A 55040-nucleotide genomic window follows, 5' to 3' on the forward strand; every position below is an offset into this window, starting at 1 on the left:
GAGCGTGCCCCTGTCGCTCGCCCTGGATGCCCAGCCACCTCAGATCGCGGCATGGCGTCTGCACCTCGGCACGTGGGATGAGGCCCGCTACCCGACCGTACGCCTCATGCTGCACAAGCACCCCGAGCTGATCCCCGCGGTCTCCGTGCTGCGGGTCGGCGACCGCGTGCAGATCACCGACACGCCACCGTGGATGCCGCCCGGCCCGGTCGACCTGATCGTGCAACGCATCGCAGAGGACATCAGGACGTTCACATGGGACGTGCTGCTGTCCTGCTCACCGGGTGGCCCCTGGTCCGTCGCAGCCCTCGACAGCCCGGCACAGGGCAGGCTGGATACGGATGGCACCACCCTGGGTGCCGCGGTTACCGCGACGGGCACAAGCCTGCTGTTCTGGTCCGACCCGGGACCGGCCTGGATCACCACCAGCAGCCACCCGACCGAGTTCCCGTTCGACGTCACCGCAGACGGCGAGCGGATGACGGTCACCGGCATCACGCCCGGTGCGTCCGACGCCTTCGGCCGCACGGTCGCCGGCGGCTGGGGCACAGCCGACGTCGGCGGCACCTGGACCACCCTGGGCGGCACCGCCGGCGACTACGCGGTCGGATCCGGCATCGGCACCCACACCATCGCCACCGTGAACGCATCCCGGCGTACAGCGCTCACCTCCCCCAGTGCGGATTTCGACCTGTACGTCGACGTCGCCACGTCAGCCACCGCGACCGGGGGCAGCATCTTCGGCGGCCTCATCGCACGGTCCACCGGCCCCGACGATCTCTACTACGCGAGGACCGAGTTCACCACGTCCGGCACGGTCATCCTCACCATCCGCAAGCGCCTCGCCGCAGTCGAGACCACCGTCGCCACATTCACGACGCCCTACGCCTACACCCCCGGGCAGTTCTTCCGGCTCCGCTTCAACGGGCGCGGGAGCACCCTGCGGGCCCGCGTGTGGCCGGTCGGCGGCGGCGAACCGACGGCATGGCAGGCGTCCGGTACGGACACCTCGCACACGACTGCCGGGGTGATCGGCTGCCGCTCGATCACCGCCACCGGCAACACCAACACGTCCCCGGTCGTCCGGTACGACAGCTTCCTGATGGCCAATCCCCAGACCGCCACGGTCACCCGGGCCGCCAACGGGGTCAGCAAGAGCCACGCGGCCGGCGCCGGTGTGCAGCTCGCCCAGCCCGCCACCGTCGCCCTGTAAGGAGGCACCCCCTTGGTTTACACCCCCTTTCTGGCGGGCGAGATTCTCACCGCCGGGAAACTCAATTCGCGGCTCGTCGAAGAGATCATGGAATGGACGCCGATCACGTCACTCGGTACTTTCTCGGCCGGTTTTTCGGCGGCGACCCTCACCCCCCGCATGCGGAAGATCAGGGTGCTGGGCCAGGAGAGGTGGGAGTACGAAGGCCGAATTTCCGTGACAGCCGGAACGCTTGTCGCGAACTTGAACACGACCGTGTTCACTTTCGATGTCGGCTATCGACCCGCCTTCGAACACGGGTGGCAGCTCACGGGCGGCGCGACCGGATTTTTCGGTGTGCGCTGCACGCTCCAACCGTCCGGCCTGCTCCAGGCAGGCGTACCCACGGGCGCTGGAAATGGCACGAACGGCATCTTGCTTGACGGTCTCTTCATCGATGCCCCTCTCTAACTACCCGCTCACACCGACGCCTCGCGCCATTCCGGCCGGGGCCTTTCTCATGTCTGGAGGTCGCCATGGCGACACCACCGACCGCCGCCGCATTCGTGGAGGCACTCCGCGCCGAAGGCCTCACCGTCGTCGAGGTCGGCCGATGGTGGGATCACAACCGCAACCACAAGGGTCCTTGGGGCCCGGTGCACGGCGTTCTCATCCACCACACCGTGACCGGCCCGAAGGTCAACGCGGTCCCGATCTGCCGTAACGGTTACGAAGGCCTGCCCGGCCCGCTGTGCCACGGCGTGATCCGCCGCAACGGTGAGGTCCACCTCGTCGGCTACGGACGCACCAACCATGCGGGCGGCGGCGACCCGGACACCCTCCAGGCCGTCATCGACGAGTCGTACGACGAGCGGCCGCCGAAGCCCGACAAGGGCAACGTCGACGGCGTCGACGGCAACGCCCACTTCTACGGCTTCGAGTGCGAGAACGCCGGCGACGGCAAGGACCCGTGGCCCGCGGCGCAGCTGGAGGCGATCGAGAAGGCCGCCGCCGCGCTGTGCCGCATGCACCGCTGGGGCCCGAAGTCGGTGATTGGGCACCTGGAGTGGTCGGACGACAAGAACGACCCCCGCGGCTTCACGATGCCGTCGATGCGCGAGCGGATCGCCGACCGGCTCGCGGTGAAGGAGCCCGAACCGACCAAGCCGCCCACGAAGCCGACGCAGCCTGCCCCGGCGAAGCCTGTGGTGGACCTGTCGAAACTCGTGACGGCAGCGAAGTCTGACCCGGTGAAGCGCGGGACACCGATCTCGTACTACGGCGTGAAGGTCGTGGAGCAGGCCCTCGTTCGTGAGGGGCTGCTCGCGCCGTCGCTCGCTGACGGTCACTACGGCACGTCCACGGTCGCGGCGTACGCGGCGTGGCAGCGGCGGTGCGGCTACAAGGGCGCGGACGCCGACGGCATCCCGGGCGCCGCGTCGCTCGGAAAGCTCGCCACCAAGCGCGGTTTCACCGTCATCTCCTGACAACCTCGAGCATTCGTTGAATCTTGAATGAATGCTCGAGGTCCCCTCACCCCATCACACCCCCCACCGGAGGTACCCCGCATGTCCCCCGCCACGAAGCGCACCATCCGCACCGTGCTCCAGACCAGCGTGGCCCTGGCGCTCGCGCTTCCCGCGATCGTCGCCGCGTCCGGCATCCCCGCGGCCCTGCCGTGGGTCGCCGGCGCCCTCGCGGCCGCGGGCGGCCTCGCCCGCGTCATGTCGCTCCCGTCCGTCGAGGCCCTCCTCGACCGCGTCGGCCTCGGCCTGGTCGACGACCCCGAGGGCCGCCGGTGACCAGCCCTCCGCCCAACGATCCGGTCGCGGTCGTTCTCGAACTGGAGCGACTCCGGGGCACCCTGGAGGCTGGTTTCGCGCGGGTGGACGGCTCGCTTGCCCTGCTCGTACAGCGCAGCGACCAGACCGACAAGCAACTTGCTGACCATGAGGCCCGCCTCGACGCCCTGGAGCGCTCCCGTTGGCCGCTCGCCTCTATCGCCGCTCTCACCGCCCTTGCCGGTGTCGTGGTGGCACTCTGGCAGCTCGCCACCCGCTGAACCACAACGCCCCCTCCGCGCACCCACATGGGCGCGGAGGGGGCGGTTTTGTTGCGTTCGGGGCGACTACCGCCGCGCAAGCTGCGGGAGCAGCTCCCGCGCCTGCTTCATCCGGACTTCGTCGTCAAGGGTTTGCGTGTTCCCCTTGTCGTCCGTGGCGGTCTCGTCCGACAGGAAGCGGAACCGGCCTACGTACAGCTCGCTATGCCCGTACATGTTGCCCCCGTTGCTCTTCGGTTCGGCGCGCGCCTCCCATTCGAGGGCCCACGCGGCCGACGGAAGGTCCCAGGATCCCGGCTTGGCCACAGTGCGGGAACTCCACGCGGTACAGAGCACCCATTCGGCGTGGGCCGACCGGTCCGCGTTGATGCCGCTGTGCCGCGCTCCGACGTCGAGCAAGCTCATGTCGGGGACATCCGGGATCGGGATGTAGCCGACGGCCGCTGTGGTGCCGAAATGCCCGGTCGTGGCGTACGCAGCCACACCCCAGACGTCGGGCCACATGTGCAGCAGGGGGAAGACAGTCACTCGTCCGGTGCCGCTGATCTCTCGTGCCATCGCGCCTCTCCTCACAGGGGACGACCCCGCTCCGATCCTGCCAGAGCGGGGCCGCCGACATGCCGGGTCGAGCTCTACTCGTCGCCGCATCCGTGGGTGGGGTTGCTGCCCCCGCCGTCGCCCGACTCGATGTCCTTGTTGCCCTGGTCGGTGTCGCCGCCCTTGACGGTGGCCCAGCGGTTCATGTCGATCATGTGCGTACTCCTTCACTTGGTGGTGGAAGTGGTGCACTTGCGGAACCCCGCCCCCTGGCACTCGACCAAGAGCCATCCCACGGGGGCGGGGGGTGAATCGCTGCCTTGCCGGGCACGGGGATCGACATCGGCAAGGCAGCGGCTTAGGGGGTGCGGAGCCACAGGGCAGCCCCGTACGCGCCCACGGCTACCGCGATCAGGAAGACGGCGGCTCGGGCTGCGTCGCGGTGCTGATGATGCGGATGGCGCCGCGCGGGGTCAGGCTCGCGCGTTCTTCCGGGCTGGCGGTCCAACAGTCCGCGCTCTTCGCGTCCCACGCGTATCCGTTCGGGCGCGCGAGGGTAAGCAGGCCGCCTCGGACGTCGCGCACCTGGCCCGCGAGGGCTCTCGTACCGTCCACTACGAAATCGCCCTGCCTGAACTGGTAGCTCACGCCGTCCGCCGAGCGGCCCAGAGGATCGCCGTCAGGCGGCGTGCGGAGCTCTCGTCGAGGAAACCGAGGTTGTAGACGCTCCGCTCTCCGGCCGAGCTGGTCACCACGTCCCGGTAGAGCCCGTCCGCGGGAAGGCCGGCCCCGGCCATAGCGTCGCGGAGGGCGATGTAGACGGTGGCGGCTTGCTCCTCCGTGGTGAGCACGGTTTCGGCGGCGAGCGGCGCTGCGAGCATCGGCGTGAACATGGCTGGTTGCTCCCTTCCTGCTTCCTGCGTGCCTTCGGGGTCGTTCCACCATGGCATCCCCGGAGGGACGTATCTGCCCCCGAACTGCGGACAGTTGAGACGTCCCGCGCTACGCTCCAAAAGGCCCAAAAGTCCGCACGGAGGGGGTTGACAGTGAACGCGGGGTTACGGTCTGCGATGAGCGAGGCGGGAGTGTCCGCCCGTCAACTGTCTTACCGGGTGGGGGTATCTCAGAAGCAAGTGGAACGATGGCTTGCAGACGAGACGCTGACGCCGCACCGCCGGAATCGGGTGGACGTCGCGCAGGCACTGGGAGTGGATGAGCACATGATCTGGCCGCGCGCCGTACAAGACCGCGTGAAGACGGGTGGAGACCGAGAGATCCTCCGCACCTACCCGTACCGGTCGGCCTGCCCGTCAACGGTGTGGTCCGCCCTCGCCGCCGGCGCTGAGCGCGAGCTGCTGTTCGCCGGTTACACGAACTACTTTCTGTGGACACAGATCCCTGCGTTCGCCAGTTTGGTCCGGCGTAAGGCGGAGTCCGGGTGCCGCGTTCGGTTCCTGCTCGGCGACCCCAACGGCGAGGTGACCCGGCAACGCGAGGGCATCGAAGGTGTCCCCTTGTCGGTGTCCACACGCATCCGAATCACGCTCGATGAGCTGAACCGCCTCGGCCGCCTTGAGGGCCTAGAGGCGCGGTTCAGTGCCGCCGAGGACGCCGTAAATCACGTGTCGCTGTCCGTCTTCCGGTTCGACGAACAGGCACTCGTCACACCCCACCTTGCCCGGCTCGTCGGCCACGACTCGCCGCTCCTCCACCTTCGGCGCCACGCCGACGGCGGCATGTTCGATCGCTTCGCCGAGCACGCCGAAGAGCTCTGGGAGAGGGCAGCCCCGGTTCAGGCGTAACGCACCACGGCCCCGTTCCCTCTCAGATGAGAGTCGGGGCCGTGGTGCGTGCGATCACAGGTCAGCTGTCGCTGACGAGCTCGGCAACAGTGGTGTCCATGGCATGAGCAATGCGCCACAGGGTGTCGAGCCGCGGGGACTGATGCGCGTTCTCGATGACGGAGATGGCCTGCTTCTCAAGGCCGGCGCGTTCTGCCAACTGCTGCTGAGTGAGCCCGGCTCCCTCGCGGGTGACGCGTAGCCGATCACCGACGCGACGCCGGTAGGCGATCAGGTCGTCGGGCAGGTTCGGGCACACCGAATCACAGTGTCCGACGCTCTGACCTGCTGTCGTTACGGTGGACCGTATATCGTGCAGGGACCCTCGGCGCTGAGGTTGGGAGCCGCACGCGCTGAGGGATGCAGAGAGGCCCCGGCGACGTAACCCGCCGGGGCCTCTCCTGTCGCACCTGCTCATCACCCCTTCACGCGAGGGCGGGTGTTTTGGCGTGTCTGTTCCACATGAGGGTGGCGACGCGCTGGTCGCCGACGACCCCGAGTTCGTCGCGCAGGCCGTGGGCCAGCTGGTGCGCGCGCGTTCCGGCCTCCGCGAACGTGCGGCGCTGCGGCTCCGGCTCGCCCGTCCAGGTGGTGATGGTGGACTTTCCGTGGATGGTCATCCCGTGCTGGAGGATGCGGCTCACGGTCAGTTGTACGTCCTGCATGGTGCTGTACACGGGGCGTCCTCCCGGTGGGCGCTACGTGGCAGAAAGGGTGGGGAGATTCTGCGCACGTACCGCGCGGTATGTCACTACCCGAGAGTACGTAAATTGCCAGTGATTACTGGCGGGAGTGGCCGGTCGTCCTTCCGCGGCTACCGTACGGGCGTCAGCTCCGGGTCCTCGCGGAGCTTGCCGAGCGCCCGGGACACCGCGCTCTTGACCGTGCCGACCGACACCCCGAGCACCTCGGCCGTCTGGGCCTCGCTGAGGTCCTCGTAGTACCGCAGGACCACCATCTGCCGCTGCCGCTCCGGCAGCTTCAGGACCGCACGCCACATCGCGTCGTGCAGCACCTGCCGCTCGGCCGGGTCCGGCTCCGGGAGACCGGCCGGCTCGGGCAGCTCCTCGCAGACGAACTCGTCGACCTTGCGCTTGCGCCACTGCGACGTACGGGTGTTCAGCAGCGCGCGGCGGACGTAGCCGTCCAGGGCGCGGTGGTCCTCGATGCGCTCCCAGGCCATGTAGGTCTTGGCGAGCGCGGTCTGGAGGAGGTCCTCCGCGTCCGAGGGGTTGGCGGTGAGGGAGCGCGCGGTGCGCAGGAGCACGGGTCCACGCGCCCGCACGTACGAGGTGAAGGTCGGGTACGACGCGTACTGCGAGGCACCGGCGCAGACGGGGCCAGAGGGTGGCGGAGTCATGTCTCCACGCTAGGAGCGCCCGGCACCCGGCGGATCGGCCCCAGGTCCCGACCCGCCGTCCGCCTCAGGTTGTAGGGGTGGGGATGCCTCCACCTCCTCTGGGTGGAGGCCCGGGGCGGGCCGGCTCAGGGTCGGTGAGGGTCAGCAGGTGCGGCAAGGGCCTCCTCAGGGGCGGCGGGCCTCGACGAAGGACAGGGGGACGGGGACGCGGGCGGTGAACCTGGCGGGCGCGGCGACGCGGGCGACCGGCGCGTCCATCGCGTTGCGGTCGATCGCGAGGGTGCGCCCGCCGTACGTCTCGGTGACGTTCCCCGCGTACTGGTGGATCCGGGCGTGGGGCGTCCAGGCCTCCGGGTGCAGCACCGACTCGGTGAGCAGCGCCGGCTGGCCCCGCCAGCGCGCGAACCACATCACGTCCGGCAGGTCCTTCGTCCCCGCCCTCCGCTGCGTCTCCATGTCCCGCACCCCCGTGTCGGCGCTGCTGTAGAAACCGGGGAGGTAGCCGAGCCGCCGCACCTCCCGGTTCCAGGCGCGGACGAAGGCGAGGGTGGTCGCGGCGCAGCTCGCGTCGCCCCGCCGGTAGGCCTCGATGTCGAGGTACAGCGGGCTGCTCGTGCCGATCCCGAGGGCCTTGGCCGCCCGTACCGCGTCACCTCCTTCCTTGGTGCCCTGGGTCGCGGGAGCGCTGCCGATGGCGAAGCGGCGCTTGGCGAGGGAGTCCACGCACGGGGCCTGGGAGCCGACGAAGAGCGGCAGCAGCCGCCAGCCCATGGCGTGGGCGGAGGCGACCCAGGCGGGCGTCAGCTCCTTCTGTACGGGGCAGCCCCGGCCCCGCCCGCCGAAGTAGATCCCGACGGCCCCGTACGGCGAGCCCCGCCAGGCCTTCATCACCGTGAGGGACGGCGCCTCACAGGTGTCGAACGCCTTCCCCGCGAACCGCACGGGCACGGCGGCCCGGGCGGGGACGGCTGCGGGGCTCCCGGGGGCCACCGCGGCCGAGCTGCCGGGCCCTGCGCCTGCGCCGGACGCACCCCGGACACCGGAGCCCCCGGGGGGCGCCGTGACGGCCCTGGTGGCGACGCCGGGCGTCGCGGTGCCGAACCCCACGGCGGCCTCGGTTCCCGCGGCGGCGGTGTCCGTGGCGAGGGCGTCCGTGGCGAGGGTGTCCGTGGCGAGGGTGTCCGTGGCGGCCGTGTCCGTGGCGGTGGTGTCCGCGGACGTGTCGGGTGTCGTCGTTGCGGGTGGGCGTTCCGTTCTCGCCGTGGCCGCGGGCGGGGTGTTGAGGAGGGTCGTCCCGGCCAGCGCCACCAGCACCGCCGCGATCACGGCCCGCGCCCCGGGAGGTGGCGTGGAGCGTGGGCGGACCGGTACCGACGGCGGGGCCGGGACGTGCGTGGAGGCGGCTTCGGATGAGGGCGGCGTACGAGTGCTCATGGCGCGAGTGAAGATCCGCCCGCCCCGCCCGGCCACCGCTCAGGCCGTCGCCTCAGCCGTCCGTGCCCAGGATCAACCCGGACGTGGGAACCCCCGTGCCCGCCGTGACCAGGGTCCGGGCCGCACCGGGTATCTGGTTCACCGAGGTGCCGCGGATCTGCCGCACCGCCTCCGCTATGCCGTTCATCCCGTGGAGGTACGCCTCGCCGAGCTGCCCCCCGTGGGTGTTCAGTGGGAGCGCGTCGGCCGCGACGAAGTCGGCCGCCTCCCCCGACCCGCAGAAGCCGAACTCCTCCAGCTGCATCAGCACGAACGGGGTGAAGTGGTCGTAGAGGATGCCCACGTCGATGTCGGAGGGCGCGAGCCCGGACGTCCGCCAGAGCTGACGGGCCACCACGCCCATCTCCGGGAGCCCGGCCAGCTCGTCCCGGTAGAAGCTGGTCATGGCCTCCTGCTTCCGGCCGGCGCCCTGGGCCGCGGCGAGGATCACGGCGGGCGGACGCGGCAGGTCGCGGGCGCGCTCGACGGAGGTGACGACGATCGCCTGGCCGCCGTCGGTCTCCTGGCAGCAGTCGAGGAGCCGGAGCGGCTCGACGATCCAGCGGGAGGCGGCGTGCTCGGCGAGGGTGATCGGCTTCCCGTGGAAGTACGCGGCGGGGTTGGTCGCCGCGTACCGCCGGTCCGTCACCGCCACGTGCCCGAAGGCGTCCGGGGTCAGCCCGTAGGTGTGCAGGTACCGCTGGGCGGCCATGGCGACCCAGGAAGCCGGGGTGAGCAGCCCGAAGGGCAGCTGCCAGCCGAGCGCGGCGCCCTCGGCGGAGGGCTCGCGCTGCTGGACCCCCGAGCCGAAGCGGCGCCCCGAGCGCTCGTTGAACGCCCGGTAGCAGACGACCACCTCGGCGACCCCCGCCGCGACGGCGAGCGCGGCCTGCTGGACGGTGGCGCAGGCGGCACCGCCTCCGTAGTGCACGCGGGAGAAGAAGGACAGCTCACCGATGCCGGACGCCTGGGCGACGGTGATCTCGGGGTTGGTGTCCATGGTGAAGGTGACCAGGCCGTCGACGTCGGCGGGGGTGAGCCCGGCGTCGTCGAGGGCCGCGCGCACGGCCTCGACGGCGAGGGAGAGTTCACTGCGGCCCGAGTCCTTGGAGAACTCGGTCGCCCCGATGCCGACCACGGCGGCCCGCCCGCCGAGCGTGTCCCTGCCGCGGACGCTCATCGCGTCACCTCCACGGTGACCGTCCCGGTGACGTGGTGTCCGAGCCCGTTGGCGCCGACGACCCGGACGCTCGCCGTGTCCCCGTCCACCTCGGTGACCGTTCCGGTCAGGACCATGGTGTCCCCGGGGTAGTTGGGGGCGCCGAGCCGGATGGCGACCCCGCGGAGGACGGCCCCGGGGCCGAAGTGGTCGGTGATGTACCGGCCGACGAGACCGTTGGTCGTGAGGATGTTCATGAAGATGTCCGGAGAGCCCTTCTCCCGGGCCAGCTCGGTGTCGTGGTGCACGTCCTGGTAGTCGCGGGAGGCGAGGGCCCCGGCGACGATCAGGGTGCGGGTGATCGGGATCCGCAGCGGCGGCAGTTCGTCACCGGGCTTCATCACAGGTCCCCCTCCGCGAGCAGGTCGCCGAGTTCGGCGAGGAGTTCGGTGCCGCAGCCCAGGTAGGCGTCGAGCTGCCGGCCCCACAGGAAGTGCCGGTGGACGGGGTGGTCGAGGTCCGCGCCCATCCCGCCGTGCAGATGCTGTCCGGCGTGCACGACCCGCTTGCCGGCCTCGGAGGCCCACCACGCCGCGGTGAGCGCCGCCCCGGTGGCGTCGAGCCCCTCGTCGAAGCGCCAGGCGGCCTCGTAGGCGGTGACCCGGATGGCCTCGGTGTCCATATGGGCGTCGGCGGCCCGCAGTTGCACCGCCTGGTGGGTCGAGAGCGGCCGCCCGAACTGCTCCCGTACGGAGGTGTACTCCACGGCCCTGGCGAGGGACCCGGCGCACACTCCGGCCTGGAGCCCGGCGAGAGCGGTCCGCGCGGCGGCGAGCACGTCGTCGTGGGCCCCGGTGCCGCCGAGACGCTCCCCCGGCGTCCCGTCGAGGACGAGCCGGGCGGCGGCCCAGGGCGCGGTGAGCTCGACGGCCTCGACGGCGGCCGCGTCCTCGGCGCGGACCAGCCACAGGACACGGTCTTCGTCCGGTACGAGGACGTGAGTGGCGTCCCTGAGCCACGGCACCCAGCCGACGACCCCACTGAGCCGACCCCCGGCCCCAGGGGCCACCCCGCTGAGCCGACCCCCAGCCCCAGGAGCCACACCGCTCAGCCGACCCCCTGCCCCAGGGGCCACAGTCCCGCCGAGCCCCCCTGCACCCGACGTGACCGTGCCCGGTGCCGGGAACGCCCCCGTCATCACCGTCGTCCCGTCGCGGAGGCCCGGCAGGAGCCTGGCGCGCTGCTCCTCCGTACCGTGCCGGGCGACGGCGAGGATCCCGTACACACAGCTCGCGGCGAACGGCACCTGCGCCGTCCTGCGGCCCTGCTCCTCCAGGAGCAGGACCAGGCCGAGCAGGCCGGTCTCCTCGACGGCGCCCGGCAGTCCGGCCGCGCAGAGCGCCTTCCAGAGCTCGGCGTCCGTGCCGGTGCCGGCGGCCCGGAGCCGCTCGTGGGTCGCGAGGTCGGTGAAGATCCGCCCGGCGAGCTCCCGGGCGGCCTCCTGCTCCTCGGTGGGGGTGAAGTCCATGTCAGTCCTCCCCTCCCGCGCGGAAGACGGGAAGCTCCAGCTCCTCGTCGACCCGCTGGAACTCGAGCCGCACCGGCATCCCGATCCGCACCTTGTCGTACGGCACGCCCACCACGTTGCTGATCATCCGCACGCCCTCGGCGAGTTCGATCAGCCCGACCGCGTAAGGCGGATCGAACGCCGGGAAGGACGGGTGGTGCATCACCACGTACGAGAAGACCGTCCCGGAGCCGCTCGCCTCGACCGTGTCCCACTCCCGCGAGCCGCAGTCGGCGCACCCCGGCAGCCAGGGGAAGCGCAGGCTCGCGCAGTCGCCGCAGCGCTGGATCAGCAGCCGGTGCGCGGCCACGCCCTCCCAGAAGCCGGCGTTGTCCCGGTTGACGACGGGCCTGGGCCGCCGGGCCGGGGGCTTCCGCGGCTCCCGGGACGGCCGGGCGGCGGGCGCGTACTTGAGGATGCGGAAGCGGTGGGTGCCCGCGAGTTCGCCGTCCGCGCGGACGTCGGTCCGCGTCGTCACGAAGTGCCCGGTGCCGAGCTTGGTGGTCTTGCGCTCCGACACGGACTCGATGACGGTGTCGAAGCCGATCTCCGCGCCCGGGCGGAGCGGCCGCAGGTACTCCTGCTCGCAGTCGGTCGCGACGACCGAGGTGTATCCGGCGCCGTCGAGGAGGGCGAACAGCTCCTCGTACGCCTCCGACCGGTCCGTGTGCCCGGAGAGGCCGCCCATCGTCCACGCCTGGAGCATGGTCGGCGGCGCGACGGCCTCCGGCCCCGCGTAGGCCGGGTGGGTGTCTCCCATCGCCTCGCACCAGTGCCTGATCATGGGCAGGTTGACCGGGTCCTTCCCGGTGCCCCCGACAGCGGCGGGCCGGCCCTCGTACCTGACGAGGAGCTCGTACAGCGCGTCCTCCGCCGTCCGCTCCGTACCGCTCATCGCCTGCCCCTCCCCTTCATGCCGAGCCGCATCCTCGCGACGATCTCGCGCTGCACCTCGCTCACCCCTCCCCCGAAGGTGTTGATCTGCGCGGCCCGGTTCATGCGCTCCAGCTCACCGCCGTGGAACTCCCCCGGCGATCCCGCTCGCACCGTCCCCGGCCCACCCGCGATCTCCTGACATATTCGATACACCTCCACCGCCGATTCGGTTCCCGCGAACTTCACGCCGCTCGCGTCACCCGGGGCCAGCCGGCCGGCCCCCACATCCCCCACCAAACGCCAGTTCAGAAGGCGTGTCGCGGCCAGCCGGGCATGCGCTTCTGCGGCCCGGATCCGAATCCACGGCTCGTCAATGCGACGCCTGCCCGTCACCGGATCGGGGGTACGCGCCCGGTCGAGGACGGCCGCGAAGAAGTCCTCGGCCTGCATGCCGATCGCGGCCAGCGCGACCCGTTCGTGGTTGAGCTGGCTGGTGATGAGGCCCCAGCCGCCGTGCTCCGGCCCGACGAGGTTGCCGGCGGGTACCCGTATCCCGTCGTAGTAGGTGGCCGTCGTCGTCAGCCCGCCCACCGTCTCGATCGGGGTCCAGGAGAAGCCGGGGGAGTCGGTGGGGACGAGGACGATGGAGATGCCGCGGTGCGGGGGCGCGTCGGGGTCGGTGCGGCAGGCGAGCCAGATCCAGTCGGCGTTCTGGGCGTTGGAGGTGAAGATCTTCTGCCCGTTGATGCGCCAGGAGTCCCCGTCGCGCACGGCCCGGGTGCGCAGGGAGGCGAGGTCGGTCCCGGCCTCGGGCTCGCTGTAGCCGATGGCGAAGACGGCCTCGCTTCGCAGGATCCGGGGCAGGAAGAAGGCCTTCTGTTCCTCGGTCCCGTACGCCATGAGCGTGGGTCCGACGGTGTTGAGGGTGACCATCGAGACGGGTGCGCCGGCGCGGTACGCCTCGTCGAAGAAGACGAACTGCTCGTCGGGGCCGCGGCCCTGCCCTCCGTACTCCTCGGGCCAGCCGAGACCGAGCAGGCCGTCGGCACCGATCCGGCGCAGCAGCCGGCGCTGGGCGGCCGTGTCGGTGGCGGGTGGTGGGCCGTCGGGCATCAGGTCCCTGAAGTACACGCGGAGTTCGGCGCGCAGCCGCAGCTGCCGCTCGGTCGGGGCGAGGTGCACGGCGACGGCCTCCCGGTGGGACGACTGAGGTTTCTGACTGTCCGTCAGATTCCATACGCCTGTCAAGGTCGAAGACGCCGCCGAGCCGCGCCGCCCGCGCACAACCCCAGGGCCGCGCCGCCCGCGCTCGCCCCCTGAAACGCGCCCCCCGCACACAAAAAGGCGACGGCCCGCCCGCCGGTACCGAAGTACCGGCGCACAGGCCGTCGTTCACACCACGGTCACGCCCCCCGTCGGGCCGGAGTCGTGCTGGAGGTCACCACCACGGGTGGAAGTTCACCGTGTTGTTGGCCTGGTCGATGTGCGTGAAGGCGGAGCCGTTCACGCTCGCGGTGTTGTTCTGGTTGGAGGCACCGGAACCGGTCGCGACCTGCTGCGTCGTGGTCGAGTTGCCGAGGTTGGCCCCGCCCACGCCGCTGCCGATGATCGTGGCGACGCTCGTGTTGGATCCGTCGTCCGCGAAACCTCCGTTGTCGGCCTGGGCCACCCCGGTGAAGAGCGCGGCGGCGAGGGGCAGGGCGGCGGCGGCGGCGAAGATGCGGGCGGTACGGATGCTTGCCATGTCTGTTCCTCCGGGAACTGAAAGCTGCTGCTTCTGCACGGAACTGCTCTACGGAACTTCTCTGAAGTACGGCCATGTCCAAGGCAGTTGGCCGACCGCCTCGGTCGTTGTGCTCGACGTCGCGAATCCAGAGTTGCCCACCGAATCCCCGGCGAACCACCCCGGAGCGGACGATTCCCCCGCAAGCGTGAGGACAAGCCGATAAACCCCGGCAGTACGAAGAACGTCCCAGCTCACGCGGGTGGAGGGGGTCGCACGGGATGCGGGGGTGGCGGAGCCGGTGTGCCGCAAGAGAGGAAGCGTTCCGGCAGATTTCCCGCCAATCTTTCTCTCGGAAGGACGCCACGGCGCGTCCCCGCCCCACGGAAATCGAAGAGGAAATCCAAAAGGGCAGAGACGTTCGACCGTTACGAGGCCTCGCCCAGGGCCGCTTCGAACACCCCGTACGCCGCCGCGTCGAAAAGCACGAAGCGGACCTCCTCGACCTCCGTACGGGCCGCCCGCACCGTCTCCACGGCGATCCGGGCGCCGTCCGCCATCGGCCAGCCGTAGATCCCGGTGGAGATGGCCGGGAACGCGACCGTACGGTCCCCCAACTCGTCGGCGACCCGCAGCGATTCGCGGTAGCAGGAGGCCAGCAGCTCCGAGCGGTCCTCGTCCCGCGACCAGACCGGCCCGACCGTGTGGATCACGTGCCGGGCCGGCAGCCGCCCCGCAGTGGTCGCCACGGCCTGCCCGGTCGGCAGGCCCTTGCCGTAGTGCGAACGGCGCAGGTCCTGGCAGGCGGCGAGGATCTCCGGGCCGCCCTTGCGGTGGATGGCCCCGTCGACCCCGCCACCCCCGAGCAGGGAGGAGTTCGCGGCGTTGACCACCGCGTCCGCCGCCTCGGCGGTGATGTCTCCCTGAACCAGCACGATGCGCACCACGAGAAGCGCCTTTCCTGAAGCCGTCCGTCTCCGACCCCGGATTCAACCGGAAAACCGAAAGGGTGCCCCGGGAGAACCCGGGACACCCCTCCTGACGTGCGCGGTCACTGCTGCGGCGGCGGCGGCGCGTCCTGCCCCGGGCCTCCGAGCTGTTCCTTGAGCTTCTCCTGGGCCGTGTCGACGTGCTTCGCGTACTTGCCCTGCGTCTTCTCGTCGACCATGTCGCCGGCCTTGTCGATGCCCTGGGAGGCCTGATCCTCGTGGCCCTTGAGCATTCCCTTGAGCTTGTCCAGCACAGACATCCTGGCCTCCTAGCCGCTGTTCCAGCCCCTCCAGCATCGCGGCGCACCACCGGAACCGCATCCGCAGAAGCCCCCGGACACGCGAAAAGGGGCGCTCCTCAGCCACGTGACCGTGGGAATGACGGTGTTCGACAGTCGGGCGGAAACGGGAGAGCCCCCGACCGATCGTGCTGGTCGGAGGCTCTTGCTCCTGCGGTGGGTGTGGGATTTGAACCCACGGTGACTCGCGCCACGACGGTTTTCAAGACCGTTCCCTTAGGCCGCTCGGGCAACCCACCCTCGCCCCGCCTCACCTGGCGCGGAGCGGCTACAGCCTACCGGCTGACCACCCCGGTCGCGGAAGCCCCGACCACAGGCAGGAAGCGGGAGTCGGGGCCGCCGTCTGAAACGGCTGAGGGGGTACGGCGTCGCCGTACCCCCTCAGCCCCGGGCGGCCGGTGTCAGCTGTCGCCGGTGCGTTCGCCGAGGACGACCGTGGCCGTCGCGGTCTTGCCGTCGCGCTCGTAGGTGATCTTCACCGAGTCGCCCGGCTTGTGCGTCCAGATCTCGCTGATCAGGGTCGGGCCGCTGTCGATCGGGTGGTCGCCGAAGCCCGTGATCACGTCGCCGGCCTTCAGCCCCGCCTTCGCCGCCGGGCCGTCGGGCGTGACCGAGGCCGTGCCGCCCGAGCCCTGGGTGGCGATGGTCGCGCCCTGGCCCTTCTCGTTCATGTTCACGGTCGCGCCGATCACCGGGTACACCGGCTTGCCCGTCCTGATCAGCTGCTGGGCCACGTTCTTCGCCTGGTTGACCGGGATCGCGAAGCCGAGGCCGATCGAGCCGGCCTGGGACTGGCCGAAGCCGCCGCTGGTCGACTGGATCGCCGAGTTGATGCCGATCACCGCGCCGCTCGCGTCGAGCAGCGGTCCGCCGGAGTTGCCCGGGTTGATCGAGGCGTCCGTCTGCAGCGCGCTCATGTACGAGTTGCTGCCGCCGGAGCCGTCGCCCGAGGCGACCGGGCGGTTCTTGGCGCTGACGATGCCCGTCGTCACGGTGTTGGAGAGGCCGAAGGGCGCGCCGATCGCGATCGTCGAGTCGCCGACCGCCACCTTGTCGGAGTCCCCGAGCGGCAGCGGCGTCAGGCCCTTCGGGGCGTCCTTCAGCTTCAGGACCGCCACGTCGTAGCCCTGTGCCCGGCCGACGACCTCCGCGTCGTACGTCTTGCCGTCCGAGAAGGTCACGGACAGCGTGCCGCCGTCCGCCGCCGACGCCACCACGTGGTTGTTGGTGACGATGTGGCCTTCCTGGTCGTAGACGAAGCCGGTGCCCGTGCCGCCCTCGCCCTCCTGGGCGCCGGACTTGGCCTGGATGGTGACGACGCTCGGCAGCGCCTTCGCCGCGACCGCCGCGACCGTCCCCGGGTCGCGCTTGAAGGAGGCCGGGGCCTGGCCGGAGGAGACCGTGGTCGAGCTGAAGCCGTTGTCGCCGCGCTCGGCCGCCCAGTACCCGATGCCGCCGCCGATGCCGCCCGCGACGAGCGAGGCGACGAGCACGGCCGCCACGAGGCCGCCGGTCCGTCTGCGCGGCGCTTCGGGTACGGGGGGATGCGGGGCGCCCCAGGCCGGGACGGCCGGCGGGGGCGGCGGCCAGCCACCGGCGGGGGCGTGGGCCGCGGCGGCGGCCGGCTCCGGGGCGGGGGGCGCGGCCGGAATCGGGGCCTGGACCGTCGTCGGCTCGTCCGCGTGCGAGACCGGCTGGGGCGCGGGGGCCGGCTGGGGCGCCGGGGCCGACTGGGGCGCCGAGGCCGGCTGAGGGGCCGAGGCCGGCTGGGACTCCGGGGTCGGCTGAAGCGTCGCGGTCGGCTCGGGCTCCGGGGTCGGCTGGGGTGCGGCCTTCGGGGGTACGGGAGGCGTCGGAGGGGCGGACGGGGCAGCCTGCTCCGCCGGGTCCGGCGTGCCCTCGTTCTCGGTGCTCACAGCTCGCTCTCCTCGTCGACGGCGCGGTTACCTAGGTGGCTCCAGGGTGCTGCACCAGCTTTTCCCACAGGACGTCAGGCCGCTGTAAGGCGGAGCTGTGCGTTCACCCCCCATCCTTTATATACGGACAGAACGGACAGCTTCGGGGTGCTTGCGCCACCCCGCCAATGGCACCATGACGCGGTGACTCACGCACGGCAGCACCCGAACCGCGTCCCCCTCCAGGTCGTCGCCCACCGCGGAGCATCCGAGGACGCACCGGAACACACCCTGGCCGCCTATGTGAAGGCCATCGAGGACGGCGCCGACGCCCTGGAGTGCGACGTCCGGCTCACCGCCGACGGCCATCTCGTCTGCGTCCACGACCGGCGCGTCGACCGCACCTCGAACGGCCGCGGCGCCGTGTCCGCGCTCGAACTCGCCGATCTCGCCGCCCTCGACTTCGGGACCTGGAAGGGCCGGGACGACTCCGGCGAGATCCCCGACTGGGGCGAGCCCGGATCCACCTCCGTCCTCACCCTGGAGCGGCTCCTGGAGCTGGTCTCCGACGCCGGGCGCCGGGTCGAGCTGGCCATCGAGACCAAGCACCCCACCCGCTGGGCGGGCCAGGTCGAGGAGCGGCTGCTGCAGCTCCTCAAGCGCTTCGGCCTGGACGCGCCCGCGTCCCCCGCGGATTCGCCCGTACGCGTCATGAGCTTCTCGGCCCGATCCCTGCACCGGATCGCCGCCGCCGCGCCGACGCTGCCGACGGTCTCGCTCGCCCAGTTCGTCTCGCCCCGGCTGCGCGACGGGCGGCTCCCCGCGGGCGCGCGCATCGCGGGTCCGTCGATCCGGATCGTCCGGCACCATCCCGCGGTGATCCTGCGGCTCCAGAAGGCCGGGCACCAGGTCCACGTCTGGACGGTGGACGAGGCCGAGGACGTCGAGCTCTGCGAGCGCCTGGGCGTGGACGCGATCATCACCAACCGTCCGAAGCAGGTACTCGCCCAGCTGGGCCGCGACTGAGCTCCCGGTCGGGTCCGAGACGCCTCCCGCGTCCCACTTTTCCCGCCCGTCACAGGGGATAACAGGTCTTACAGGGTGTGCACCGGCGCGTTCCGTGCGTACGCGATCGTCACGAGTGCCTCATCACACGTGGATTGGCCGGTTTCCGGTCCAGGCCATTGGGGCATCCACACGGTGGCGTGGGGCAAAGGAGGTCTCGGGGGTGGCGTTGGTGGTGGCACAGGAGGTGCCCACGTCGTCGAGCATGGCCGTACCCCATGGCCCTGCGGGCGTGGGTGAGGCGCGACACCGGATGCGGGACGAGCTGTACCGCAGCGGGGTGGCCGAATCGGTCGTCGACGACGCGGTACTGATCCTTTCGGAGCTGCTCAGCAATGCCTGCCGGTACGGCAGGCCGCTGGGCCACGCGGAGCGGGGCGAAGGCGATGTACGGGCGGCCTGGCGGGTCGACCCGGCGGGCGGCCTGCGGGTCGAGGTGACGGACGGCGGCGGCCCGACACGGCCCGTCCCGTCGACGCCCTCGGTCACCGCACGGGGCGGCCGCGGGCTGAACATCATCGGGGCGCTCGCCCAGGACTGGGGCGTACGGGACAGCGCGACCGGCGAGGTCACCGTCTGGGTGGTGGTCACCGAGGGACACCGCCGCGAGGACTTCGCGGCACGCGTCGGCGGCGGCCCGGGCCTCGATTTCCTGGACGCGTACGACGATCTGGACTGACGCCGGGGACGAACGGGCGCCGGGGTACGACGCACCCGGGCGCCCGGTGACGCCCACCGACACCCAGGCCGGGGCCCGACCCCGGCCCTGGGGGCGGGCCGCACTGGGGCACCCGTACAACGGCCCCGCCCATGGGGCACCCGTACGCCCTCCCGCGCCAGAGCCCCTGGACATTCCTGCGCCCCCCGCGGGGCCCCGGCGCCGCCCCGCCTGAGCGGTGGTGGCGGTCCGTGCGGCTAGGCTCGCGCCCGATACAGCAGCCGCGATCGGGAGAAAGCCACACCATGGCCAAGAAGCGCCCCCAGACGAAGGCCGGCAAGGCCGGCCAGGCACAGGTCACGAGCGGGGAGATCCCGGTCGTCGGCGCGCGCGAGCCGTGCCCGTGCGGTTCGGGCCGCCGCTACAAGGCGTGTCACGGCCGGGACGCCGCGCACGCCGTGACCGAGCTCGTCCAGCGCCCCTTCGAGGGTCTGCCCGGCGAGTGCGACTGGGTCGCGCTGCGCGAGCTGGTGCCGGCCGCGACCGTGCCGCTCACCCTGAAGGGCGGGCTCCCCGAGGGCGTGCCCTCCGTGACGCTCGCGACCGTGCTGCCGATGGCGTGGCCGGCGCTCCGTCGCGACGACGGCTCCGTCCTGCTCGCCCTGCAGAACGACTCCACCTCCGGCGACCTGGCCCGCGACCTCGCGGACACCCTCCAGCGCGCCCTGGAGGCGGAGCCGGGCACCCCGGTCCCCGCGCGCCGCGTGCCGGCCGAGGGCCCGCGCCTCCAGGAGCTCCTCGACGCGGACGCCCCGTTCGCCCCGGAGGTCCACTCGGGCTTCGAGTTCTGGATCCCGCAGTCCGCGGAGGGCGCGGACCCGGAGGTCGCCGCCTCCCTGGAGCGGGCCAACGCGGCCGCGATCCCGACGGTGAAGCTGACGGGCGTCGACTCGGCGTACTGGTGCGAGACCCCGGACAAGAACCACCTGCGCTGGGTCATGCCGCACCCGGAGGAGAAGCTCCTCGACGCGCTCGCCCGTCTCCAGGCCGGCGAGGGCACCTCGCTCGGTGCGGACACCCGGCTGGTCGGCTCCTTCCGGGCCCACGGCCTGATGGTGCCGGTGTGGGACCTGCCGACGTCGATGACGGCCGAGGACTGCGAGAAGCCGGCGGCCGAGTTCGCCGAGCGGCTGGCCGCGGCGCTCGCCTCGGACGCCCCGCTGACGGCGGAGGAGCGCCGGGCGCGCGGCGGTCTCACCAACCGCCAGGTGACTCTCAGCTGATACCCCAGGTGGTATCGGTGACTGACAGACCGACCAGTCGGTGACTTCCGCCACAAGGCGGGTCTTCGGTCGGACAAATCCCTGTCCGAATAACCGAGATCGAATTTGCGAACAGCAGATCTCTTGTTACCGTTCTTGAAGCCCGGTCGCTGGTGCATCCCCCGTCGCCAGCGACCGGGCCTTTCCATGTCCGCTCCCGGTAGCGCCGGGACATGCGACGTTCAACTTCCTTCGCCTTCCGCCGTGTTGCTTCCCGCGCGGAGCAGCAGCGGAGTACTGCCGCCCTCGCCGGATCCGGCGAATTCCGCAACCGCCGTATAGGCCGTGGCCGCGCCCCGAGCGCGCTCCCTCGGCGTTTCACAGGTTCCCGGTTCGTCCTGCGCCGGGACCGGACAGTCCACTTGTACGGTCCGTCCGCCGGGGGCCATGAGGGTCAGAAACGCGTCGAGCTGTCGGCCGGTGGCGTTCCGGTAGTACGCACGCGCCCAGACGTCGGGACCTTCGCTCAGGACACAGGTCTGCGCCTCGGCGCCCTCGGGAGAGGCGAGTTCCGGCCCACAATGCGTGACGCGCTCGGGGGCCGCGGGAGCCGTCGGGGTCGCGGGCGTGGTTGCGGGGGTGGTGGACGCGGGTGTACGGGGTCCCAGGCCGAGCCCGCTCAGCAGGTCCCCAGGCTTCGCGTCGCCCTCGGCGCTCGCGCCGGCCGGCCGTACGGGATCGCCCGTGGGCCGCGCCGTGGCGACGAGGGGCAGCAGGACGGCGACCGTGACGGCGGTCCCGAGTCCGACCACGCGGAGGTTCACCGGGCTCATGGGACCCACCACCTGCTCCTGAGATCTTGGACGGTGGGGTGAACATAGCGGTGGGATCCGGGCGCCCGGTCGGCCGCGCGCCCGTTTCCCGTGCAAGTCGGACCAGGACACACCCGTTCGGGTGAACGGCGCGCGCCCGAGAAGACCCGGCCCGAGGGCTCAGTAAGCCAGCCGGCTTCCGCCTCCCGGCGTGCTCGTGCTCGCCTCGACCAGGGCGTCGACCACCGCCTCGACGTCGGGCAGCCACGGCCGGGCGGAGCCGGCATTGGGGTCTCTCCTGCTCGAACGAAGCTGAGAGCTTGGGGAAGGGGCCCGCTCCCAGCGGACCTGCCCGGTCCCCGCGACCGACGGCGGAAGGAGCAGGTAGCCGCCCTCGCCGTGGAACCGCAGCGAGCTGGGCACGCTGTCCTTCGCGTACAGCAGCTCGCCGAGCCGTTCGAGGCCGTACGGGGCCACGAGGATCGACCACCGGGTCGGGGTCGCCACCACCGGGCCGAGCCGCATGCCGGTCGCGTCGAGCGCGGCGAGGGCCCGCGCCCCCGCCACCGCGGGGAGGCTGACCGCGCAGGGCGCGCGGCCGCCCGTGGCGAGGACCACCGGGGCGTCCGGGCGCCGGGTCCACCACCAGCGGACCATGCGCTCGTCGGTGGTGGCCGCGAGCAGTCCGGGCTCGTAGGGGTGCGCGCCGGGCACCACGCAGTCGGGGTCGGGACAGGCGCAGGCCGCGCCCGTGACCGCCCCCGCGCCGGTACGGGTCACCGCCTTCAGGCCCGCGCCGGCCGCCGTACGGGTCACCGCCTTCAGGCCGCCCGCCGCCGTACGGGTCGTCGTTCTCAGGCTCGCGCCCGGCAGGACGGGCCAGTTCCACTCGACCGCGAAGGTGACCGCCGCGTCGAGCCGTGCGGTCCTCTCCTTGCGCCGGAACCGGAGCCTGCGTCGCCTTCCGAGGATCTCGCGCATGAGCGCTCGTTCCTTTCCGTTGAACGCCGAATCCACATCACACCATGTGCAGATCTCTTCACCGTGCGTATCAGCGCGTGCCGGGTCGGCGGGGTGCCGGACCGCTGAGGGGCGGTGCGGACCGGGCCGGTGCCGGGTGGATCCCGGGGGAACCGGGTGGAGCCAGGTCAGAGCCGGAGCGGGTCAGAACACGTTCCCCGCCACTCGGTGGCGGGTTGCGGCCTGCGGCGGGAAAGACGCCGGGGTTCCGCGTCACGTTCCGGGGCGGTGTCAACTGCCCCTGCCTGTCACCGATTACGTACCCAGCACGCTTGGAATGACGCGCTTTCAAACGACGCCAGTCGACCGCAAAAGGTGCACACCGGGGGCAATTTTCAGCCAACTTCCCGCGTACTTCAACCCTTGCGCACAAGCTCACGGACACCACAAGTCCCGTGGGGACAATGCTGGACATCGTTCCGCTTGTGCGTGTACATGTGGATGCATCGAGCGGCTCAGGATGACATGGGGGTTTGCGATGCTATGGCGTCAAACGCACCGGTCGGAAAGCCGACTGACATGAGCGCCCCACACTTGCCGAAAGTGGCTGGAATCGACTCCACGGTGCCGGGGCCCCCGCACACTACGGCGCCCCTCCCCGGGGTCCCCGCGGCCGCGGGTCCCGCCGACGCGGCCCTCCCACCCGGAGCCCTGATCCAGGACCGGCTCGCCTCCTGGGTCTCCGACCTCACCACCCTCCACGAACTCACCGAACGCCTCATCAGGACCGGCTCGCTCGACGAGGCCCTCCGCGAGGTGCTCGGCGCCGGCGCCGCCCTCGTCGGCGCCCGCCGCGGGATGGCCGTCCTCGAACCGGCCGACGGCCACGGCCCCGCCCACACCATCGGCCTCGGCCTCGCCCACTCCGACCTCGGCACCATCGAGACCGTCCCGCGCGGCGCCACCAGCTACGGCCGCCTCCTCGACGGCCTGCCCGATCCCGGGCACCCGGAGCGCGTCCCCGATCCGATCGCCATCCGCGACGTCCGTACGGAGGAGGGCCTCGACCCGCGCCACCGCGAGGTCGCCGCCCGCCTCGGCTACGCCGCCAGCTACGCCCTCCCGCTCGCCACCGAGGAGTCCGGCCGGCTCGGCGCGGTCGTCTGGCTCTACGACGAGCCCGCCGAACCCACCGACCGGCAGCGCCACCTCATCGGGCTCTACGGCCGCTTCGCCACCGAGCACCTCGCCCGGCTCCTCCAGGTCGAGCGCGCCCGCGTCCAGGTCACCACCGTCGCCGAGGAACTGCTCCCCAGCCGCCTCCCCCGCGTCCCCGGCGTCCAGCTCGCCGCCCGCCACCGCACCGGCCCGACGGGCGGCGGCGACTGGTACGACGCGCTGCCGCTGCCCGACGGCGCCCTCGGCCTGTCCGTCGGCTCCGTCTCCGGCACCGGCCCCAGCGCGCTCGCCGCCATGGGCCGGCTGCGCGCCTCCCTGCGGGCGTACGCGGTGATGGAGGGCGAGGACCCCGTGGCCGTCCTCTCCGACCTGGAGCTCCTGCTCCGGCTCACCGAACCGGCCCGCTCGGCGACCGCCCTCTTCGCGTACGCGGAGCCCGCGCAGCGCCGGATCGTCCTCGCCGGCGCCGGGCACGCCCCGCCGCTGGTCCTCGGCGACCGCCGCACCGAGTTCGTCGAGACCTCGCTCTCGGCCCCGCTCGGGATGCTCTCCTGCTGGGAGGCGCCGAGCGTGGAGCTGTTCCCGGCGCCCGGAGAAACGGTGCTTCTCTACACGGACGGGCTGCTGCGCCGTACCGGCGACGCCATGGACCGGGCCTTCGCACGGCTCCACGCGGCCGCCGCGAGCGTGCCGAAGGCGGACCGGGGCGACCCGGGCGCGGTCGCGGACCACGTCCTGCGGACCCTGCTCCCCGAGGGCCTGGACCCGGCCGTCGACGGGGAGGACGTGGTCCTGCTGGCGGCGCGCTTCGAGTGAGCCCGCTTCACGTGCGCCCGCTGCGAGCGAGCGCGCTTCGACGAGCGCGCTTCGAGCGAGCCCGCTTCGAGCGAGCCCGCTTCGAATGAGCCCGTTTCGAGTGACCGGAATGTGACGCTCCGGTAATGGGTCTTCCGGCCCTGGGCCCCCTTCCGTACGACCGTACGATGGTGGGGGTTCAGTGTCGTACCAAGAGGAGGCAGACCCGTGGCCGAGGAGCTCACCCCGGAGACCCCGGAAGAGACCGAGACCGAAGAGCAGGCGATCAAGCAGCGGAAGAACGGCCTCTACCCGGGCGTGTCCGACGAGCTCGCCGAGAACATGAAGTCCGGCTGGGCCGACACCGAGCTGCACGACCTCGCGCCGATCGCGCAGGCCGACAAGACCGCCGCCCGCCGCGCCGCGCTCTCCGCGCGCTTCCCGGGCGAGCGCCTGGTGATCCCCGCCGGGAACCTCAAGACCCGGTCGAACGACACCGAGTACGCCTTCCGCGCCTCCACCGAGTACGCGTACCTCACCGGCGACCAGACGCAGGACGGCGTCCTCGTCCTGGAGCCCACCGCCGACGGCCACCAGGCCACGATCTACCTGCTGCCGCGCTCCAACCGCGAGAACGGCGAGTTCTGGCTCGACGGCCAGGGCGAGCTGTGGGTCGGCCGCCGCCACTCCCTCACCGAGGCCGAGCAGCTCCTCGGCGTCCCGGCCAAGGACGTGCGCGAGCTCGCCGACGCCCTCAAGGAGGCCACCGGCCCCGTCCGCGCCGTCCGCGGCCACGACGCGGGCATCGAGGCCGCGCTGACCGACAAGGTCACCGCCGAGCGCGACGAGGAGCTGCGGATCTTCCTCTCCGAGGCCCGCCTCGTGAAGGACGACTTCGAGATCGCCGAGCTGGAGAAGGCCTGCGCCTCCACCGCCCGCGGCTTCGAGGACGTCGTCAAGGTCCTCGACAAGGCCGAGGCCACCAGCGAGCGCTACATCGAGGGCACGTTCTTCCTGCGCGCCCGCGTCGAGGGCAACGACATCGGCTACGGCTCCATCGCCGCCGCCGGCCCGCACGCCTGCACCCTGCACTGGGTCCGCAACGACGGCCCGGTCCGCTCCGGCGACCTGCTGCTGCTCGACGCCGGTGTGGAGACCACCGAGCTCTACACCGCCGACATCACCCGCACCCTGCCGATCAACGGCCGGTACAGCGAGATCCAGCGCAAGATCTACGACGCCGTGTACGAGGCGCAGGAGGCCGGCATCGCCGCGGTGAAGCCCGGCGCCGCCTACCGCGACTTCCACGACGCCGCCCAGCGCGTCCTCGCCGAGAAGCTCGTCGAGTGGGGCCTCGTCGAGGGCCCGGTCGAGCGCGTCCTGGAGCTCGGCCTCCAGCGCCGCTGGACCCTGCACGGCACCGGCCACATGCTCGGCATGGACGTCCACGACTGCGCCGCCGCGCGCACCGAGATGTACGTGGACACCACCCTGGAGCCGGGCATGTGCCTGACCGTCGAGCCGGGTCTCTACTTCCAGGCCGACGACCTGACCGTGCCGGAGGAGTACCGCGGCATCGGCGTCCGGATCGAGGACGACATCCTCGTCACGGAGGACGGCAACCGGAACCTCTCGGACGCGCTGCCGCGGCGCGCCGAAGAGGTCGAGGCGTGGATGGCCTCGCTGAAGGGCTGACCCCCGCGTACGTTGGAGACGAAGGGCCCCCGCCGACCGACCGGCGGGGGCCCTTCCCCGTATGTCACGCCCTTACGTCAGACCCGTACGTCACGCCCGTACGTCACGCCCGTACGTCAGACCCGTACGTCGCGCCCGTACGTCAGGCCAGCAGGAGCGACGGGCTGTCCCGCCACTTCAGGATCTTGTCGAAGCTGACCACGGCACCGCCCCGGCCCGAGCGGTTCCCGAACTGCACGTGATCGGCCAGCTCCTCGATCAGGCGCAGCCCCCGCCCGTTCTCCGCCTCGCCGGACGGGACCGCCGGGACGGCGCTCCCCGGGAAGCCCGGACCCGAGTCGGCGACCTCGATGCGGCAGGTCTCGCCGTCCAGGTACGCCGTCACCCGGTACGCCCCGCCCTGTTCGCGGGGGCCGTGCGCGCCACCGTGCTCGACGGCGTTGGCACACGCCTCGGTCAGCGCGACCGACAACTCGTACGACACGTCGGGATCGACGCCCGCCGTCTCCATCGTGCCCAGCAGAAGCCTCCGTGCGAGCGGCACGCTCGCGGCCTCGCGCCGCAGATGGAGTGACCACCAGATGCTCATGCTCCAGCCTCCCGGCAGCGGCTCGACATACCGATACGTATTGCCGGAGCGGAAGCTCCGTAAGCACAAGAAGGCGTCAAGAGCGCTCGTTCGGCGGATGACCATGCGGCCGCGTCGGTGTATGTCACCGCGAAGAGGCCCAAGGGTGACCTTCCGGACCTGCCTCATGGCGGTGTGGTGCGTGGTGCGATGATGGGCCCGCCATGTCTGCCCCCGCGCTCGCTCCACGGCTGCTGAGGGCCGCGGTGTTCACCGCGGTCTGCGTCGTGCTGTCCGCGTTGGGACACGCCCTCGCCGCCTGCGCGGGCATCGCCCTGTGGACCGTCGTCGCCGGTTTCCTCGGCGTCTTCGGGATCACGGTGCTCTTCACCGGCCGGGAGCGGTCCCTCGGCTTCGTCGTCGGCGCCCTCACCGGCGGGCAGCTCGGCCTGCACGTCCTCTTCGGGCTCGGACAGCGGCAGCTCGCCCTGAGCGGCCAGGCCGACGACGCCCTCGTCCGGATGGCCGCCCGGCTGGTCTGCGGAGCGGGGACGGCGTCCCTCAGCCCCACCGACGCCACCCGGATCCTCACCGACGCCGGAGTCGACCCGGCCGCCGCCGCGCACGCCCACATGGGTCACACGGCAGCGATGGCGACCGCCCCCGCGGGTGAGCTGGTGCCGGGTCTGCCCATGCTCCTCGGCCACCTGCTCGCCGCGCTGGCCACGGGCTGGCTGCTGCGCCGCGGCGACCGCGCCCTCGGCCGGCTCGTGGAGCTCTCCGAGCAGGGCGCCGCGGAGCTCGCCGAGTGCGCCCTCGTGCGCTCCCTGCGGGCCGCGCTCCGTCTCGTACGGGCCCTGCTCGCCGGACTGCCGGCGGCGCCGCGCACGGGACCGCGGCGGACCCTTCGTACGACCTCCGACTCCTCGCCGCCGCCGGTGGCCGAGGCCCTTCAGCACACGGTGATCAGGCGCGGCCCGCCGGCGGCCGACTGCGTCCTCGCAGCCTGACGCGGACCGCTCACCGCTCGACGGGAGTGGGCCGCGCCCGTCCGTACGCCCGTGCGGGACCCCGGTCCCCCGGCACCCCGGACGCCCTCACCTCTCTGTGATCTTTCGAGCTGGAGTGTCTTCTGCCATGAGCATGTCCCGTGTCTCCGTCACCCGCGCCGCCCTCGCCGGCGGCATCGCCCTCTCCTCCGTGGTGCTGCTGTCCGGCACCGCGTTCGCGCACGTCAGCGTGCAGCCGCAGGGCGAGGCGGCCAAGGGCGGCTACGCGACCGTGAACATCAAGGTCCCGAACGAGCGCGACAACGCCTCCACCGTGAAGCTGGAGGTCAACTTCCCGCTCGACCACCCGCTGGCCTCCGTCATGCCGCAGCCCATCCCCGGCTGGAAGGCCGAGGTGACCAAGAGCAAGCTCAGCAAGCCGCTCGAGATGCACGGCAAGAAGATCAACGAGGCCGTCTCCAAGGTCACCTGGACCGCGGACGGCTCGAAGATCGGCCCCGGCCAGTTCCAGCAGTTCCCGCTCTCCCTCGGCCGGCTGCCGGAGGACACCGACGAGCTGGTCCTCAAGGCGATCCAGACGTACGACAACAACGAGGTCGTGCGCTGGATCGAGGAGCAGAAGGAGGGCGCCGAGGAGCCCGAGAACCCGGCCCCCGTCCTCAAGCTCTCCGCCGCCTCCGCCGACCACCACGGCGGCGGCGCCGCTCCGACCGCGTCGGCCTCGGCCGGGACGGACGAGAAGGCCGGTCACGACGACAAGGCGGGTCACGACGACAAGGCGGCCGGCCACGAGGAGACGGCCTCCGCCTCCACCACCGACACCACGGCCCGCGTCCTCGGTGTCGTCGGCATCCTCGCCGGTGTCGCCGGTGTCGCCTTCGGCTTCCTCGCCAGCCGACGCCGCTCGGCCTGACGGCCGGACCCCCACCCGAAACCCGGAAGAAGCACCATGTCTGAAGAGAAGACGCCCGGGACGGCAACGGACCGTCCCGGGCGGCGCACGCCGCTGGTCATCGCGGCCATCGCGATCGTCGCCGCGATCGGCGTCACGGCCGCCGTCGGCCTCGGCGGCAACGACGACAAGCCCACGGGCTCCTCGGCCGTCGCCGAGGTGTCCGGCGGCACCGACTCCACCGAGGCCGCCACCGTCCTCGACCGGCCGTTCACCAAGCCCGCGCTCGTCCTCACCGACACCAAGGGCCAGAAGTACGACCTGCGGGAGCGCACCAAGGGCAAGCCGACCCTCATCTACTTCGGCTACACGCACTGCCCCGACGTCTGCCCCCTGACGATGAGCAACATCGCCATCGCCAAGAAGCAGCTCCCCAAGGCCGACCAGGACAAGCTCCAGGTCGTCTTCGTCACCACCGACCCCGAGCGGGACACCCCGGCCGAGCTCGCCAAGTGGCTGCCCGCCGCCGGCGACCCCTCCTTCACCGGCCTCACCGGCGACTTCTCCGCCATCCAGGCGGGCGCCCGGCAGATCGGCATCGGCATCGACCCGGCGACCAAGGACAAGGACGGCAACGTCGTCTCCATGCACGGCGCCCAGGTGATCGCCTTCTCGCCCACCACCGACCAGGGCTACGTCCTGTACGGCGAGGACGCGAGCGTCGACGACTACGCCAAGGACCTGCCGAAGATCATCAAGGGGGAGAACCCGTGACCCGCCGCACCACCGCCCTGTCCGCCGCCGTGGCGCTCGCCGCCGCCCTCGCGCTGACCGGGTGCTCGTCCGCCGACGACAAGCCCGAACTGAAGGTCAGCGGCGCGTTCATGCCCCAGCCGGTGATGGACATGGCCGGCGGCTTCCTCACCATCAAGAACGACAGCGGCAGCGCGGACAAGCTGACCTCCGTCAGCAGCTCGCTCTCGGACGACATCACCCTGCACGAGACGAAGAACCAGAAGATGCAGCAGGTGACGTCCTTCGACATCCCCGCGAACGGGGAGCTGAAGCTCGAACGCGGCGGCAACCACATCATGTTCATGGAACTGAAGTCGAAGCCGAAGCAGGGCGAGAAGGTCGCCGTCGAGCTCCACTTCGAGAAGTCCGACCCCATCAAGGTCGAGCTTCCCGTCGAAGCCCCCAACCACGACCCGCAGCAGCACTGAGCTCGTTGACGGAGTGACACACAGATGACGACCACCGCCCCGCGCCTCGGCAACGCCCTGGCACGGCTGCTGATCCTCGCGGCCGCGCTCCTCGGCACGCTGCTCGCCGGCGCCGCCCCCGCCTCCGCGCACGCGGCCCTCACCGGCAGCGACCCGAAGGACGGGGCGGTGGTCGCCACCGCCCCCAAGGAGGTCAACCTGACCTTCTCCGAACAGGTCGCCATGAGCGCCGACGCCATCCGGGTCCTCGACCCGGCGGGCCGCCGGGCCGACACCGGCGAGATACGCGACCTGTGCAGCGGCTCCGTCGTCCGGTACGGGGTGGGGCTCCGCGCCGGACTGCCCGACGGCACGTACACCGTGGCCTGGCAGGCCGTCTCCTCCGACAGCCACCCCGTCGCCGGTGCCTTCACCTTCTCCATCGGCGCCCCCTCCCAGACCTCCGTCGCCCTGCCCGACCGGGAGCCCGGGGGCGGCCTCGTCGGCGCCCTCTACGGCATTGCCCGCTACCTCTCGTACGCCGGATTCGCCGTCCTCGTCGGCGGCGGCGCCTTCGTCCTGGTCTGCTGGCCGCGCGGCGCGAGCGTCCGCCCCGTCCAGCAGACCGTCGTCCGCGGCTGGCTGACCCTCACCGGCGCCACCCTGGCGATGCTGCTCCTGCGCAGCCCGTACACCGGCTCCGGGGAGCTCTCCGACGCCTTCGACCTGGCCGGCCTGAAGGCCGTCCTGGAGACGAAGACCGGCGCCGCGCTCACCTCCCGGCTGCTGCTGCTCGGCGCGGCCGCGCTCTTCGTGGCCGTCCTCTTCGGCGCCTACGCCCGTCGCACCGACCCGAAGGAGAAGAAGGACCTCGCCTTCGGACTCGGCCTCGGCGGCACCGTCGTCGCCGCCGGCATCGCCGGCACGTGGGCCCTGGCCGAGCACGCCTCCACCGGTCTCCAGCCCGGTGTCGCCATGCCCGTCGACATCCTGCACCTCCTCGCCGTCGCCGCCTGGCTCGGCGGCCTCACCGTGCTGCTCGTCGCCCTCTACCGGGCGCCGTCCGTCGAACGCTCCGCCGTCGAGCGCTTCTCCAAGGTGGCCTTCGGCTCCGTGGCCGTCCTCGCGGCCACCGGCCTCTACCAGTCCTGGCGCCAGGTCGGCTCCTGGTCCGCGCTGACCGGCACCCGGTACGGCCAGCTGCTCCTCGTCAAGATCGGTCTCATGGCGGTCCTCATCGGCATCGCCTGGGTCTCCCGCCGCTGGACCCAGCGCCTGGCGGACCAGTCGACACCGGCGGGGGACGAGAACGAGGACGAGGACGAGACGGACCCGAAGGACGGGACGGACCCGAAGGACGGGACGGACCCGGCGGACGAGGACGCGGACGAGGCCCTTGAGGCCGAGCGCGCGGACGCGAGCTCGGAAGACGCCGAGGCCGTCTCCCCCGAGCGGGCCGCGCAGCTCGCCCGGCAGCGGGCCGCCGTCGCCACCGCCCGGCGCAAGCGGGAGCGGGACGCCGACCCCGAGCGGGCCGGTCTGCGCCGCTCGGTGCTGACCGAGGCCGCCGTCGCCGTCGTCCTCCTCGCCGTCACCACCGTCCTCACCTCGACCGAGCCCGGCCGCACCGAGGAGGAGGCCGGCCGTGCCACCTCCGCCTCCGGCCCGGCCGCCGTGCCCGACCGGCCCGTCGACATCCGGCTGCCCTTCGACACCGGCGGCGTCGACGGCAAGGGCGTCGTCCGTCTCACCTTCGATCCCGGACGCACCGGCGCCAACGCGCTCCACATCTTCGTCGAGCGCCCCAACGGCAAGCCCCTCGACGTCCCCGAGATCAAGGTCGCCCTCACCCTGGAGGCGAAGGACGTGGGCCCCCTGCCCATCGCCCCCGACCGGATCCAGACCGGCCACTGGAGCGCGAGCGGCGTCCAGATCCCCATGCCGGGCGAATGGAAGATCCAGGTGACCGTCCGTACCTCCGAGATCGACCAGACCACCATCGACAAGAACGTGAAGATCGGCTGAGCCCAGTGACCGACAGCGACAACCTTGAGCTCTCCCGCCGGCGCCTGCTCGGCACCGTCGGCGCGGCGGGTGCCGCCGGCCTCGTCGTCGGCGCGGCCGGCGGCGCCGGGATCTCCGCGGCCCTGTCCGGCGACGACACCGCCAGCACCGGAGCCGGCGGCGCCCCGGCGCTGACCACCGTCGGCTCGACCGCGGTGATGTTTCACGGGAAACATCAGGCGGGCATCACGACCCCCCTCCAGTCCCGGGGTCATCTGATCGCCTTCGACCTCGCTCCCGGCGCCGGCCGCAAGGAGGCCACCGCCCTGCTGCGCCGCTGGTCGGCCACGGCGAAGGTGCTGATGGCGGGCAAGGCCCCGGCCGAGGACACCGGCATCGCGCTCGACGCGGGCCCCTCCTCCCTCACGATCACCTTCGGCTTCGGCCGTACCTTCTTCGACCGCACCGGGCTGGCCTCGCGCCGCCCCGCCGGGCTCGACCCGCTGCCCGCGTTCTCCTCCGACGCCCTGGACCCCCGGCGCTCGGAGGGTGATCTGTGGGTGCAGATCGGTGCCGACGACGCGCTCGTCGCCTTCCACGCGCTCCGCGCCGTCCAGAAGGAGGCGGGGGACGCGGCCCGGGTGCGCTGGCAGATGAACGGCTTCAACCGCTCGGCCGGTGCCACGGCGCAGCCGATGACCGCCCGCAATCTGATGGGGCAGGTCGACGGCACGGGCAACCCGAAGCCCACCGACGCCGACTTCGACCGGCGGATCTTCGTCCCGGCCGGGGGCGGGGGCGCGCAGGACTGGATGGCCGGCGGCTCGTACGCGGTGGTGCGCCGGATCCGGATGCTGCTCGACGACTGGGAGAAGCTGCCGCTGGACCGGCAGGAGAAGGTGATCGGGCGCCGGAAGTCCGACGGGGCTCCGCTCACCGGCGGCTCCGAGACCACCGAGCTCGACCTGAACAAGATCGGCCCGGACGGCAAGACGGTGATCCCGGACAACGCCCACTCCCGGATCTCCGCCCCCGAACAGAACGGCGGGGCGGCGATGCTGCGCAGGCCGTTCTCCTTCCACGACGGGATCGGCCCGGACGGGACCCCGGACGCGGGTCTGCTCTTCGTCTGCTGGCAGGCCGACCCGCTCAGGGGCTTCGTGCCGGTGCAGCGCAAGCTCGACCGGGGCGACGCGCTGTCCGCGTTCATCCGCCACGAGGCGAGCGGGCTCTTCGCGGTCCCGGGCGGCCCCGCCGAGGGCGAGTACGTGGGCCAGCGCCTCCTGGAGGCCTGAGCCGTCCCGCCCGGAGCGAGCCCCGCCGGAACAGAGCGTCGGGCGGCGGCTCGCTCCCGCGGCGACCATTAGGGTGACGGTATGTCCGCCACCCGGTACACCTATCTCGGCCCTGAAGGCACCTTCACCGAAGCGGCGCTGCGCACGCTGCCCGAGGCCGCGACGCGGGAACTCGTCCCCATGGTCTCGGTCCCGGCCGCCCTCGACGCCGTACGGAACGGGGAGGCCGCCGCCGCGCTCGTACCGATCGAGAACTCGGTCGAGGGCGGGGTGACCGCAACCCTGGACGAGCTGGCCTCCGGCGAGCCGCTGATGATCTACCGCGAGGTGCTCCTCCCGATCGCCTTCGCGCTGCTCGTCCGCCCCGGGACCAAGCTCTCGGAGATCAAGACGGTCACGGGCCACCCGGTGGCCCAGCCGCAGGTCCGGAACTGGCTGCGGGCCCATCTGCCCGAGGCGGTGTGGGAGTCGGCCGCCTCCAACGCGGACGGGGCCCGGCTTGTGCAGGAGGGCCGCTTCGACGCCGCCTTCGCGGGGGAGTTCGCGGCGGCGACGTACGGCCTCGAGGCGCTGGTCACCGAGATCCACGACGCGGAGAACGCCGAGACCCGGTTCGTGCTCGTGGGCCGGCCGGCCCGGCCGGCGGCCCCGACGGGCGCGGACAAGACCTCGGTGGTGCTGTGGCTGGGTGACGATCATCCGGGTGCCCTCCTCGAACTGCTCCAGGAATTCGCGGTGCGCGGGGTGAACCTGATGCTGATCCAGTCCCGGCCCACGGGGGCTGGGATCGGGAACTACTGCTTCGCCGTGGACGCCGAGGGCCATATCGCGGACCGGCGGGTGGGCGAGGCGCTGATGGGCCTCAAGCGGATCTGCCCCAACGTGCGGTTCCTGGGCTCGTACCCGCGGGCGGGTGTCGCGGTCGAGGACGTGCGGGCGCTGCGGCGCGGGACTTCGGACGTGGAGTTCATGGAGGCCTCCGACTGGCTGGCGAGGGCCCAGGACGGTCGGGCCTGATCCGATGGTGACCGAACGCTCCCGGCGGTGGGAGCGTTCGTCCACAGGTACGAACCACTAGTCCTACCTGCATACTTTTCAGTTACCCACAGAGGTTATCCACAGGGTCTCGTGAAACCTGGGGACAAGTCGACACCACGCCGAGACAAGGTCGACAAATCACCCCACTCACCCCCCGCCACTCCGTGCGCCATCCACAGAGCACCCCTGACGCCCTCGTCAGCACCCCTCTGTGGACCCACTCGTTGGAGCGAGCAATTCCCACCCAAATGAGTGCGTCAATGGTGTTTGATCACGGAATTCCCAGGGACGATCAGGGAAATCCCCGTGATCTTCTCCGTAGTCCACAGATCTTCCGCACAGCCTGTGGATAAGTGAATGCCGACGGCCGGTCGTCCACATTTCCTCCTGTCTCAATTCGGGCGAATCAACACGCGCACCCTTATCCGGTGGGGGCACGCGAACGCGCACCGGTAGCCTGGTGGGGTGATTGACCTTCGCCTGCTCCGTGAGGACCCCGACCGTGTTCGCGCCTCCCAGCGCGCCCGTGGAGAGGACGTCGCGCTCGTCGACGCCCTGCTCTCCGCCGATGAGCGGCGCAGGTCGTCCGGCGTCCGCTTCGACGAGCTCCGATCCGAGCAGAAGGCGCTCGGCAAGCTGATCCCCAAGGCCTCCCCCGAGGAGCGCGCCGAGCTCCTGCAGAAGGCCGAGCAGCTCAAGACCGACGTCAAGGCCGCCGAGGCCGAGCAGAACGAGGCCGACGAGACGGCCCGCGCGCTGCTGCTCCAGCTCGGGAACATCGTCCACCAGGACGTCCCGGTCGGCGGCGAGGAGGACTTCGTCGTCCTGGAGACGCACGGCACCATCCGCGACTTCGCGGCCGAGGGCTTCGAGCCCAAGGACCACCTGGAGCTGGGCGAGGCCCTCGGCGCCATCGACGTCGAGCGGGGCGCCAAGGTCTCCGGCTCGCGCTTCTACTACCTGACCGGTGTCGGCGCGCTCCTGGAGCTCGCCCTGGTCAACGCCGCGATCGCCCAGGCCACCGAGGCCGGCTTCATCCCGATGCTGACCCCGGCGCTGGTCCGTCCGCGCGCCATGGAGGGCACCGGCTTCCTCGGCCAGGCCGCGGAGAACGTGTACCACCTGGAGAAGGACGACTACTACCTCGTCGGCACGTCCGAGGTCCCCCTCGCGGCGTACCACATGGACGAGATCATCGAGGCCGACAAGCTGCCGCTGCGGTACGCCGGCTTCTCGCCGTGCTTCCGCCGCGAGGCCGGCACGTACGGCAAGGACACCCGGGGCATCTTCCGCGTCCACCAGTTCGACAAGGTCGAGATGTTCTCGTACGTCGCGCCCGAGGACGCGGAGAACGAGCACAAGCGGCTCCTGGAGTGGGAGAAGCAGTGGCTGACCTCGCTGGAGCTGCCGTTCCAGGTCATCGACGTCGCCACCGGTGACCTCGGCGCCTCCGCCTCCCGCAAGTTCGACTGCGAGGCGTGGATCCCGACGCAGGGCAAGTACCGCGAGCTGACCTCCGCGTCGAACTGCGACAGCTTCCAGGCCCGTCGTCTCTCCGTCCGCATGCGCGACGAGCAGGGCGGCAAGAAGACGGTGCAGCCGCTGGCCACCCTGAACGGCACGCTGTGCGCCGTCCCGCGCACGATCGTGGCGATCCTCGAGAACCACCAGCTGGCCGACGGTTCGGTGCGCGTGCCCGAGATCCTCCGCCCGTACCTCGGCGGCCGTGAGGTCCTGGAGCCGATCGCCAAGTGAGCCCCTTCCCCTACCGCCTGGTCGCGACGGACCTCGACGGCACGCTGCTGCGGGCCGACGAGTCCGTCTCGGACCGCACGCGGGACGCGCTCGCCGCCGTGACGGCGGCGGGGGCCGCGCACATCGTGGTCACCGGCCGGGCGGTGCCCTGGACCCGGCACATCCTCGACGACCTCGGCTACCAGGGGATCGCGGTGTGCGGGCAGGGCGCGCAGGTCTACCACGCCGGTGAGCACCGGCTGCTGACCTCGCTGACCCTGGACCGGCAGCTCGCGGGGCTCGCGCTCTCCAAGATCGAGGCGGAGGTGGGCCCGCTGGCGCTGGCCGCCAGCCGCGACGGTCTGGACGGCGAGGTCCTGATGGGTCCGGGCTACCGGGCCCAGGAAGGTCCCCTGCCGTACGTGGCGTACGAGGACCCGGCGGAGCTGTGGTCGGCGCCGCTGACCAAGCTGTACGTCCAGCACCCGACGCTGAACGACGACGAGCTGACCCGGGTCGCGCGGGAGACGGTCGGCGGGCTCGTGGACGTCGTCATGGCGGGCCCGGGCATCGTGGAGATCCTTCCGCTCGGCCTGAGCAAGGCGACCGGTCTGTCGCTCGCGGCGCGCCGGCTCGGCGTGAAGGCCGCGGAGACCATCGCCTTCGGCGACATGCCCAACGACATCCCGATGTTCGGCTGGGCGGCCCACGGCGTGGCCATGGGCAACGCGCACGAGGAGCTGCGGGCGGTGGCGGACGAGGTGACGGCCTCGAACGAGGAGGACGGCATCGCGCTCGTCCTGGAGCGTCTGCTGGCGGGCTGACCTGCCGTGTTCTGCGCGAAGGCCCGCTCCCCTGAGGAGCGGGCCTTCGCGGGTTCGCGGCCCGCGCGGACCGAGGTCCGCGCGCTCGAAGCGGCCGCGCCCGGGAGATCCCCCGTGTCCCCCGTACAACTAGTGTGCGCCGGGCGGGCGTTCGGGGGCGACCGGTTTTCCCCGCGTCAGCGGGTAGCAGGCCAGACCGATCGCCAGGGAGATGGCGTGGCCGAGGTCGGTGTAGGTGCGGTCGGTGGCGAGCGGTACGAGGAAGAACGCCAGGACCGCGGGGAGGTAGAGCCAGCGCCAGGGGTTCGGGAGCCGGTAGGTGAGGATCCCGGCGGAGGCGGCGAGGCCGTAGCTGACCCCGATGTCGACGACGTGGGCCATGCTGCGCGGCACGTCGTGGAGCCGGATGGCCACGAGGACGACCTGCTGGCTGATGAGCGTGGCCGCGATGTGGGCGGTGGCGACGGTGAAAAGCCATTTCGGCGTGCCGAGCCAGCGCTCCACGGGGGCGTGGAGGACCTCGAAGAGCACCGCGTACAGGAGCAGGTCGGCCGGGTTCTCGATCCAGAACGCGCTGCCGAGCAGGGCCCGCACGGGGTGGTGGGCGAGCTGGTGGAGATTGCTGCTGTTGCGGTGGAGGAGATAGGTCTCCAGGCCGTGGGGGACGAGCGCGATGACGAGGCTGGTGATCGCGATGACCGCCAGCCACACATGCGTACCGGGTGACGAACACACCCACGACCTGATCGGCCGGGACGGTTCGCCACCCGGAGGGGTTTCGCCCGGAGAGGCTTCACCCGGAGAGGTTCTGCTCGGCACCTTTCAGTGCCTATCACCCGAAGCTGGGAGAAACCTCAGAAATTGATCATGTGTCCCGCAATACCGTGGATCGCTTCCTTCACGGCCTCGCCCAGCGTCGGGTGCGCGTGCACGTTCCGGGCGACCTCGTGGACCGTGAGGTCCCACTGCTGGGCCAGCGTCAGCTCGGGCAGCAGCTCGGTGACGTCGGGGCCGATCAGGTGGGCGCCGATGATCTCGCCGTACTTCGCGTCGGCGACGATCTTGACGAAGCCGGTGGCGTCGCCGAGGCCGTGCGCCTTGCCGTTCGCGACGAACGGGAACTTGGCGACCTTGACGTCGTAGCCCTTCTCGCGGGCCTGCGCCTCGGTCCAGCCGAAGCTGGCGATCTGCGGCTGGCAGTAGGTCGCGCGCGGGATCATCGGGTAGTCGAGCTCCATCGTCTCGGCGTCCCCGATGGTCTCGGCCGCGATGACGCCCATGGCCTCGGCGGTGTGCGCGAGCATCAGCTTCGCGGTGACGTCGCCGATGGCGTAGATGTGCGGCACGGAGGTGCGGCAGCGGCCGTCGACGTCGATCGCGCCGCGCTCGGTCAGGGCGACGCCGGTGTTCTCAAGGCCGTAGCCGGAGACGTTCGGGGCGAAGCCGATGGCCTGGAGGACCTTGTCGGCCTCCAGGACCTTCTGGACGCCGTCCTTGCCGGTGACGGTGACGCGGACCTGCGGGCCGGACTCGTCGATGGCCTCGACGCGGGTGGAGGTCAGGACGTCGATGCCGAGCTTGCGGTACTGCTTCGCCAGCTCCTTCGACACCTCCTCGTCCTCCAGCGGGGCGATCCGGTCGAGGAACTCGACGATCGTGACCTTGGTGCCGTAGTTGTTCAGCACGTACGCGAACTCGATGCCGATGGCGCCGGCGCCGGCGATGACGATCGACTTCGGGGCGTCCTCGGCGAGGATCTGCTGCTCGTACGAGACGACGCGGTCGCTGAGGGCCGTGCCCGGGAGCAGGCGCGGGGAGGCACCGGTCGCGATGATGCAGTTGTCGAAGGTGATCGTCTCCGCGGTGCCGTCGGCCTTGGCCACCTGGAGGGTGTTCGCGTCCAGGAAGGTGCCCCGGCCGGTGAACTCGGTGATCCCGTTCTTCTTCATGAGGAAGTGGACGCCCTTGACGCGGCCGTCCGCGACCGAGCGGCTACGGCGGTAGGCGTCGCCGTAGTCGAACGTGACGGTGCCGTCGACCTTGATGCCGAAGGTCTTCGCCTCGTGGTTGAAGATGTGGGCGAGTTCGGCGTTGCGCAGCAGCGCCTTGGTGGGGATGCAGCCGACGTTCAGGCAGACACCGCCCCAGTACTTCTCCTCGACGACCGCGACCCGCTTGCCCAGCTGGGCGGCGCGGATGGCGGCGACGTAGCCGCCGGGGCCAGCTCCGAGTACGACGACGTCGAAGCGGTCTGACATGACTGACTCCCGAGGGTGGTGAGGGTGTTCGGCACACGTACGAGCCCACAGTAGTCCGGTCGCTGCGGCCCGGCCGGGGACGCGAGGGAGGTCACTTGTAGGATGACTGGGCAACCGGGCGAATAGAGGATTTCCATGGCACTCAAGGCGGCGGGGCGGACCTCCCTGGTGGACTCCGTGGTGGAACAGCTGCGCACGCAGCTCACCGACGGGGAGTGGTCGGTCGGCGACCGCATCCCGACCGAGCACGAGCTCGCGCAGCAGCTCGGCGTGGGCCGCAACACCGTCCGCGAGGCGGTCCGGGTCCTCGTCCACGCCGGCCTCCTGGAGTCCCGCCAGGGCAACGGCACCTTCGTCAGGTCGACCGCCGACCCGGCCGCCGTGCTCCGCGGCGTCCGGCACGCGGGCGCGGTGGACGTCCTCGAACTGCGGGTCGCCCTGGAGGCCGAGGCCGCCCGGCTCGCGGCCGTCCGGCGCGACACCCACGACCTGCTGCGGCTGCGGGCCGCCCTGGCCACGCTGCGGCAGGAGGGCGACCGGGACGCGGACGCGGACCTCGCCTTCCACCTCGCGGTCGTCGGCGCCACCCACAACGCCGCCTTCGTCGAGGTGTACCGCTTCTTCTCCACGCAGGTGCACGAGGTGCTGGTGGAAGCCCTCGGCGACCGGGAGATGCCCTCGGTCGACATCGACGCCCACGAGGCCCTGGTGGAGGCCGTCGAGGCCGGCGACCCGGAGGCGGCGGAGCGGCAGGCCCGCGAGCTGCTGCGGGTCCCGATGGAGACGGAGCGGGCGCTGAGGGAGCAGAACCGATGAGGACCGAGGAAGAAGCCCGCGTGCTCGTCGACGCCGAGGCCGGGGTACGGCCCTCGGCCGAGGGGGCGGCGGCCCGGCGCGCCCTGCTCGCGCACCCGGCGGTGCTCCTCGTCGGCATCGTCCTGGCCTCGCTCAACATGCGGGTCGCGCTCGCGAGCGTGGCGCCGCTGGTCGGCGAGATATCCGCCGCCTTCGGCCTCTCGGCGACCGCGACCTCGCTCGTCACCTCGGTGCCGGTGCTGTTCCTCGGCCTGGGCGCCCTGGTGGCGCCGTGGCTCGGCCGCCGCTTCGGCGCCGAGCGCGTGCTGTTCGCGGCGCTCCTGCTGCTCGGCGTCGGCATCCTCGCGCGCGTACTGCCGTCCGTGTCCGCGCTGTACGCCGGCGGGGTCCTCGTCGGCACCGCGATCGCCCTGCTCAACGTGCTGATGCCGGGTCTGATCAAGCGTGACTTCCCGGACCGGGCCGCGTCGATGACCTCGGTCTACACGGGCGCGCTGGTCGCCGGTGCGACGGTCGCCGCGGCCGTCGCGGTCCCGCTGGAGAACGCCCTGGGCGGCGGCTGGGAGGCCTCCCTCGGCTTCTGGTCGCTGCTCGCCGCGGTCGCCGCCCTCGCCTGGCTTCCGCAGGTGCTGATCGCCCGTGGCCGCACGGGACACGAGGTACGGGCCGTCCCGGCCGGCGGCGCCCGCCCGGTGAGCGTCTGGCGCTCGGCGCTCGCCTGGCAGGTCACCCTCTTCATGGGCCTGCAGTCGCTGTGGTCGTACGTGCTGATCGCCTGGATGCCGACGATCTTCACCGACCACGGGATGAGCCGCTCCACGGCCGGCATGATCTTCGCCTTCAACAACCTGATCCAGGTCGTCGGCGCCTTCACGGTGCCGCTGCTCGCAGGCCGGATGCGCAGCCAGCGCCCGCTGATCGTGCTGGTCACGACGCTCGTCGCGGCCGGTTACGCCGGTCTGATGGTGGCCCCCGTGGAGGGCGCCTGGCTCTGGTCGGCCGTCCTCGGCATCGGCCAGGGCGGTGCCCTCGGCCTCGCCCTGACCCTGATCGTGCTGCGCTCCGGGGACGCGGTGACCGCGGCCCGGCTGTCCGGGATGGCCCAGACGGTCGGCTATCTGCTGGCCGCCGCCGGGCCGCTGGCGGCCGGCGCCCTCCACCAGGCCACCGGCTCCTGGACCCTGCCGATCTGCCTGGTCCTCGGTGTCTGCGCGGCGGCCCTCGCCGTCGGCCTGCTCGCCGCCCGGAACCGGACGGTCTGAGACGGGGCTCCGGGGACGAGGGCGGGGGCGGTACGGCTCGGGGGTGGGCCTCCCGGAGCCGGGCGACGCCCCTCGGAGCCGTACCGCATCATCTCTTTCGCTCTACTCCTCGCCGGCCAGGGTCAGTCTGCTCAGCTTCTGCCCGGCGAACCAGGTCGCCGCGATCGTGACCGCCACCAGGAGCGTCACCGCGGTCGTGAGACCGACCTCGGAGGTGACCAGGCCGTCGCCGGTGACCTTCTCCGCGAGGGCCAGCGCCCACTGCTGGACGCTCAGGGTCTTGGCGCCGGCGATCAGGGAGCCGAAGAGGGCCTCCCACACCAGGGCGTAGACCAGGCCGATCACCACGGCGTGCCGGCTGACGGTGCCGAGCAGCAGGAACAGGGCGCTGTAGGCGATGGAGGCGACGAGCGCGGCCACCGTGTAGGCGACGGCCACCTGCTGGCCGTTGCCGTTGAGGATGAAGCCGGCGATCAGTGTCGGGACGGCCGAGAAGACCATGGTGACGGCGATGGCCACGATCAGCTTGGTCATGATGATCGTCGACCGCTTCACCGGCTTGGAGAGCAGATAGACGATGGAGCCGTCGTCGATCTCCGGGCCGATCGCGCCCGTTCCGGCGATGACACCGATCAGCGGCACCATCGTGGCGAGCGCGAAACCGCCGAGGAGATCGGCCGCGACCTGGTCGTCCGCGCCGTTGAGCATGCGGACGGCCGCGGCGATGAGCACGAGCAGGGCGGGCAGCAGGAAGAGGATCGCCGCCCGCCGGCGGCCGAGGAGGGCCCGGTAGGTGAGCCGGGCGACGGTGGGGTCGTACATCGGGGTCGTGCTCCTTTCAGGCCGCGACGAGATACGAGAAGACGGATTCGAGGGACTCGTCCGAGGGCGAGACCGTGAGGAGACGGATGCCCCGCTCCCGCGCGACCTTCGGCAGCAGCTCGGTGAACCGTCCGAAGTCGACGGCCTGGATCCGCAGTCCGCCGTCCACCGCGTCGACCTCGATGCCGGCCGTGGACGGGTCGGCGATCAGCGCGGCGGCGAGCGCCCGGTCGTCGCTGGAGCGGATCAGATAGCGGTGCGGCCGGTCGGTCATCAGGCGGCGGATCCGCCGGAAGTCGCCGGAGGCGGCGTGCCGTCCGGCCACGATCACCTCGATGTGGGAGGCGAGCTGCTCGACCTCCTCCAGGATGTGCGAGGAGAACAGGACCGTGCGCCCGTCCGCGCCCATCCGCCGCAGCAGCTCCATGAGCTGCATGCGCTGGCGCGGGTCCATGCCGTTGAACGGCTCGTCGAGCAGCAGCACGGACGGCTCGTGGACGAGGGCCGAGGCCATCTTCACGCGCTGCCGCATGCCCTTGCTGTACGTGGAGATCTTCCGGTCCTGCGCGTACTCCATCTCGACGGTCGCCAGGGCCCGCTGGGCCTCCGCCGCGCCGAGGCCCTGGAGCTCCGCGTTGGCCACGACGAACTCGCGGCCGGTGAGGAAGTCGTACATCGCCTCCCGCTCGGGGACGACGCCGATGGAGCGGTAGACCGACTCGTTGCGCCAGACCGGCTCGCCGTCGAGGGTCACGCTGCCGGTGGAGGGGTCCAGGAAGCCGCCCATCATGTTGATGAGGGTGGACTTCCCGGCGCCGTTGGGGCCGAGGAGACCGGTGACGCCGGGGCCGATCGACATCGTGACGTCGTTGACCGCCACCACGTTTCCGAACCAGCGCGAGACATGGTCGATGTGCAAGGTGCTCACAGTCCGACCTTTCGGTAGCGGCGCATCAGGATGCCGTAGCAGGCGGCCACGAGGCCGAGGACGACCAGCAGGTAGACCACGCCCACCCCGCCCCCGACGTGCATTTCGCCGGGGAAGGAGGCGGGAGCGCCGAGGAAGGCGTTCTGCAGGCCGATGACGAGGGTGAGGGGCGAGAACAGGCCGAGCCAGACGATGGAGCCGGTGTTCTCGGTGGCGTACGAGATGCCCTGGAGGGTGGAGACCGCGCCGTACGAGATGACGAGGACGGCGATCACGGCGGCGACTCCGAAGCCGCGGCGCGGGGTGAGCGCGGCCATGACCAGGCCGATGCCGCCGAAGAGCACCGACAGGATCGCGACGGAGACGATGCCCTGGCCGAACAGCTTGGCCTGCTCGACGAAGTCCATCTTGGCCAGCATCGAGCCGATCCACAGGATCAGCAGCGGGGCGGCGGTGAGGACGAACAGCGCCGAGGCCATCGCCCCGAACTTGGCGAGCACGTAGTCCACGCGCTCGATCGGCCGCGAGAAGTACAGCGGGACCGTCCGGAACCTCAGGTCGCGGGAGACCGACTGCGGGGCCTGGGAGGCCAGGAAGACGGCGATGACGAGCTGGAGGTAGATCGCGTACTGGGTGTACTCCATGAAGAGCTTGTCGGCCTTGGTGTACACCGAGATGGCCACGATGATGAGCGCCGGGACGCACATCACCGCGAAGAGCAGCATCGGCAGCACCTTGGACTTGGCGCTGCGGCCCAGTCCGTACGCGCCGCGCAGCGACTGCGAGAACAGCGACCTGCGCGCGTACGCCCGGCCGAGGCGCGGGCCGTCGTAGGACCGGTAGCCGATGTTGTGGATCTGGCTGCTGTCGGGGGCCTGGGTGCTCATCGAGCCGGCACCTCCTCCTGGTCCGTCGCCTTGAAGACCTCGGCGATGTGGTGACGGCGCTGTTCCATGCGGACGAGTCCGAGGCCGAGGCCGGCGACGGTGTCCCGCACCAGGTCGTACGTCTCGTCGCCGACCGTCTCCAGGAGCAGGATGTGGCCGGCGCCCGGCAGGCCGTCCTCCACGCCCGGGTGGATGGTCACACCGGCGGCGGCCAGGGCGTCGCGGAGCGCGCGCGTGCCGTCGGGGTGCGCGTCGGAGTCGGTGACCTCGACGGCGAGGGTCGTGGTGGTGCGGGTGAAGTCGCTGGTGGAGCTGGAGCGGAGCAGCTTTCCGCCGTCGATGACGACGACGTGGTCGCAGGTGCGCTCCAGCTCGCCCAGGAGGTGCGAGGTGACGAGGACCGAGATGCCGAAGTCGGTCCAGACCCGGCGGATCAGCCCGAGCATCTCGTCCCGGCCGACCGGGTCGAGGCCGTTGGTCGGCTCGTCGAGGAGGACCAGCTTCGGGTCGTGGACCAGCGCCTGGGCCAGCTTCACCCGCTGCTTCATGCCCGTCGAGTAGCCGCCGATCGGGCGGTAGCGCTCCTCGTACAGGCCGACGTGGCGCAGGGTGTCGGCGGTCCGCTCGCGGGCGGCGGTCGCGGGCAGCCCGGACATCCGCGCCATGTGGACGACGAACTCGGTGGCCGAGACGTCGGGCGGGAGGCAGTCGTGCTCGGGCATGTATCCGACGCGCTCGCGGATCTCCGGGCCGTGGGTCCGGACGTCGAGGCCCAGGACCTGGGCGCTGCCCTCCGTGGCGGGGGAGAGCCCGAGCAGGATTTTGATCATCGTGGACTTGCCGGCTCCGTTGGCACCCACCAGTCCGGTCACACCGGGCCCGATGTCCAGGGAGAGCCGGTCGAGAGCGGTCACCCGGGGGAACCGCTTGCTGAGGCTTTCGGTGGCGATCACAGTCACGCTTCGACGGTAGTGGCGAGCGCCACAGCAGTCGTCAGCCCAACGGCTCGTTCCTTCTCCCACTTCAGGAGTACAAACCCGTAGGGACGTCGAGACGAAAGTCTTTCCCGCGGCGGTCGCGCGGTGTTTCCCCCGGCGGTCGCGCGGACTTTTCCACAGGCCGTCGGCCGGTCGTTCCGGCGGGCTTTTCCACAGGGTCGCCGTCCGACCCCTTGACGCAGCCGCCGGGCATTGTCACATTCATCGGTGTCAAGTTACGGACGCGTAGCGCAGCCGGGCGCTCACACGGGACGGCGGGTGGCATGGCCTCAGCAGTGACAGGCGAACTCTCCGCGGAGCTGCGGGGGTTCAGGGAAGTACAGCGACTCTCCTACGAGTGCGCGGAAGCCGTCGCGGCCCAGCTCAAGCCGGGCGTGACCGAGCGCGAGGCCGCCCGGATGCAGCGCGAGTGGCTGTACGAGCGGGGGGTGCGGGACTGGTTCCACCGGCCGTTCGCCTGGTTCGGGGACCGCACCGCCTTCGTCGACTTCAAGATCCCACTGCAGTTCTTCCCGACGAACCGGCGCCTGGAGGCGGGGATGCCGTTCATCCTCGACATGGCGCCGGTCTACAAGGGCTACACGGCCGACATCGGCTACAGCGGCTGCCTGGGCCTCAACCCCCTGCACGACAAGCTGCTCGCCGACCTGGAGGCCCACCGCGAGCTGATCCTGCGCGAGGTCCGCGAGCGCCGCACGCTGCGCGAGATATACGAGGACGTGGACCGGCTCATGGTCCGCCAGGGGTACGCGAACCGGCACCGGGCCTATCCCTTCGGCGTCATCGCCCACAAGATCGACCGGGTGAAGGAGCGCCGCTGGACGCCTACGCTCTTCGGCTTCGGCACCCAGTCGCTCAAGGGCCTCGCGAGCGACGCCGTGCACGGCCACCGGGACGGCTGGTCGCCGCTCTGGTCGCCGTACAAGTTCTCCGACCACCCGCCCAGGCCCGGCCTGTGGGCGGTCGAACCGCACCTCGGATTCCGGGGGACGGGCGCGAAGTTCGAGGAGATCCTGGTCGTCACCGACTCCCGGGACCCCGAGCAGAGCGCTTTCTGGCTGGACGACGATCTGCCGCACGTGCGGCGCTGGAACGAAGGGGCGGTCTGATGGCGGGGCTCAACGGAGCGCGGGAGCGCTGGGTCCGGACGGGCGGGATCGAACTGTGCGTCGCCGAGCTCGGCGAGACGGACCGGCCGACCGTCCTCCTGGTGCACGGATACCCGGACTCCAAGGAGGTGTGGTCGGAGGTCGCGACCCGGCTGGCCGAGGACTTCCACGTGGTGCTGTACGACGTCCGGGGCCACGGCCGGTCGACGGCGCCGGCCCCGCTGCGCGGCGGCTTCACCCTGGAGAAGCTGACGGACGACTTCCTCGCGGTCGCCGACGCGGTCAGCCCCGACCGGCCGGTGCACGTCGTCGGGCACGACTGGGGCTCGGTCCAGTCCTGGGAGTTCGTGACCGTGGCCCGCACCGAGGGCCGGATCGCCTCCTTCACCTCCATGTCGGGGCCCTCGCTCGACCACTTCGGGCACTGGATCAAGCAGCGGATGACCCGGCCCACCCCGCGCCGGATCGGGCAGCTCCTCGGCCAGGGCGCCAAGTCCTGGTACGTGTACATGCTGCACACGCCCGTGCTGCCGGAGCTCGCCTGGCGCGGCCCGCTCGGCAAGCGCTGGCCGAAGGTCCTGGAGCGGATGGAGAAGGTCCCGGCCGGCGACTACCCGACGCCCTCGCTGCCGAACGACGCGGCGCACGGCGCCTGGCTCTACCGGGACAACGTCCGTGCCCGGCTCGGCAGGCCGCGGCCCGACGCGTACGCCCACGCGCCCGTGCAGCTGATCACGCCGACCGGGGACGCCTTCCTCTCCGAGCGGCTCTACGACGACCTGGCCACCTGGGTGCCGGACCTGACCCGACGCACCCTGCCCGCCAAGCACTGGGTGCCGCGCACCCGGCCGGACCAGCTGTCCGCCTGGATCACCGAGTTCGTCCGGGGCAACGAGGACGCGGCGACCAAGGCACCGAAGCCGGTCGCGGAGACGACCGCGAAGAGCGGTGTGAAGCCGCAGTACGCGGAGCGGTTCGGCGGCCAGCTCGTCCTGGTCACCGGGGCGGCCAGCGGCATCGGCCGGGCCACCGCCTTCGCCTTCGCGGAGGCCGGCGCCCGGGTGGTGGCCGTGGACCGGGACACCGAGGGGGCGGCCCGCACGGCCGAGATGGCCCGCCTGATCGGCGCCCCGGAGGCCTGGGGCGAGACGGTGGACGTCGCCGACGAGCAGGCGATGGAGAAGCTGGCCGCGAAGGTGGCGAGCGAGTACGGCGTCGTCGACGTCCTGGTCAACAACGCGGGCATCGGGCTCACGGGCTCCTTCTTCGAGACCTCGGCCGAGGAGTGGAAGCGGGTCCTGGACGTCAACCTGTGGGGCGTCATCCACGGCTGCCGCTTCTTCGGCGCGCAGATGACCGCGCGCGGCCAGGGCGGTCACATCGTCAACACCGCCTCGGCGGCGGCCTTCCAGCCCTCCCGGGCACTGCCCGCGTACAGCACGTCGAAGGCGGCGGTGCTGATGCTCAGCGAGTGCCTGCGCGCCGAACTGGCCGACCAGGGCATCGGGGTGTCCGCGATATGCCCCGGCATCGTCAACACCAACATCACGGCGACCGCGCGGTTCGCCGGGGTCACGGACGCGGCGGAGGAGAAGCGGCGGCAGCAGAAGGCCTCCCGGCTGTACGGGCTGCGGAACTACCCGCCGGAGAAGGTCGCGGACGCGATCCTGGGGGCGGTGCTGCACGACCGGGCCGTCGTCCCGGTGACCCCCGAGGCCCGGGGCGCCCACTTCCTCTCCCGCCTCAGCCCGGGAGCCCTGCGGGCACTGGCCCGCTGGCAGCCGCCGGCGTAGGGCGGGGGCGCGGGACGGATCGCAAGCCGGTCGCGGCCGGGCCGGTCGCGATCCCGGTCCCTGGGGTCGGGGCCGGATCGCCGGGAGCGGGTCGAGGCCGGCGGTCGTACGATCCCTCCCAGGAGGGGCCCCGCGGCTGCGGGGTGGAGGATGCGGTCGGTGGGAGCGGGTTTGTCCGAGCAGTCAGCACAGCCGGAGTACCGGATCGAGGATCTCGCCCATCACAGCGGGGCCACGGTCCGGACGATCCGCGCCTACCAGGACCGAGGTCTGCTGCCCCGCCCGGAGCGGCGGGGCAGGTCGAACGTGTACGGGGACGCGCACCTCGCGCGGCTCCACCAGATCGCCGACCTCCTCGACCGGGGCTACACCCTGGCCTCGATCAAGGAGCTCCTGGAGGCCTGGGACACCGGCCGGGGGCTCGGCGGTGTCCTTGGCCTGGTCGCGGAGGTCGACGGCCCGTGGACGGACGAGGAGGCCGACCGGATCTCCCGGGCGGAGCTGGACGCCCGCTTCGGCGGCACGCCGGACGAGGACGCCATCCGGGAGGCCGTCGAGCTCGGCGTACTGGAGCGGCTGCCGGGGCGGGACACCGAGGAGTACCTCGTACCGAGCCCGCAAGAGCTGGCGGTGGCGGCCGAGTTGTACGCGGCCGGGGTGCCGCTGGCGGCAATCACCGGGCATCTGAGGGAACTTCGCGATCAGGTCGAACACATCGCGTCCCGTTTCCTGGAGTTCACGACCGAGCACGTCTTCGCGCGTTATCTGGAGCACCGGCCGCCGACGGACGCGGACGCGACCGAGGCGGCGACGATGGTGCGGCGGCTCAGGCCGCTCGCCCAGCAGACGGTGGACGCCGAACTGGCACGTGCCATGCGCCTACTGGCGACCCGTCACCTTCAGATCCACCTGTCGCCCGACGCACCCGCCGTGAAGGACGATCAGCCCCGAGCGGTGTCGCTGCCCGCCGGGACGATACGGGCCGTACAGAACCTGGTTGGCGCGGAGGGCGTCGAGGCCTTCATCGCAGCGGCCACCGAACGCGAGCTGAGCAAAAGGACATTGGATGCTCTTGCCTCAAGTCATCGCATAGCGACATAACTTACCCAATCACCCTGAAAGCGCCGCCCTGTTGTCCACAGAATCGCCAACTCGCCTGTGGATAAACAGCTTTGGTTGTGGATCAAACCTGTCCGCTCGAATTCGATGGTGAGGAGTTTCACGTTCCGGCATCCTGACGGAATGAATCAGACGCGCACAGTGAAGGTGTCGAAATACCTCTCCAAGCACCTGCGCCACCAGCCCGAGCGCATCGGACTCGTCCTCGACGCACACGGCTGGACCGAGATCGACGCCCTGCTCCGGGCCGCCGCCGAGCACGGCTTCCCGATCACCCGCGAGGAGCTCGACCACGTCGTCGCGACCAACGACAAGAAGCGCTTCGCGATCGAGGGGACCCGCATCCGCGCGAGCCAGGGCCACACCGTCACGGTCGACCTGGACCTGCCGGCCGCCGAACCGCCCGCGTACCTCTACCACGGTACGGTCGCGGCCCGGCTCCCCGCGATCCGGGCGGAGGGGCTGCGGCCCATGGCCCGCCACCACGTGCACCTCTCCCCCGACCGGGAGACGGCGACCCGTGTCGGGGCGCGCCGGGGGCGGCCCGTCGTGCTGAGCGTCGACGCCGGAGCCATGCGGCGGGCCGGGCACGTCTTCCACGTCAGCGCCAACGGGGTCTGGCTGACGGACGCCGTCCCGCCGGAGTTCCTCCGCTTCCCGTCCTGAAACAGGTCCGAATCCGGGCAGATCCGCACTGAATCAGAGCCGCACTGAATCAGAGCCGCACTGAATCACAGCCGAACCCGAATCACAGCCGAACCCGAATCAGAGCCGAACCCGAATCAGAGCCCGACCTGGGGCATGATCGATTTCATGGCCCACCCCCACCTGCCCAGCACCGAAGCCGCCGTCATCGCGATCCGCGAGATCGCCCGGGAGTTCGCCCTGGAGATGACGGTGACCGACGAGATCGGCGCCGACCGGACCTCCCGGCGCACCTCCGCCGGCGCGTTCACCGTCCTGGACCCGGACGGCTCCCTGCCCCACGAGGCCTATGTCGAACTCGGCGGCTCCCCCTCCGTCACCGTCCAGGTCTTCCCCGAGGACGACGCCCTGATCACCGTCGACGGCATCGAGTTCGCGGACGTGCCGCGCGACGCCGTCCCCGCCTTCCTCCGCTCCGTCCACGGCGGCCTCGCCCATGTGAAGGGCCGGTTCTTCCCGCCCGGCTGGTGGCTGATCGTCCCGCTGCCCGGCGACGAGACGTACAAGGAACTCGTCACGGGATCCACCCTCACCCCCTGGATGAGCGCCCGCGTCCGCTGACCACCGTAGGCTCGGGGGCATGAGCCTGCGTCTGAGCACCGTGATCCTGCCCGTCGACCGCTGGCACGACGGGGGCGGCGAGAAGTGGCGGCGCGCCGAGGAACTGGGGTTCCACACGGCGTACACCTACGACCACCTGTCCTGGCGGACCTTCCGCGACGGCCCGTGGTTCGGCGCGCTGCCCACGCTCACCGCGGCAGCGACGGCCACCGAGCGGCTCCGCCTCGGCACCCTCGTGACCTCGCCGAACTTCCGGCACCCGGTGACGCTGGCCAAGGAGCTCATCTCGCTGGACGACGTCTCCGGCGGGCGGATCACCCTCGGCATCGGCGCGGGCGGCAACGGCTTCGACGCCACCGCGCTCGGGCAGGAGGCATGGACGCCGAAGGAGCGGGCCGACCGGTTCGGCGAGTTCGTGCCGCTGCTCGACCGGCTGCTCACCGAGGACGTGGTGTCGGAGCAGGGCGCGTTCTACTCGGCCGAGGAGGTGCGGAACATCCCCGGCTGCGTCCAGCGCCCGCGGCTGCCGTTCGCGGTGGCGGCGACCGGGCCGCGCGGGCTGAGGCTGGCCGCGCGCCACGGGCAGGCGTGGGTGACGACCGGCGACCCGAAGCTGTACGAGGAGGGGACCCCCGAGCAGTCGGTGGCGGCGCTGCGCGGCCAGATCGAGAAGCTCGCCAAGGCGTGCGCCGAGTCCGGGCGGGACGTCGCCGAGCTGGACAAGATCCTGCTGACCGGCTTCACCCCGGACCGGAACGGGCCGCTGGAGTCGGTCGACGCGTTCGTCGACTTCGCCGGGCGCCACCGCGAGCTCGGCTTCACCGAGATCGTGATCCACTGGCCGGTCGCGGACTCCGTCTTCGCCACCGACCCGACGGTCTTCGAGAACATCGCCACCGAGGCGCTCGCCCAGCTGGGCTGACCGTCACCGACCCGCCCCGCACCGGGGCGGGTCATGCCGTGCGATGCCCTGCGGCCCGGACCCCGCGCCGGTCAGGCGGCGGGGGACGGAGCCCGTTGCTGCGGCACGGCACTCGACGCGTCCGGTACGGCGCTGAGGGCGCGGGCCTTCGGCAGTGCCACGATGTCGGCCAGGCCGGCCAGGACGTCACCCACCAGCACCGGCTCCCGCACGGGATGCGCCGCTCCGGCCCGCTCGCACTCCGCGCACAGGGCCATGCGGAGGCTCCCGACCCACGTTCCGTACGGGGCACCACAGGAGTCGCACTCCTCGCTTCGCCGGCCCGCGACCATGCCCCGCCCTCCCTGGAGACGCCGTCAGCTCCCAGGGGTCTTCCCCGTCACGCCGAAAACGAACGGGTGTTTACGGCCAATTCGTGACGGACCGTGCCGCCGCCCCTGGGCACGGCGGTTCCCGCTCGCTCCGCCGGGGCGCTCGCGCGTGTCAGCCGGGGCGCTCGCTCAGCCCGAGCGCTTCGGCAGGTTCCGGTAGCCCGGGTGGACGCCGGGGGTGAGGCCCTGCTGGGCGGCGATCCGCCCGAGGAGCGCCGTCAGCCGGACCCGGTCCTCCTCGTCGAGCGCCGCGAACAGGTCGTCCTCGTGCAGCGCGGCGACCTCCCGGACGCGTCCGAGGGCGCGGCGTCCGTCCTCGGAGACGTACAGCTCGTGGTGGCGACGGTCCTCGGCGCTGCGGCGCCGTTCGACGAACCCCTTCTTCTCCAGGTTGTCGATGAGCGCGACGACCCGGCTCGGGACGACTCCGAGGTCGGCCGCGAGCGAACGCTGACTCCGTCCCGGCTCCATGGCGATCATCCGCAGCAGGCCGACGTCCGGCGGGGCGAGGCCGAGCTCGCCGACGCGCTCTCCGAAGCGTCCCGCCGCGTGCGCCCCGAGCTGGGCGAGCAGGAACGCTCCGCCGCGCGGGGGCGGGGCCGCCGCCGCTCCGGGATCTTCCACTGGTTGCCGGTCACTGCTCACGGGGTTATCGTACGCCACAAGAATGATTCTCCGCTGTGAACTATTCTCCAAGAGAACGGACAGGCCCGTGTCTGCAGAGCGCTGGACCGACCCCCGGCCGACCCGCCCGACCGAGGCCCCCCGAGGAGGCCGGGAAGCCCAGGGAGGACCACCGCCCGGCGTGCTCGCCACCGTGTTCACCGGCCTGTTCCTGGCCGGGCTCGTCCTCGGCACCGTGCTCGCCGACGGCGACACCTTCCCCTCGCCCTTCGGCGGAACCGGCGCGACCGGCGAGATCGTGGCGTACTTCCGCGCCCACTCCGGCGCCGTCCAGGTCATGGGCGCCCTCCAGTTCGCGGCCTCGATCCCCCTCGCCGTCTACGCCGCCACGGTCTCGGCCCGGCTGCACCGCCTCGGCGTCCGCGCCCCCGGCGCGACCATCGCCCTGGCCGGCGGCCTCCTCGCCGCCGGGTTCCTGGCCTGCTGCGGTCTGGTGACCTGGACCCTGTCCCGTACGGAGGTCCTCGACCTCCCGGCCCTCGTCCGGGCCCTCCAGTACCTGGCCTTCGCCACCGGCGGCCCGGGCCATGTGGTGACGCTGGGCCTGCTCGTGGCCGGGATCGCCGTCCCCGGACTCCTCGCCGGACTGCTGCCCCGCGCCCTCGCCGTGACCGGCCTCGTCCTCGCCACGATCGCCGGGCTCGCCACCCTGACCCTGCTCTTCGACGGCGCCGCCCTGCTGCTGCCGCTGGCCCGCTTCACCTGCCTGGGCTGGCTCATCGCCGCCGGCTTCCTGCTGCCCCGCCGCCGCACCCGCGCGAACAAGGAGCTCTGACATGACCGAGAACCTCACGGACAAGCTCGTGCGCTTCCAGCAGCCCGAGAAGACCCTCCGCTACCTGGGGGAGCTGCCCGACACCCGCCTCGCCGGCCTCTTCGGGCTCGACCCCGAGGCGTACCGGACACTGCTGCGGGACTTCGACGACCAGACCCGCGACACCGCGACCGAACTGCTCAAGGACCCCGCCTTCGCCGAACGGGCCGGCCGCCTCCCCTTCCGGCCCGGGCAGCGGATCGTGGCCCTCGGCGAGAGCACCACCGCCGACCGGCTCTCCTGGTTCTCGATCCTGCGCCACCTCCTCCCGGACGGCGTCGAACTCGTCAACCTCGCCGTCTCCGGCTCCACCACCACCCAGGCCCTCGCCCAGCTCCCCCAACTGGCCTTCCTGCGCCCCGACTGGATCCTGTGCATGCTCGGCGCGAACGACGCCCAGCGGCTGGGCCGGGGCCCGCGGGCGGCCGGTACCCGGCTCGTCAGCACGGCCGAGACCGAGCGCAACCTCCTCGCCCTGCGCGAGCTCGCCGGCGGCCCGCTCTCCGGGCCCGACCACTGGATCTGGCTCACCCCGAGCTCCGTGGACCAGGAACGGGCCGACGCCTACCCGCACTTCCGGCGCGCCGGGATCGGCTGGACGAGCGAGGACGTCGACGGCGTCGCCGACTTCCTCCTCGGGCGGCCGGAACGCACGGTCGACACCCGGCACGCCACCGCCGGACTGCACCTGGACGACGGGATCCACCTCACGCTCGACGGCCAGCGCGCCGTCACCGTCGCCCTCGTCCACGCCCTGACCGGGGAAAGCGCCTCATGAAACTCATGCTCTTCGGCGTCACGGGCGGTACGGGCGCGCAGCTCCTCGCCCAGGCCCTCGCCGCCGGCCACCAGGTCACCGCCGTCGCCCGCGACCCCGCCCGGGTCCCCGTCACCGACCCGGCGGCCCGGCTGGCCCTCCTGCCCGGCGACGTCCTCGCCCCCGAGGCCTGGCGGCAGGCCGTCACCGGCCACGACGCCGTCCTCTCCTGCCTCGGCAGCACCGACCGCAAGCACCCCACGACGGTCTACTCGGAGGGCACGCGGAACATCGTCGAGGCCATGCGCGCCTCCGGCGTCGGCCGGCTGCTCTGCCTCTCGTCCGCCGGCCTGGAGGTCACACCGGAGGTGCCGCTGCCGCAGCGGCTCGTCACCCGGTACGTGATCCAGCGGCTCTACCGGCACGGCTACGCCGACATGGCCCGGATGGAGAGCTTCGTACGCTCCCCGGCCGCTGACGGCACCGCGTGGACGGTGGTCCGGCCGCCGATGCTGACCGACGGGCCGCTGACCGGCACCTACCGGACCGCCGAGAACGCCCCTCTGCAGCGGCCGAAGTCCCTCTCCCGCGCCGATCTCGCGCACTACCTGCTCACCCACGTCGACGACCGCCGCGCCCACCGGGCCGTCGTGGAGGTCGCGTACTGAGAGCACCGCGGGAGAAGGACTGGGAGCACCGCGGGCGAAGTGCGGAGGAGCCTCGGCCAAGAACTCGGGCTCATATGTGCAGCTCCTCGCACGCCCGTGCGTCCGGTGCGGAAGAATGGTGCGGTGACCTCTCCCCGTTCCCCGCGCCCTTCCGCCCCGGTGGCCCGGCTGATCGCCACCGACCTCGACGGCACCCTGCTGCGTGACGACAAGTCCGTGTCCGAGCGCACGGTCGCCGCCCTCGCGGCGGCCGAGCAGGCCGGGATCGAGGTCTTCTTCGTCACCGGCCGCCCCGCCCGCTGGATGGACGTCGTCAGCGACCACGTCCACGGACACGGCATGGCCATCTGCGCCAACGGCGCCGCCGTCGTCGACCTGCACTCCGGAGGCACCTTCCTGGAGGTCCGCCCGCTGGAGCGGCCGGTCGCGCTCGACGTCGTCAGCGCGCTGCGCGCCGCCGCCCCGGGCACGTCCTTCGCCGTCGAGCTCACCACCGGCATCCACTACGAGCCGGAGTACCCGCCCTTCTTCCTCGACCCCGGCGCCACCGTCGCCACCGCCGAGAAGCTGCTCTTCGAGGAGAAGCCCGGCTCGGCCGCCCCGGTGCTCAAGCTGCTCGCCCAGCACCCCGAGCTCGACCCCGACGTGTTCCTCGCGATCGCGCGGGAGGCCGCGGGGGACCGGGCCGCCTTCACCCGTTCCAGCCCGACCGCCCTCATCGAGATCAGCGGGCTCGGCGTCTCCAAGGCCTCCACCCTCGCCCTGTGCTGCGCCGAGCGCGGCATCGCGGCCGAGGAGGTCGTCGCCTTCGGCGACATGCCGAACGACATCGAGATGCTGAGCTGGGCCGGCCGCTCGTACGCGATGGGCAACGCCCACCCCGACGTCCTCACCGCCGCCTCGGGCCGGACCGTCGGCAACAACGAGGACGGGGTCGCCGTCGTCATCGAGGAACTGGTCGCCGAAGCCCTCGCGGCCCGGGCCCAGCGGGCCTAGAAGCCACGGCGGAGGCCCCAGGGCCTTTGGGTGTCACGGCGGGGCCCGGACGTCACAGCGGGGCCTCCCACACCACCGTCGTCCCGCCGCCGTCCTCCCCGAGGCCCGGCCCGCACCAGCTCGCGCCGCCCAGCGACTCGGCGCGGCGGGCCAGATTGCGCAGGCCGCTGCGCCGCCCGCCCTCCGGGAGGCCGATGCCGTCGTCGGCCACCGAGAGACGCACCCCGGCGGAGCCGTCCGGCAGCGTCACGCCGGCGTCGACGACCACCTCGATCCGGCTCGCCGCCGCGTGCCGGAACGCGTTGGAGAGCGCCTCGCGCAGGGCGGCGATGAGGTTCTTGCCGGTGAGTTCGCCGACCGTCGCGTCGATCGCGCCGAGGAAGCGGTGCGCGGGCTTGAAGCCGAGCGGCACGGCCGCCATGTTGATCTCCCGCAGGACCCGGGTGCGCAGCCCCGAAGGGGCCTCGGCGGGGCCCTGCTGGAGCGCGAAGATCGCCGTACGGATCTCCTGGATGGTCACGTCCAGCTCGTCGACGGCCTTGCCGACGCCCTCGCGCACGGCGGGCACGATCGACTTCCGCTGGGCGCTCTCCAGCATCATTCC

General features: G+C 71.8%; 59 protein-coding genes, 1 tRNA gene and 1 pseudogene (2 of these 61 cut by a window edge). 32 read left to right on the plus strand and 29 right to left on the minus strand.

Features of this window, described 5'->3' with window-relative positions; genetic code table 11:
* The 5 genes from ACWGN5_RS07725 to ACWGN5_RS07745 form a co-directional block, all read left to right on the plus strand.
* Positions 1-1213, plus strand: partial view of a hypothetical protein gene (locus ACWGN5_RS07725; protein ID WP_453512128.1) — the end only. 2105 nt of this gene lie to the left of the window's left edge; the window shows 1213 of its 3318 coding nt (coding positions 2106-3318); the start codon falls outside the window, past its left edge; its stop codon occupies positions 1211-1213.
* A gap of 12 nt (positions 1214-1225) precedes the next feature.
* The gene (locus ACWGN5_RS07730) at positions 1226-1663 is read left to right on the plus strand and encodes a hypothetical protein (protein WP_453512130.1); all 438 of its coding nucleotides are present in this window, start codon (positions 1226-1228) and stop codon (positions 1661-1663) included.
* A 65-nt stretch (positions 1664-1728) separates the two neighbouring features.
* Positions 1729-2679, plus strand: coding sequence for an N-acetylmuramoyl-L-alanine amidase (locus tag ACWGN5_RS07735; protein ID WP_453512132.1), 951 nt, complete (start codon positions 1729-1731; stop codon positions 2677-2679).
* 81 nt (positions 2680-2760) lie between these two features.
* The gene (locus ACWGN5_RS07740) at positions 2761-2994 is read left to right on the plus strand and encodes a hypothetical protein (RefSeq protein ID WP_453512134.1); all 234 of its coding nucleotides are present in this window, start codon (positions 2761-2763) and stop codon (positions 2992-2994) included.
* Positions 2991-3254 (plus strand): hypothetical protein, encoded by a 264-nt coding sequence (locus tag ACWGN5_RS07745; protein ID WP_453512137.1) that lies wholly within the window; start codon positions 2991-2993, stop codon positions 3252-3254. The genes ACWGN5_RS07740 and ACWGN5_RS07745 overlap by 4 nt, the downstream gene beginning before the upstream one ends.
* 66 nt (positions 3255-3320) lie before the next feature.
* Here the strand turns inward: ACWGN5_RS07745 and ACWGN5_RS07750 are convergent, their stop codons facing one another.
* The 3 genes from ACWGN5_RS07750 to ACWGN5_RS07760 form a co-directional block, all read right to left on the minus strand.
* The gene (locus tag ACWGN5_RS07750; RefSeq protein WP_453512139.1) at positions 3321-3812 is read right to left on the minus strand and encodes a hypothetical protein; all 492 of its coding nucleotides are present in this window, start codon (positions 3810-3812) and stop codon (positions 3321-3323) included.
* A 390-nt stretch (positions 3813-4202) separates the two neighbouring features.
* On the minus strand, positions 4203-4439 hold the full coding sequence (locus ACWGN5_RS07755) for a hypothetical protein (protein ID WP_453512142.1): 237 nt from the start codon (positions 4437-4439) through the stop codon (positions 4203-4205).
* Positions 4436-4684, minus strand: a complete 249-nt coding sequence (locus ACWGN5_RS07760) for a hypothetical protein (RefSeq protein WP_453512145.1) — start codon at positions 4682-4684, stop codon at positions 4436-4438. Before ACWGN5_RS07760 ends, ACWGN5_RS07755 begins: the two co-directional genes overlap by 4 nt.
* A gap of 327 nt (positions 4685-5011) precedes the next feature.
* Here ACWGN5_RS07760 and ACWGN5_RS07765 point away from each other — a divergent pair, with 327 nt between their 5' ends.
* The gene (locus ACWGN5_RS07765; protein WP_453512278.1) at positions 5012-5593 is read left to right on the plus strand and encodes an XRE family transcriptional regulator; all 582 of its coding nucleotides are present in this window, start codon (positions 5012-5014) and stop codon (positions 5591-5593) included.
* Between the two features lie 61 nt (positions 5594-5654).
* Here the strand turns inward: ACWGN5_RS07765 and ACWGN5_RS07770 are convergent, their stop codons facing one another.
* From ACWGN5_RS07770 to ACWGN5_RS07835, 14 genes and pseudogenes are all read right to left on the minus strand, one after another.
* Positions 5655-5891: a helix-turn-helix domain-containing protein gene (locus tag ACWGN5_RS07770; RefSeq protein ID WP_453512147.1), complete on the minus strand. Its 237-nt coding sequence runs from the start codon at positions 5889-5891 to the stop codon at positions 5655-5657.
* Positions 5892-6087: 196 nt separating this feature from the next.
* Positions 6088-6309 (minus strand): annotated as a pseudogene (locus tag ACWGN5_RS07775) (fatty acid--CoA ligase); the annotation flags it as partial.
* A gap of 137 nt (positions 6310-6446) precedes the next feature.
* Positions 6447-6992: a SigE family RNA polymerase sigma factor gene (locus tag ACWGN5_RS07780; protein WP_453512150.1), complete on the minus strand. Its 546-nt coding sequence runs from the start codon at positions 6990-6992 to the stop codon at positions 6447-6449.
* A gap of 165 nt (positions 6993-7157) precedes the next feature.
* Positions 7158-8426, minus strand: coding sequence for a DUF1906 domain-containing protein (locus ACWGN5_RS07785; protein WP_453512152.1), 1269 nt, complete (start codon positions 8424-8426; stop codon positions 7158-7160).
* A gap of 52 nt (positions 8427-8478) precedes the next feature.
* On the minus strand, positions 8479-9645 hold the full coding sequence (locus ACWGN5_RS07790) for a lipid-transfer protein (protein ID WP_453512154.1): 1167 nt from the start codon (positions 9643-9645) through the stop codon (positions 8479-8481).
* A complete protein-coding gene (locus ACWGN5_RS07795; RefSeq protein WP_453512156.1) occupies positions 9642-10025 on the minus strand; it encodes a MaoC family dehydratase in 384 nt (127 codons plus the stop codon). The genes ACWGN5_RS07790 and ACWGN5_RS07795 overlap by 4 nt, the downstream gene beginning before the upstream one ends.
* Positions 10025-11152 carry an acyl-CoA dehydrogenase family protein gene (locus ACWGN5_RS07800; protein WP_453512157.1) on the minus strand — a complete coding sequence of 376 codons (1128 nt, stop codon included), beginning with the start codon at positions 11150-11152 and terminating at the stop codon, positions 10025-10027. The genes ACWGN5_RS07795 and ACWGN5_RS07800 overlap by 1 nt, the downstream gene beginning before the upstream one ends.
* A gap of 1 nt (position 11153) precedes the next feature.
* Positions 11154-12086, minus strand: coding sequence for a bifunctional MaoC family dehydratase N-terminal/OB-fold nucleic acid binding domain-containing protein (locus ACWGN5_RS07805; RefSeq protein WP_453512159.1), 933 nt, complete (start codon positions 12084-12086; stop codon positions 11154-11156).
* Entirely contained in the window at positions 12083-13249 is a 1167-nt protein-coding gene (locus ACWGN5_RS07810; RefSeq protein ID WP_453512161.1) for an acyl-CoA dehydrogenase family protein, read from the minus strand. The genes ACWGN5_RS07805 and ACWGN5_RS07810 overlap by 4 nt, the downstream gene beginning before the upstream one ends.
* 256 nt (positions 13250-13505) lie before the next feature.
* Positions 13506-13811 (minus strand): hypothetical protein, encoded by a 306-nt coding sequence (locus tag ACWGN5_RS07815; protein ID WP_453512163.1) that lies wholly within the window; start codon positions 13809-13811, stop codon positions 13506-13508.
* A 407-nt stretch (positions 13812-14218) separates the two neighbouring features.
* On the minus strand, positions 14219-14737 hold the full coding sequence (locus ACWGN5_RS07820) for an O-acetyl-ADP-ribose deacetylase (RefSeq protein WP_453512165.1): 519 nt from the start codon (positions 14735-14737) through the stop codon (positions 14219-14221).
* Between the two features lie 104 nt (positions 14738-14841).
* Positions 14842-15039, minus strand: coding sequence for an antitoxin (locus ACWGN5_RS07825; RefSeq protein WP_453512168.1), 198 nt, complete (start codon positions 15037-15039; stop codon positions 14842-14844).
* A gap of 193 nt (positions 15040-15232) precedes the next feature.
* A tRNA-Ser gene (locus ACWGN5_RS07830) sits at positions 15233-15317 on the minus strand.
* Positions 15318-15479: 162 nt separating this feature from the next.
* A complete protein-coding gene (locus ACWGN5_RS07835) occupies positions 15480-16994 on the minus strand; it encodes a S1C family serine protease (RefSeq protein ID WP_453512171.1) in 1515 nt (504 codons plus the stop codon).
* Between the two features lie 183 nt (positions 16995-17177).
* Between ACWGN5_RS07835 and ACWGN5_RS07840 the strand changes: the two genes are divergently transcribed.
* The 3 genes from ACWGN5_RS07840 to ACWGN5_RS07850 all read left to right on the plus strand — a co-directional run bounded on the left by ACWGN5_RS07840 (position 17178) and on the right by ACWGN5_RS07850 (position 19979).
* Positions 17178-17999: a glycerophosphodiester phosphodiesterase gene (locus ACWGN5_RS07840; RefSeq protein ID WP_453512173.1), complete on the plus strand. Its 822-nt coding sequence runs from the start codon at positions 17178-17180 to the stop codon at positions 17997-17999.
* 115 nt (positions 18000-18114) lie between these two features.
* The gene (locus ACWGN5_RS07845) at positions 18115-18717 is read left to right on the plus strand and encodes an ATP-binding protein (RefSeq protein WP_392159564.1); all 603 of its coding nucleotides are present in this window, start codon (positions 18115-18117) and stop codon (positions 18715-18717) included.
* A 284-nt stretch (positions 18718-19001) separates the two neighbouring features.
* Entirely contained in the window at positions 19002-19979 is a 978-nt protein-coding gene (locus ACWGN5_RS07850; RefSeq protein WP_453512177.1) for a DUF5926 family protein, read from the plus strand.
* 221 nt (positions 19980-20200) lie between these two features.
* Here ACWGN5_RS07850 and ACWGN5_RS07855 read toward each other — a convergent pair whose 3' ends face one another.
* Positions 20201-20791 (minus strand): hypothetical protein, encoded by a 591-nt coding sequence (locus tag ACWGN5_RS07855; protein ID WP_453512179.1) that lies wholly within the window; start codon positions 20789-20791, stop codon positions 20201-20203.
* A 159-nt stretch (positions 20792-20950) separates the two neighbouring features.
* Positions 20951-21751 (minus strand): bifunctional DNA primase/polymerase, encoded by an 801-nt coding sequence (locus ACWGN5_RS07860; protein WP_453512181.1) that lies wholly within the window; start codon positions 21749-21751, stop codon positions 20951-20953.
* Positions 21752-22273: 522 nt separating this feature from the next.
* Here ACWGN5_RS07860 and ACWGN5_RS07865 point away from each other — a divergent pair.
* Positions 22274-23725 carry a PP2C family protein-serine/threonine phosphatase gene (locus tag ACWGN5_RS07865; RefSeq protein WP_453512183.1) on the plus strand — a complete coding sequence of 484 codons (1452 nt, stop codon included), beginning with the start codon at positions 22274-22276 and terminating at the stop codon, positions 23723-23725.
* Between the two features lie 207 nt (positions 23726-23932).
* Positions 23933-25399 (plus strand): aminopeptidase P family protein, encoded by a 1467-nt coding sequence (locus ACWGN5_RS07870; protein WP_453512186.1) that lies wholly within the window; start codon positions 23933-23935, stop codon positions 25397-25399.
* Between the two features lie 142 nt (positions 25400-25541).
* On the opposite strand, the gene ACWGN5_RS07875 is transcribed toward ACWGN5_RS07870, so the two are convergent.
* Entirely contained in the window at positions 25542-25988 is a 447-nt protein-coding gene (locus ACWGN5_RS07875) for an ATP-binding protein (RefSeq protein WP_453512188.1), read from the minus strand.
* Between the two features lie 203 nt (positions 25989-26191).
* Between ACWGN5_RS07875 and ACWGN5_RS07880 the strand changes: the two genes are divergently transcribed.
* The 9 genes from ACWGN5_RS07880 to ACWGN5_RS07920 all read left to right on the plus strand — a co-directional run bounded on the left by ACWGN5_RS07880 (position 26192) and on the right by ACWGN5_RS07920 (position 35966).
* Entirely contained in the window at positions 26192-26977 is a 786-nt protein-coding gene (locus ACWGN5_RS07880) for a hypothetical protein (protein ID WP_453512191.1), read from the plus strand.
* Positions 26978-27104: 127 nt separating this feature from the next.
* The gene (locus ACWGN5_RS07885; RefSeq protein WP_453512193.1) at positions 27105-27890 is read left to right on the plus strand and encodes a YcnI family copper-binding membrane protein; all 786 of its coding nucleotides are present in this window, start codon (positions 27105-27107) and stop codon (positions 27888-27890) included.
* 36 nt (positions 27891-27926) lie between these two features.
* Positions 27927-28643, plus strand: coding sequence for an SCO family protein (locus tag ACWGN5_RS07890; protein ID WP_453512196.1), 717 nt, complete (start codon positions 27927-27929; stop codon positions 28641-28643).
* Positions 28640-29092 carry a copper chaperone PCu(A)C gene (locus ACWGN5_RS07895; RefSeq protein WP_453512199.1) on the plus strand — a complete coding sequence of 151 codons (453 nt, stop codon included), beginning with the start codon at positions 28640-28642 and terminating at the stop codon, positions 29090-29092. Before ACWGN5_RS07890 ends, ACWGN5_RS07895 begins: the two co-directional genes overlap by 4 nt.
* 24 nt (positions 29093-29116) lie before the next feature.
* Positions 29117-31096 (plus strand): copper resistance CopC/CopD family protein, encoded by a 1980-nt coding sequence (locus ACWGN5_RS07900; protein WP_453512201.1) that lies wholly within the window; start codon positions 29117-29119, stop codon positions 31094-31096.
* A gap of 5 nt (positions 31097-31101) precedes the next feature.
* Entirely contained in the window at positions 31102-32370 is a 1269-nt protein-coding gene (efeB, locus tag ACWGN5_RS07905) for an iron uptake transporter deferrochelatase/peroxidase subunit (RefSeq protein WP_453512203.1), read from the plus strand.
* A gap of 81 nt (positions 32371-32451) precedes the next feature.
* Positions 32452-33387 (plus strand): prephenate dehydratase, encoded by a 936-nt coding sequence (pheA, locus tag ACWGN5_RS07910; protein WP_369145371.1) that lies wholly within the window; start codon positions 32452-32454, stop codon positions 33385-33387.
* Between the two features lie 486 nt (positions 33388-33873).
* A complete protein-coding gene (serS, locus tag ACWGN5_RS07915; RefSeq protein ID WP_453512205.1) occupies positions 33874-35163 on the plus strand; it encodes a serine--tRNA ligase in 1290 nt (429 codons plus the stop codon).
* Complete coding sequence (locus tag ACWGN5_RS07920) at positions 35160-35966, plus strand: HAD family hydrolase (RefSeq protein WP_453512208.1); 807 nt, start codon at positions 35160-35162, stop codon at positions 35964-35966. Before serS ends, ACWGN5_RS07920 begins: the two co-directional genes overlap by 4 nt.
* Before the next feature lie 129 nt (positions 35967-36095).
* On the opposite strand, the gene ACWGN5_RS07925 is transcribed toward ACWGN5_RS07920, so the two are convergent.
* Together ACWGN5_RS07925 and lpdA are read right to left on the minus strand one after the other, a co-directional pair.
* A complete protein-coding gene (locus tag ACWGN5_RS07925; protein WP_453512280.1) occupies positions 36096-36713 on the minus strand; it encodes a rhomboid-like protein in 618 nt (205 codons plus the stop codon).
* Positions 36714-36820: 107 nt separating this feature from the next.
* Positions 36821-38224: a dihydrolipoyl dehydrogenase gene (gene lpdA / locus ACWGN5_RS07930; protein ID WP_453512210.1), complete on the minus strand. Its 1404-nt coding sequence runs from the start codon at positions 38222-38224 to the stop codon at positions 36821-36823.
* A gap of 135 nt (positions 38225-38359) precedes the next feature.
* Here lpdA and ACWGN5_RS07935 point away from each other — a divergent pair, with 135 nt between their 5' ends.
* Together ACWGN5_RS07935 and ACWGN5_RS07940 are read left to right on the plus strand one after the other, a co-directional pair.
* Positions 38360-39040, plus strand: coding sequence for a FadR/GntR family transcriptional regulator (locus ACWGN5_RS07935; RefSeq protein ID WP_453512213.1), 681 nt, complete (start codon positions 38360-38362; stop codon positions 39038-39040).
* Entirely contained in the window at positions 39037-40302 is a 1266-nt protein-coding gene (locus tag ACWGN5_RS07940) for a CynX/NimT family MFS transporter (RefSeq protein ID WP_453512215.1), read from the plus strand. Before ACWGN5_RS07935 ends, ACWGN5_RS07940 begins: the two co-directional genes overlap by 4 nt.
* A 102-nt stretch (positions 40303-40404) precedes the next feature.
* Here the strand turns inward: ACWGN5_RS07940 and ACWGN5_RS07945 are convergent, their stop codons facing one another.
* From ACWGN5_RS07945 to ACWGN5_RS07960, 4 genes are read right to left on the minus strand one after another with little or no spacing between them, the layout of a single operon-like run.
* Complete coding sequence (locus ACWGN5_RS07945; protein ID WP_453512218.1) at positions 40405-41124, minus strand: ABC transporter permease; 720 nt, start codon at positions 41122-41124, stop codon at positions 40405-40407.
* Positions 41125-41140: 16 nt separating this feature from the next.
* Entirely contained in the window at positions 41141-42052 is a 912-nt protein-coding gene (locus ACWGN5_RS07950) for an ABC transporter ATP-binding protein (RefSeq protein WP_453512221.1), read from the minus strand.
* Complete coding sequence (locus ACWGN5_RS07955; RefSeq protein ID WP_453512223.1) at positions 42049-42939, minus strand: ABC transporter permease; 891 nt, start codon at positions 42937-42939, stop codon at positions 42049-42051. Before ACWGN5_RS07955 ends, ACWGN5_RS07950 begins: the two co-directional genes overlap by 4 nt.
* Entirely contained in the window at positions 42936-43892 is a 957-nt protein-coding gene (locus ACWGN5_RS07960) for an ABC transporter ATP-binding protein (RefSeq protein WP_453512282.1), read from the minus strand. The genes ACWGN5_RS07955 and ACWGN5_RS07960 overlap by 4 nt, the downstream gene beginning before the upstream one ends.
* 308 nt (positions 43893-44200) lie before the next feature.
* On the opposite strand from ACWGN5_RS07960, the gene ACWGN5_RS07965 reads away from it, so the two are divergent.
* The 6 genes from ACWGN5_RS07965 to ACWGN5_RS07990 all read left to right on the plus strand — a co-directional run bounded on the left by ACWGN5_RS07965 (position 44201) and on the right by ACWGN5_RS07990 (position 50146).
* Complete coding sequence (locus ACWGN5_RS07965; protein WP_453512226.1) at positions 44201-45046, plus strand: M24 family metallopeptidase; 846 nt, start codon at positions 44201-44203, stop codon at positions 45044-45046.
* Positions 45046-46839 (plus strand): SDR family oxidoreductase, encoded by a 1794-nt coding sequence (locus tag ACWGN5_RS07970; RefSeq protein ID WP_453512229.1) that lies wholly within the window; start codon positions 45046-45048, stop codon positions 46837-46839. Before ACWGN5_RS07965 ends, ACWGN5_RS07970 begins: the two co-directional genes overlap by 1 nt.
* Before the next feature lie 150 nt (positions 46840-46989).
* Positions 46990-47940: a MerR family transcriptional regulator gene (locus ACWGN5_RS07975; RefSeq protein ID WP_453512231.1), complete on the plus strand. Its 951-nt coding sequence runs from the start codon at positions 46990-46992 to the stop codon at positions 47938-47940.
* A gap of 141 nt (positions 47941-48081) precedes the next feature.
* Entirely contained in the window at positions 48082-48624 is a 543-nt protein-coding gene (locus ACWGN5_RS07980; protein WP_453512234.1) for an RNA 2'-phosphotransferase, read from the plus strand.
* Positions 48625-48771: 147 nt separating this feature from the next.
* Positions 48772-49224, plus strand: a complete 453-nt coding sequence (locus ACWGN5_RS07985; RefSeq protein ID WP_453512236.1) for a hypothetical protein — start codon at positions 48772-48774, stop codon at positions 49222-49224.
* Positions 49225-49243: 19 nt separating this feature from the next.
* Positions 49244-50146, plus strand: coding sequence for an LLM class flavin-dependent oxidoreductase (locus ACWGN5_RS07990; RefSeq protein WP_453512238.1), 903 nt, complete (start codon positions 49244-49246; stop codon positions 50144-50146).
* Positions 50147-50217: 71 nt separating this feature from the next.
* Here ACWGN5_RS07990 and ACWGN5_RS07995 read toward each other — a convergent pair whose 3' ends face one another.
* Together ACWGN5_RS07995 and ACWGN5_RS08000 are read right to left on the minus strand one after the other, a co-directional pair.
* Complete coding sequence (locus ACWGN5_RS07995; RefSeq protein WP_453512241.1) at positions 50218-50403, minus strand: hypothetical protein; 186 nt, start codon at positions 50401-50403, stop codon at positions 50218-50220.
* A 243-nt stretch (positions 50404-50646) separates the two neighbouring features.
* Entirely contained in the window at positions 50647-51162 is a 516-nt protein-coding gene (locus ACWGN5_RS08000) for a MarR family winged helix-turn-helix transcriptional regulator (RefSeq protein ID WP_453512242.1), read from the minus strand.
* A gap of 160 nt (positions 51163-51322) precedes the next feature.
* Between ACWGN5_RS08000 and ACWGN5_RS08005 the strand changes: the two genes are divergently transcribed.
* The 4 genes from ACWGN5_RS08005 (at position 51323) to ACWGN5_RS08020 (ending at position 54436) form a co-directional block, all read left to right on the plus strand.
* Positions 51323-51976 (plus strand): hypothetical protein, encoded by a 654-nt coding sequence (locus ACWGN5_RS08005; protein ID WP_453512244.1) that lies wholly within the window; start codon positions 51323-51325, stop codon positions 51974-51976.
* A 1-nt stretch (position 51977) separates the two neighbouring features.
* Positions 51978-52793 (plus strand): SGNH/GDSL hydrolase family protein, encoded by an 816-nt coding sequence (locus tag ACWGN5_RS08010; protein WP_453512247.1) that lies wholly within the window; start codon positions 51978-51980, stop codon positions 52791-52793.
* Complete coding sequence (locus ACWGN5_RS08015) at positions 52790-53440, plus strand: NAD(P)-dependent oxidoreductase (RefSeq protein WP_453512249.1); 651 nt, start codon at positions 52790-52792, stop codon at positions 53438-53440. The genes ACWGN5_RS08010 and ACWGN5_RS08015 overlap by 4 nt, the downstream gene beginning before the upstream one ends.
* Before the next feature lie 123 nt (positions 53441-53563).
* Positions 53564-54436 carry a Cof-type HAD-IIB family hydrolase gene (locus ACWGN5_RS08020; RefSeq protein ID WP_453512252.1) on the plus strand — a complete coding sequence of 291 codons (873 nt, stop codon included), beginning with the start codon at positions 53564-53566 and terminating at the stop codon, positions 54434-54436.
* Positions 54437-54488: 52 nt separating this feature from the next.
* Here the strand turns inward: ACWGN5_RS08020 and ACWGN5_RS08025 are convergent, their stop codons facing one another.
* A protein-coding gene (locus ACWGN5_RS08025; RefSeq protein ID WP_453512254.1) for a sensor histidine kinase crosses the window boundary here: on the minus strand, positions 54489-55040 show its 3' end. The gene runs 1161 nt beyond the window's last position; 552 of the gene's 1713 nt are visible here — the last part of the coding sequence; its start codon lies off the right edge, out of view — the gene reads right to left on this strand; its stop codon occupies positions 54489-54491.

The sequence above is a fragment of the Streptomyces sp. NPDC055815 genome (genome assembly GCF_053616475.1).

Coding starts and splice junctions, on each gene's coding strand:
- ACWGN5_RS07750 (WP_453512139.1), bottom strand. CDS start 3,812: ATGGCACGAGAGATCAGCGGCACCGGACGAGTGACTGTCTTCCCCCTG.
- ACWGN5_RS07970 (WP_453512229.1), top strand. CDS start 45,046: ATGGCGGGGCTCAACGGAGCGCGGGAGCGCTGGGTCCGGACGGGCGGG.
- ACWGN5_RS07890 (WP_453512196.1), top strand. CDS start 27,927: ATGTCTGAAGAGAAGACGCCCGGGACGGCAACGGACCGTCCCGGGCGG.
- ACWGN5_RS07955 (WP_453512223.1), bottom strand. CDS start 42,939: ATGAGCACCCAGGCCCCCGACAGCAGCCAGATCCACAACATCGGCTAC.
- ACWGN5_RS07940 (WP_453512215.1), top strand. CDS start 39,037: ATGAGGACCGAGGAAGAAGCCCGCGTGCTCGTCGACGCCGAGGCCGGG.
- ACWGN5_RS07825 (WP_453512168.1), bottom strand. CDS start 15,039: ATGTCTGTGCTGGACAAGCTCAAGGGAATGCTCAAGGGCCACGAGGAT.
- ACWGN5_RS07990 (WP_453512238.1), top strand. CDS start 49,244: ATGAGCCTGCGTCTGAGCACCGTGATCCTGCCCGTCGACCGCTGGCAC.
- ACWGN5_RS07935 (WP_453512213.1), top strand. CDS start 38,360: ATGGCACTCAAGGCGGCGGGGCGGACCTCCCTGGTGGACTCCGTGGTG.
- ACWGN5_RS07800 (WP_453512157.1), bottom strand. CDS start 11,152: ATGGACTTCACCCCCACCGAGGAGCAGGAGGCCGCCCGGGAGCTCGCC.
- ACWGN5_RS07855 (WP_453512179.1), bottom strand. CDS start 20,791: ATGAGCCCGGTGAACCTCCGCGTGGTCGGACTCGGGACCGCCGTCACG.
- ACWGN5_RS07760 (WP_453512145.1), bottom strand. CDS start 4,684: ATGTTCACGCCGATGCTCGCAGCGCCGCTCGCCGCCGAAACCGTGCTC.
- ACWGN5_RS08015 (WP_453512249.1), top strand. CDS start 52,790: ATGAAACTCATGCTCTTCGGCGTCACGGGCGGTACGGGCGCGCAGCTC.
- ACWGN5_RS07735 (WP_453512132.1), top strand. CDS start 1,729: ATGGCGACACCACCGACCGCCGCCGCATTCGTGGAGGCACTCCGCGCC.
- ACWGN5_RS07785 (WP_453512152.1), bottom strand. CDS start 8,426: ATGAGCACTCGTACGCCGCCCTCATCCGAAGCCGCCTCCACGCACGTC.
- ACWGN5_RS07795 (WP_453512156.1), bottom strand. CDS start 10,025: ATGAAGCCCGGTGACGAACTGCCGCCGCTGCGGATCCCGATCACCCGC.
- ACWGN5_RS07765 (WP_453512278.1), top strand. CDS start 5,012: ATGATCTGGCCGCGCGCCGTACAAGACCGCGTGAAGACGGGTGGAGAC.
- ACWGN5_RS07740 (WP_453512134.1), top strand. CDS start 2,761: ATGTCCCCCGCCACGAAGCGCACCATCCGCACCGTGCTCCAGACCAGC.
- ACWGN5_RS07865 (WP_453512183.1), top strand. CDS start 22,274: ATGGCGTCAAACGCACCGGTCGGAAAGCCGACTGACATGAGCGCCCCA.
- ACWGN5_RS08010 (WP_453512247.1), top strand. CDS start 51,978: ATGACCGAGAACCTCACGGACAAGCTCGTGCGCTTCCAGCAGCCCGAG.
- ACWGN5_RS07875 (WP_453512188.1), bottom strand. CDS start 25,988: ATGAGCATCTGGTGGTCACTCCATCTGCGGCGCGAGGCCGCGAGCGTG.
- ACWGN5_RS07900 (WP_453512201.1), top strand. CDS start 29,117: ATGACGACCACCGCCCCGCGCCTCGGCAACGCCCTGGCACGGCTGCTG.
- ACWGN5_RS07945 (WP_453512218.1), bottom strand. CDS start 41,124: ATGTACGACCCCACCGTCGCCCGGCTCACCTACCGGGCCCTCCTCGGC.
- lpdA (WP_453512210.1), bottom strand. CDS start 38,224: ATGTCAGACCGCTTCGACGTCGTCGTACTCGGAGCTGGCCCCGGCGGC.
- ACWGN5_RS07790 (WP_453512154.1), bottom strand. CDS start 9,645: ATGAGCGTCCGCGGCAGGGACACGCTCGGCGGGCGGGCCGCCGTGGTC.
- ACWGN5_RS07880 (WP_453512191.1), top strand. CDS start 26,192: ATGTCTGCCCCCGCGCTCGCTCCACGGCTGCTGAGGGCCGCGGTGTTC.
- ACWGN5_RS07995 (WP_453512241.1), bottom strand. CDS start 50,403: ATGGCCCTGTGCGCGGAGTGCGAGCGGGCCGGAGCGGCGCATCCCGTG.
- ACWGN5_RS07780 (WP_453512150.1), bottom strand. CDS start 6,992: ATGACTCCGCCACCCTCTGGCCCCGTCTGCGCCGGTGCCTCGCAGTAC.
- ACWGN5_RS07965 (WP_453512226.1), top strand. CDS start 44,201: ATGGCCTCAGCAGTGACAGGCGAACTCTCCGCGGAGCTGCGGGGGTTC.
- ACWGN5_RS07985 (WP_453512236.1), top strand. CDS start 48,772: ATGGCCCACCCCCACCTGCCCAGCACCGAAGCCGCCGTCATCGCGATC.
- ACWGN5_RS07860 (WP_453512181.1), bottom strand. CDS start 21,751: ATGCGCGAGATCCTCGGAAGGCGACGCAGGCTCCGGTTCCGGCGCAAG.
- ACWGN5_RS07805 (WP_453512159.1), bottom strand. CDS start 12,086: ATGAGCGGTACGGAGCGGACGGCGGAGGACGCGCTGTACGAGCTCCTC.
- ACWGN5_RS07815 (WP_453512163.1), bottom strand. CDS start 13,811: ATGGCAAGCATCCGTACCGCCCGCATCTTCGCCGCCGCCGCCGCCCTG.
- ACWGN5_RS07850 (WP_453512177.1), top strand. CDS start 19,002: ATGGCCAAGAAGCGCCCCCAGACGAAGGCCGGCAAGGCCGGCCAGGCA.
- pheA (WP_369145371.1), top strand. CDS start 32,452: ATGTCCGCCACCCGGTACACCTATCTCGGCCCTGAAGGCACCTTCACC.
- ACWGN5_RS07885 (WP_453512193.1), top strand. CDS start 27,105: ATGAGCATGTCCCGTGTCTCCGTCACCCGCGCCGCCCTCGCCGGCGGC.
- ACWGN5_RS07975 (WP_453512231.1), top strand. CDS start 46,990: ATGCGGTCGGTGGGAGCGGGTTTGTCCGAGCAGTCAGCACAGCCGGAG.
- ACWGN5_RS07980 (WP_453512234.1), top strand. CDS start 48,082: ATGAATCAGACGCGCACAGTGAAGGTGTCGAAATACCTCTCCAAGCAC.